This is a genomic window from Streptomyces sp. NRRL F-5123, from assembly GCF_000721495.1.
In the GTDB taxonomy this organism is placed as follows: Bacteria; Actinomycetota; Actinomycetes; order Streptomycetales; family Streptomycetaceae; genus Actinacidiphila.
Window position 1 is genome coordinate 1 of sequence record NZ_JOHY01000047.1, and the last position, 57,671, is coordinate 57,671.

Annotated in this window: 46 protein-coding genes; 24 read left to right on the forward strand and 22 right to left on the reverse strand. The window is 73.7% G+C overall.

Going from position 1 to position 57,671, the window contains the following annotated elements:
* The first annotated feature begins 241 nt into the window (after positions 1 to 241).
* Entirely contained in the window at positions 242 to 874 is a 633-nt protein-coding gene (locus IH54_RS0128885) for a CGNR zinc finger domain-containing protein (protein ID WP_031522401.1), read from the forward strand.
* On the opposite strand, the gene sodX is transcribed toward IH54_RS0128885, so the two are convergent.
* Positions 778 to 1,203, reverse strand: coding sequence for a nickel-type superoxide dismutase maturation protease (gene sodX / locus IH54_RS0128890; RefSeq protein ID WP_031522404.1), 426 nt, complete (start codon positions 1,201 to 1,203; stop codon positions 778 to 780). The genes IH54_RS0128885 and sodX overlap by 97 nt on opposite strands.
* A gap of 138 nt (positions 1,204 to 1,341) precedes the next feature.
* On the opposite strand from sodX, the gene sodN reads away from it, so the two are divergent.
* Both sodN and IH54_RS0128900 read left to right on the forward strand, forming a co-directional pair.
* Positions 1,342 to 1,737 (forward strand): superoxide dismutase, Ni, encoded by a 396-nt coding sequence (gene sodN, locus IH54_RS0128895; RefSeq protein WP_031522406.1) that lies wholly within the window; start codon positions 1,342 to 1,344, stop codon positions 1,735 to 1,737.
* 107 nt (positions 1,738 to 1,844) lie between these two features.
* Positions 1,845 to 2,810, forward strand: a complete 966-nt coding sequence (locus IH54_RS0128900; RefSeq protein WP_031522410.1) for a zinc-binding dehydrogenase — start codon at positions 1,845 to 1,847, stop codon at positions 2,808 to 2,810.
* An 18-nt stretch (positions 2,811 to 2,828) separates the two neighbouring features.
* Here IH54_RS0128900 and IH54_RS0128905 read toward each other — a convergent pair whose 3' ends face one another.
* From IH54_RS0128905 to IH54_RS0128915, 3 genes are all read right to left on the reverse strand, one after another.
* Entirely contained in the window at positions 2,829 to 3,821 is a 993-nt protein-coding gene (locus tag IH54_RS0128905; RefSeq protein WP_031522412.1) for a PadR family transcriptional regulator, read from the reverse strand.
* 5 nt (positions 3,822 to 3,826) lie between these two features.
* Positions 3,827 to 4,663 carry a DUF4097 family beta strand repeat-containing protein gene (locus IH54_RS0128910; RefSeq protein WP_031522414.1) on the reverse strand — a complete coding sequence of 279 codons (837 nt, stop codon included), beginning with the start codon at positions 4,661 to 4,663 and terminating at the stop codon, positions 3,827 to 3,829.
* 318 nt (positions 4,664 to 4,981) lie between these two features.
* The gene (locus IH54_RS0128915; RefSeq protein ID WP_031522416.1) at positions 4,982 to 5,167 is read right to left on the reverse strand and encodes a DUF6104 family protein; all 186 of its coding nucleotides are present in this window, start codon (positions 5,165 to 5,167) and stop codon (positions 4,982 to 4,984) included.
* A 136-nt stretch (positions 5,168 to 5,303) separates the two neighbouring features.
* On the opposite strand from IH54_RS0128915, the gene IH54_RS40345 reads away from it, so the two are divergent.
* From IH54_RS40345 to fxsT, 7 genes are all read left to right on the forward strand, one after another.
* Positions 5,304 to 7,367, forward strand: a complete 2,064-nt coding sequence (locus IH54_RS40345; RefSeq protein ID WP_043182587.1) for a trypsin-like peptidase domain-containing protein — start codon at positions 5,304 to 5,306, stop codon at positions 7,365 to 7,367.
* A gap of 108 nt (positions 7,368 to 7,475) precedes the next feature.
* Positions 7,476 to 8,456 carry an AAA family ATPase gene (locus IH54_RS0128925; RefSeq protein WP_031522419.1) on the forward strand — a complete coding sequence of 327 codons (981 nt, stop codon included), beginning with the start codon at positions 7,476 to 7,478 and terminating at the stop codon, positions 8,454 to 8,456.
* A 7-nt stretch (positions 8,457 to 8,463) separates the two neighbouring features.
* On the forward strand, positions 8,464 to 11,916 hold the full coding sequence (locus IH54_RS45770) for an SAV_2336 N-terminal domain-related protein (RefSeq protein WP_159012122.1): 3,453 nt from the start codon (positions 8,464 to 8,466) through the stop codon (positions 11,914 to 11,916).
* 31 nt (positions 11,917 to 11,947) lie between these two features.
* Entirely contained in the window at positions 11,948 to 12,151 is a 204-nt protein-coding gene (gene fxsA / locus IH54_RS40350; protein WP_043182589.1) for an FxSxx-COOH cyclophane-containing RiPP peptide, read from the forward strand.
* 301 nt (positions 12,152 to 12,452) lie between these two features.
* A complete protein-coding gene (locus IH54_RS0128940) occupies positions 12,453 to 13,607 on the forward strand; it encodes an FxsB family cyclophane-forming radical SAM/SPASM peptide maturase (protein ID WP_043182599.1) in 1,155 nt (384 codons plus the stop codon).
* Entirely contained in the window at positions 13,604 to 15,073 is a 1,470-nt protein-coding gene (locus tag IH54_RS0128945) for an HEXXH motif domain-containing protein (RefSeq protein ID WP_031522426.1), read from the forward strand. Before IH54_RS0128940 ends, IH54_RS0128945 begins: the two co-directional genes overlap by 4 nt.
* Positions 15,074 to 15,272: 199 nt before the next feature.
* Complete coding sequence (fxsT, locus tag IH54_RS0128950) at positions 15,273 to 18,278, forward strand: FxSxx-COOH system tetratricopeptide repeat protein (protein WP_031522428.1); 3,006 nt, start codon at positions 15,273 to 15,275, stop codon at positions 18,276 to 18,278.
* On the opposite strand, the gene IH54_RS0128955 is transcribed toward fxsT, so the two are convergent.
* The 6 genes from IH54_RS0128955 to IH54_RS0128980 all read right to left on the reverse strand — a co-directional run bounded on the left by IH54_RS0128955 (position 18,268) and on the right by IH54_RS0128980 (position 28,467).
* Positions 18,268 to 22,035: a multifunctional oxoglutarate decarboxylase/oxoglutarate dehydrogenase thiamine pyrophosphate-binding subunit/dihydrolipoyllysine-residue succinyltransferase subunit gene (locus IH54_RS0128955; RefSeq protein WP_063762397.1), complete on the reverse strand. Its 3,768-nt coding sequence runs from the start codon at positions 22,033 to 22,035 to the stop codon at positions 18,268 to 18,270. The genes fxsT and IH54_RS0128955 overlap by 11 nt on opposite strands.
* Before the next feature lie 238 nt (positions 22,036 to 22,273).
* Positions 22,274 to 23,389, reverse strand: coding sequence for an ATP-binding protein (locus tag IH54_RS0128960; RefSeq protein ID WP_078862617.1), 1,116 nt, complete (start codon positions 23,387 to 23,389; stop codon positions 22,274 to 22,276).
* Between the two features lie 14 nt (positions 23,390 to 23,403).
* Positions 23,404 to 24,129: a response regulator transcription factor gene (locus IH54_RS0128965; protein ID WP_031522433.1), complete on the reverse strand. Its 726-nt coding sequence runs from the start codon at positions 24,127 to 24,129 to the stop codon at positions 23,404 to 23,406.
* Positions 24,130 to 24,197: 68 nt separating this feature from the next.
* A complete protein-coding gene (locus IH54_RS0128970) occupies positions 24,198 to 24,875 on the reverse strand; it encodes a spermidine synthase (protein WP_031522434.1) in 678 nt (225 codons plus the stop codon).
* 9 nt (positions 24,876 to 24,884) lie between these two features.
* Positions 24,885 to 27,080, reverse strand: a complete 2,196-nt coding sequence (gene helR / locus IH54_RS0128975; RefSeq protein ID WP_234343985.1) for an RNA polymerase recycling motor ATPase HelR — start codon at positions 27,078 to 27,080, stop codon at positions 24,885 to 24,887.
* A gap of 535 nt (positions 27,081 to 27,615) precedes the next feature.
* Complete coding sequence (locus IH54_RS0128980) at positions 27,616 to 28,467, reverse strand: nucleotidyltransferase domain-containing protein (RefSeq protein WP_199923481.1); 852 nt, start codon at positions 28,465 to 28,467, stop codon at positions 27,616 to 27,618.
* Positions 28,468 to 28,629: 162 nt separating this feature from the next.
* Between IH54_RS0128980 and lon the strand changes: the two genes are divergently transcribed.
* The gene (gene lon / locus IH54_RS0128985) at positions 28,630 to 31,113 is read left to right on the forward strand and encodes an endopeptidase La (protein WP_031522439.1); all 2,484 of its coding nucleotides are present in this window, start codon (positions 28,630 to 28,632) and stop codon (positions 31,111 to 31,113) included.
* Between the two features lie 83 nt (positions 31,114 to 31,196).
* Here lon and IH54_RS0128990 read toward each other — a convergent pair whose 3' ends face one another.
* On the reverse strand, positions 31,197 to 32,063 hold the full coding sequence (locus IH54_RS0128990) for a lysozyme (protein ID WP_234343987.1): 867 nt from the start codon (positions 32,061 to 32,063) through the stop codon (positions 31,197 to 31,199).
* Positions 32,064 to 32,276: 213 nt separating this feature from the next.
* Between IH54_RS0128990 and IH54_RS0128995 the strand changes: the two genes are divergently transcribed.
* On the forward strand, positions 32,277 to 32,723 hold the full coding sequence (locus IH54_RS0128995) for a MarR family winged helix-turn-helix transcriptional regulator (RefSeq protein WP_234343989.1): 447 nt from the start codon (positions 32,277 to 32,279) through the stop codon (positions 32,721 to 32,723).
* 107 nt (positions 32,724 to 32,830) lie between these two features.
* Here the strand turns inward: IH54_RS0128995 and IH54_RS0129000 are convergent, their stop codons facing one another.
* Positions 32,831 to 33,601 (reverse strand): hypothetical protein, encoded by a 771-nt coding sequence (locus IH54_RS0129000; protein ID WP_031522445.1) that lies wholly within the window; start codon positions 33,599 to 33,601, stop codon positions 32,831 to 32,833.
* A gap of 512 nt (positions 33,602 to 34,113) precedes the next feature.
* Here IH54_RS0129000 and IH54_RS0129005 point away from each other — a divergent pair.
* Genes IH54_RS0129005 through IH54_RS0129015 form a run of 4 tightly spaced genes read left to right on the forward strand, consistent with a single transcriptional unit; the run spans position 34,114 to position 38,087 of the window.
* A complete protein-coding gene (locus tag IH54_RS0129005) occupies positions 34,114 to 36,702 on the forward strand; it encodes a nitrate- and nitrite sensing domain-containing protein (RefSeq protein WP_159012124.1) in 2,589 nt (862 codons plus the stop codon).
* A gap of 14 nt (positions 36,703 to 36,716) precedes the next feature.
* Positions 36,717 to 37,199 (forward strand): roadblock/LC7 domain-containing protein, encoded by a 483-nt coding sequence (locus IH54_RS0129010; protein ID WP_031522448.1) that lies wholly within the window; start codon positions 36,717 to 36,719, stop codon positions 37,197 to 37,199.
* A complete protein-coding gene (locus IH54_RS48155) occupies positions 37,199 to 37,498 on the forward strand; it encodes a DUF742 domain-containing protein (RefSeq protein WP_107060290.1) in 300 nt (99 codons plus the stop codon). The genes IH54_RS0129010 and IH54_RS48155 overlap by 1 nt, the downstream gene beginning before the upstream one ends.
* Positions 37,479 to 38,087, forward strand: a complete 609-nt coding sequence (locus IH54_RS0129015; RefSeq protein WP_031522450.1) for an ATP/GTP-binding protein — start codon at positions 37,479 to 37,481, stop codon at positions 38,085 to 38,087. The genes IH54_RS48155 and IH54_RS0129015 overlap by 20 nt, the downstream gene beginning before the upstream one ends.
* A gap of 18 nt (positions 38,088 to 38,105) precedes the next feature.
* Here IH54_RS0129015 and IH54_RS0129020 read toward each other — a convergent pair whose 3' ends face one another.
* The 3 genes from IH54_RS0129020 to IH54_RS0129030 form a co-directional block, all read right to left on the reverse strand.
* Positions 38,106 to 39,407 carry a C40 family peptidase gene (locus tag IH54_RS0129020; protein ID WP_052397986.1) on the reverse strand — a complete coding sequence of 434 codons (1,302 nt, stop codon included), beginning with the start codon at positions 39,405 to 39,407 and terminating at the stop codon, positions 38,106 to 38,108.
* A gap of 340 nt (positions 39,408 to 39,747) precedes the next feature.
* Complete coding sequence (locus IH54_RS0129025; RefSeq protein WP_031522454.1) at positions 39,748 to 41,379, reverse strand: chitinase; 1,632 nt, start codon at positions 41,377 to 41,379, stop codon at positions 39,748 to 39,750.
* Positions 41,380 to 41,503: 124 nt separating this feature from the next.
* Positions 41,504 to 41,743, reverse strand: coding sequence for a hypothetical protein (locus IH54_RS0129030; protein WP_031522456.1), 240 nt, complete (start codon positions 41,741 to 41,743; stop codon positions 41,504 to 41,506).
* A gap of 100 nt (positions 41,744 to 41,843) precedes the next feature.
* Between IH54_RS0129030 and IH54_RS0129035 the strand changes: the two genes are divergently transcribed.
* Positions 41,844 to 42,542 carry a TetR/AcrR family transcriptional regulator gene (locus IH54_RS0129035; protein WP_043182593.1) on the forward strand — a complete coding sequence of 233 codons (699 nt, stop codon included), beginning with the start codon at positions 41,844 to 41,846 and terminating at the stop codon, positions 42,540 to 42,542.
* Here the strand turns inward: IH54_RS0129035 and IH54_RS0129040 are convergent, their stop codons facing one another.
* Together IH54_RS0129040 and IH54_RS0129045 are read right to left on the reverse strand one after the other, a co-directional pair.
* Positions 42,543 to 43,145: a 3'-5' exonuclease gene (locus tag IH54_RS0129040; protein WP_031522461.1), complete on the reverse strand. Its 603-nt coding sequence runs from the start codon at positions 43,143 to 43,145 to the stop codon at positions 42,543 to 42,545.
* Positions 43,146 to 43,273: 128 nt separating this feature from the next.
* Positions 43,274 to 44,176, reverse strand: a complete 903-nt coding sequence (locus IH54_RS0129045; RefSeq protein ID WP_031522463.1) for an AurF N-oxygenase family protein — start codon at positions 44,174 to 44,176, stop codon at positions 43,274 to 43,276.
* A gap of 244 nt (positions 44,177 to 44,420) precedes the next feature.
* On the opposite strand from IH54_RS0129045, the gene IH54_RS0129050 reads away from it, so the two are divergent.
* From IH54_RS0129050 to IH54_RS0129060, 3 genes are all read left to right on the forward strand, one after another.
* A complete protein-coding gene (locus IH54_RS0129050; RefSeq protein WP_031522465.1) occupies positions 44,421 to 45,533 on the forward strand; it encodes a ferritin-like domain-containing protein in 1,113 nt (370 codons plus the stop codon).
* A gap of 17 nt (positions 45,534 to 45,550) precedes the next feature.
* Positions 45,551 to 46,729, forward strand: coding sequence for a CapA family protein (locus tag IH54_RS0129055; protein ID WP_078862608.1), 1,179 nt, complete (start codon positions 45,551 to 45,553; stop codon positions 46,727 to 46,729).
* A 267-nt stretch (positions 46,730 to 46,996) separates the two neighbouring features.
* Positions 46,997 to 47,863, forward strand: a complete 867-nt coding sequence (locus tag IH54_RS0129060) for a polysaccharide deacetylase family protein (protein ID WP_031522470.1) — start codon at positions 46,997 to 46,999, stop codon at positions 47,861 to 47,863.
* A gap of 61 nt (positions 47,864 to 47,924) precedes the next feature.
* Here IH54_RS0129060 and IH54_RS0129065 read toward each other — a convergent pair whose 3' ends face one another.
* Together IH54_RS0129065 and IH54_RS0129070 are read right to left on the reverse strand one after the other, a co-directional pair.
* Positions 47,925 to 49,400 carry a penicillin-binding transpeptidase domain-containing protein gene (locus tag IH54_RS0129065; protein ID WP_031522472.1) on the reverse strand — a complete coding sequence of 492 codons (1,476 nt, stop codon included), beginning with the start codon at positions 49,398 to 49,400 and terminating at the stop codon, positions 47,925 to 47,927.
* The gene (locus IH54_RS0129070; protein WP_031522475.1) at positions 49,397 to 50,779 is read right to left on the reverse strand and encodes an FtsW/RodA/SpoVE family cell cycle protein; all 1,383 of its coding nucleotides are present in this window, start codon (positions 50,777 to 50,779) and stop codon (positions 49,397 to 49,399) included. The genes IH54_RS0129065 and IH54_RS0129070 overlap by 4 nt, the downstream gene beginning before the upstream one ends.
* A 479-nt stretch (positions 50,780 to 51,258) precedes the next feature.
* Between IH54_RS0129070 and IH54_RS0129075 the strand changes: the two genes are divergently transcribed.
* From IH54_RS0129075 to IH54_RS45775, 3 genes are all read left to right on the forward strand, one after another.
* The gene (locus IH54_RS0129075; protein WP_052397987.1) at positions 51,259 to 51,999 is read left to right on the forward strand and encodes a pentapeptide repeat-containing protein; all 741 of its coding nucleotides are present in this window, start codon (positions 51,259 to 51,261) and stop codon (positions 51,997 to 51,999) included.
* Positions 51,996 to 52,487, forward strand: a complete 492-nt coding sequence (locus IH54_RS0129080; RefSeq protein WP_031522480.1) for a glutathione peroxidase — start codon at positions 51,996 to 51,998, stop codon at positions 52,485 to 52,487. Before IH54_RS0129075 ends, IH54_RS0129080 begins: the two co-directional genes overlap by 4 nt.
* Before the next feature lie 398 nt (positions 52,488 to 52,885).
* Entirely contained in the window at positions 52,886 to 53,110 is a 225-nt protein-coding gene (locus IH54_RS45775; protein ID WP_159012127.1) for a hypothetical protein, read from the forward strand.
* Positions 53,111 to 53,268: 158 nt separating this feature from the next.
* On the opposite strand, the gene IH54_RS46310 is transcribed toward IH54_RS45775, so the two are convergent.
* Positions 53,269 to 53,643 (reverse strand): hypothetical protein, encoded by a 375-nt coding sequence (locus tag IH54_RS46310; RefSeq protein WP_199923483.1) that lies wholly within the window; start codon positions 53,641 to 53,643, stop codon positions 53,269 to 53,271.
* A 211-nt stretch (positions 53,644 to 53,854) separates the two neighbouring features.
* Entirely contained in the window at positions 53,855 to 54,862 is a 1,008-nt protein-coding gene (locus tag IH54_RS0129090) for a helix-turn-helix transcriptional regulator (protein WP_159012128.1), read from the reverse strand.
* A 193-nt stretch (positions 54,863 to 55,055) separates the two neighbouring features.
* Between IH54_RS0129090 and IH54_RS0129095 the strand changes: the two genes are divergently transcribed.
* Positions 55,056 to 56,279, forward strand: coding sequence for a Gfo/Idh/MocA family protein (locus IH54_RS0129095; RefSeq protein ID WP_031522488.1), 1,224 nt, complete (start codon positions 55,056 to 55,058; stop codon positions 56,277 to 56,279).
* An 88-nt stretch (positions 56,280 to 56,367) separates the two neighbouring features.
* Here the strand turns inward: IH54_RS0129095 and IH54_RS0129100 are convergent, their stop codons facing one another.
* Entirely contained in the window at positions 56,368 to 57,606 is a 1,239-nt protein-coding gene (locus tag IH54_RS0129100) for a DUF4032 domain-containing protein (protein ID WP_031522490.1), read from the reverse strand.
* Positions 57,607 to 57,671: the final 65 nt, after the last annotated feature.

The window sequence follows — 57,671 nt, forward strand, 5'->3', positions numbered from 1 at the left end:
GCCCACTACGAGGCCGATCCGGCGCCTTGCGACGCACCGCACCGGACGCCGCAAGCTACCGGCAAACCCTCCCGGTCACAGCACCAGCCGGGGCCCCGGGCTCGGCGGGCCCGGGGCGCCTGGGCCGGACGGGTGGCCGCGGGCGTGTTGCCCGGCGTAATAGCCTGGAAGCCCACCGGGCTGTTACGCGGCCCGGCGGCACCCGCCGAGGACCGAGGACCGAGGGACCAAGAGGACCACCGTGGATCTGGCCTACTACGCGGACCTGGCCGTGCGCCTGGTCAACACCGAGCAGCCGCTGCGCGGCGAGGACGCGCTCACCTCGGTCGACGCCGTACGGGACCTGCTCGGGCCCGGCACCCACGCCGCCTCCCGGGCGGTGGAGGCCGACGTGGCGCGGCTGCGTACCGTTCGCACCCGGCTGCGCGGCGTGTTCGAGGCCGCCGACGAGGGGGACGAGGTCCGGGCCGTCGACCTGCTCAACGCGCTGATGCTGGAATTCCCGGTCAGCCCGCAGATCTCCGGCCACGACACGCTCGACGACGAGACCGGCCGACCCGACTGGCACATGCACCTCGCCGACCAGGCCGTCAACGCCACCGCGGGCTACTCGGCGACCGCGTGCATGGGCCTGGCCTTCCAGCTCACCACGCTGGGCGTGGACCGGCTGGGCGTCTGCGAGGCGGCGCCCTGCCGCAACGCCTATGTCGACACATCGACGAACCGGTCCCGCCGCTACTGCTCCGACCGCTGCGCCACCCGGGCCAACGTCGCCGCCTACCGTGCGCGCAAGCGCCTGGAGAGCGAGCGGTCGGGACGCAGCGGCCGCACGCACGACGCGGCCCAGGAGGCCACCCCCGCGACAGACCGCTGAAGCTCGCGCGGCGGCCGGAACCGCCCGCGGGCCCGCGCCGTCACCAGGTCGTCCGGCACCACGCCGAACTCCCGGCTGTCGTTCTCCACGAAGGTGTTGTCGCCGCGTACCCACCAGCCGCCCTCGCGCCGCTCCACGGCCCGCTTCACGATCAGCAGATCCTGCTGCAGCGGATGCCGCATGATCACGACGTCGCCCTCGCGTACCAGCTCGGCGCCGCTGCTGATCTTCTGCACCAGCAGCCAGTCGCCGTTCAGCAGCGTGGGCGCCATCGACGGACCCGTGACCTCGACCAGCTGCCACGACAGCCTGGCCCCCTGCTCCCGCATTACCGCCTCCCGGCTCGTTCCTCCACCAGCCCCAGGGTGACACCAGACTTTTGGCCTAAGCCACCTGGGGCACCCGAGAAAACGACTCCTCCAGGGAGTAATGTCCCACCTGAAAGACGATCACGAGGAAGGACAGCCATGTTCACTCGCCTGTTCGCGCCCAAGGTGAAGGTAAGCGCACACTGCGACCTCCCCTGCGGCGTGTACGACCCGGCCCAGGCCCGCATCGAGGCCGAGTCCGTCAAGGCGGTCCAGGAGAAGTACCAGGCCAACGAGGACGCGGACTTCCGTACGCGCGCCGTCGTCATCAAGGAGCAGCGCGCGGAGCTGGCCAAGCACCACGTCTCGGTGCTCTGGAGCGACTACTTCAAGGCCCCGCACTTCGAGAAGTACCCCCAGCTGCACCAGCTGGTGAACGACACCCTCAAGGCCCTCAGTGCCGCCAAGGCCTCCAACGACCCGGCCACCGGGCAGAAGGCCCTGGACCTGATCGCCGAGATCGACAAGATCTTCTGGGAGACCAAGAAGGCCTGACGCCTCGCGCCTCCCGGCAGCGGCCCGCGCGTGTGGGCTCCGTCGCTTTCTCACCCGTCGTACCGCCTTCCGGCCGGTGCGGCGGGTGAGTGGGTTAGCGTGCGGGGATGTTTGCTGTGTATGCCGCGCGCATCGACAAGGAGCAGCCGCTCTCCGGGCTGGAGTCGGGCGAGAGGCCCGAGCCGGCGGAGCGCGGGGGGTGGACGACCGTACGGGTCAGGGCCGCGTCGCTCAACCACCACGACCTGTGGTCGCTGCGGGGGGTGGGGCTGGCCGAGGAGAGCCTGCCGATGATCCTCGGCTGCGACGCCGCCGGGATCGACGAGGACGGCAACGAGGTCGTCGTCCACTCCGTCATCGGCCAGACCGGGCACGGGGTCGGACCGCGCGAGCGGCGCTCGCTGCTGACGGAGAAATACCAGGGCACCTTCGCCGAGCTGGTGAGCGTGCCCGCGTGGAACGTGTTGCCCAAGCCCGCCGGGCTGAGCTTCGAGGAAGCGGCGTGCCTGCCCACCGCGTGGCTGACGGCCTACCGGATGCTCTTCACCAACGCCGGGGTGCGCCCCGGGGACGCCGTCCTCGTGCAGGGCGCGGGGGGCGGGGTGGCCACGGCCGCGATCGTGCTCGCGCGTGCCGCAGGCTTGAGAGTCTACGCAACGAGCCGTGACGCGGGGAAGAGGCAGCGGGCGCTGGAGCTGGGGGCGCACGCCGCCGTGGAGCCCGGCACGCGGCTGCCGGAGCGGGTGGACGCCGTCATCGAGACGGTGGGCGCCGCCACCTGGTCGCACTCCGTCACATCACTGCGCCCCGGCGGCACCCTGGTCATCTCCGGCGCCACCAGCGGGCCCAACCCGCCCGCCGCGGAGCTGAACCGCATCTTCTTCCTGGAGCTGAAGGTCGTCGGTTCGACCATGGGCTCCAAGGACGAGCTGGCGGACCTGCTCAGCTTCTGCGCGCTCACCGGCGTGCGCCCCGTCGTCGACAGCGTGCTGCCGATGGACCGGGCGCGCGAGGGCTTCGAGCGGCTGGAGAGCGGCGACGTCTTCGGGAAGATCGTGCTCACCAACCGCTGACGCCCGCCCGGCGGACCCTCAGGGCTGCGTCCCGCCGCCGTGCAGCGTCGCCGCGATACGGGCCGCCGCCGCCTTCAGGTGGCGGCGGACCTCGCGCAGCTGCGGGTCCGTCACCCCGCGGTCGCGGGCGGTGTCGCGCACGTCGTCGCGGAAGCGGTCGAGCAGCCGCTCCAGGTCGCGCACCGGGTTGTCGGACACGGGCGCGTCGTCGTCCCCGGTGCCGGTGTCCCCGGTGGCGGTGTCCTCGGTCGCGGTGTCCTCCGCGGCGGACCGGTACGGCGGCGCCCACGGCGTCTTCGGGACGTCCGTCGGGCCGGCGCCCGTACCCGCACCCGGGATGCCGAACCGGCCCAGCTCGCGGCTCAGTTCGGCCAGGCCCTCGCGCAGGCCCGACTGCCAGTCGCCGGTGCGGGTGTGCTCCTGGACCTGGCTCTGCACCTGGTGCGCGATGCGCTGGAACTCGTCGCGCGCGCTGTCCACCGCGTCCCGCGCGGCCTTGGCCTGCTTGCGCGCCGCCCGTGCCTCCTCCTTGGCCCGGCGGCTCTCCTCGCGTGCCTGCTTGGCCTGCTCCTTCCACTCCCTGGTCGCCTCGCGGTACGGATACCCCGCGTCCCCGGGCTTGGCTCTGGCCTCCTGGGCGGCGGCCCGCACCTCCCGGCGCAGGTCGCCCGCCGCGCCGCGGACGTCCTCGCGGATCTCGGCGGCCAGCGTGGAGACCGACGCGCGGATCTCCGCCTCCAGGCCGGCGATCTCGTCGGCCCGCGCGGCAAGCTCCGCCCGGCCCTCGTCGGTGAGGGCGTAGACCTTGCGGCCGCCCTCGGTGGAGTGCGTGACCAGGCCCTCCTTCTCCAGCTTGGCCAGCCGCGGGTAGACCGTGCCGGCCGAAGGCGCGTACAGGCCGTGGAAGCGCTCCTCCAGCAGCCGGATGACCTCGTAGCCGTGCCGCGGCGACTCGTCGAGGAGCTTGAGCAGGTACAGCCGCAGCCGGCCGTGGGCGAAGACGGGCGCCATGGTGATCAGAGGTCCTTCCGGAACGAGGGCGCGTCCTCCACGGGCGGCCTGCGCAGCAGTGCGATGGCCCCCGAGACGGTGGTGGCGCGCAGCCGGGTGCCGCCGTCGCCGACCCGGCCGGTGATGCGTTTGGTGCCCCACATGCCGCTGACCTCCAGCTCGTCGAAGGCGCAGGAGACCTTGCCGCTCGTGGTGTTCGCCTCGACGTCGGCGTCGCCGGGCTCGGGGATGCGGATGGCGATCTCGCCGGAGACCGTCGTGAGGTGGACGTCCGCGCCGGCCGCGGGGTCGAGGTCCAGCACCATGGAGCCGCTGACCGAGTCCGCGCGCACGCCGGGGCCGCTGCCCTCGACGACGGTGAGGTCACCGCTGACGGTGTTGACCCGCAGGTCGCCGGACAGCGACTGCGCCTCGACGTTGCCGGCCACGGTGTGGGCCTTCACCGGCCCCGTGAGGCCGACCAGGGTGGTGTCGCCGTTGACGCCCTGCACCACGGTGGAGCCGCTGATCCCGGAGATCACCGCGCCCGCGGTCACCACGCCGACCTCCACGGAGGTCTGCTGCGGCACCGCGAGCGAGATCACCGCGCGCCGCCGCCAGCCGTGCCGGTCGCGCCACTTGAGGAAGCCCTTCCAGTTCAGGTCCTCGTACGCGACGGTCAGGGTGCGGCCCTGCTGCGTCACGACCAGCGGCGGTCCCACCAGCTCGGTGATCTCCATCCGGGCGGGGCCCTCGCCCGTGCCCACGACATTGACGGCGCCGCCGACGATGCGGACGCAGAGCGTGTCGAGGGCGCCCTCGAACTCGAACGTGCCGGGTTCGCTGACGGTGCGGTCGGTCATCGTGCGCCTCCTTCTGGGCGAGCGGGACGCGATATACCGCGTCTGCTGAGTTACACGATATATCGCGTCCCGCTCGTGTCAAGAAGAGGCTCAGCCCCTGCGGGGCGGGCGGCGGCCCCGCAGGCTGCCTCGCGAGGCCGCCGCGGGACCTTCTCGCCGCTGTGGTCGGCCGCGCAGTTCCCCGCGCCCCTGAAAAACGAGTGCCCTCTGCGCGCAGGGTGAGCGTTTTCAGGGGCGCGGGGAACTGCGCGCTCAGCCCCCACGGCGGGAAGGTCGCGCGGGTCACCGCAAGGGGCACCCCGGAGCGCAACCGGCGGGCTAGGCGTCTGCGTCATCCTCGTCGTCGAGGCGCGCGAGCCATGTCGCGAGGCGTTCGACCGGGACCTCGAACTCCGGATTGAGGTCGACGAACTCGCGGAGGCGGTCGGCCAGCCATTCGAGCGTGACCTCCTCCTCTCCGCGCCGGTCGGCGAGTTCCTCGATGCCGCGGTCGGTGAAGTACAAGATCTGCTCCAGAACAGGGGTGGGACGGTAACAGGACGGGGAAGAACTGCGGAGGACGGGGACGGACAGGACCTGCAACCGCAAGGATAGGAGCAGCCCCGGAGGGGGACGCGAGCGACGGCGTGAGGGGGACGGGGTGACACCGCACAGCGGCGATTCCGACCCATCCGACGACGCCGACCCGGCCGACTACCTCGTCCCGCTGGCCCGTAGGGCAACCGTCCGCATCCACGGCGCCGGGGCCGGGCACCCGCTCTACGGCAGCGGCTTCTTCGTGGCGCCCCAGTGGGTGCTGACCTGCGCGCATGTCGTGAGCCGCGCACCGGGGGAGCCGGCGGGCCCCGACGGCGCGCCGGAGGAAGCGGCGGCGGCCGGGGAGCCGGTGGAAGCCGCTGAGGCCAAGGTCACGGTCGGCTGGGGCGACCGGATGCTCGACGGCGTCGTGGAGTGGGCCGAGCCCGCCGTGTGGGAGGGCCGCGGCGCCTGGCCGGCGCCCGACCTGGCCCTGGTGCGGCTGCTGGACCCGGTGGACCACCCGTGCGTGTACCTCAGCGAACGCACCCCGCGCACGTACCCCGCCAGCCTCGTCGCGTACCTCGGCTACACCGAGCTGACCGGCGACGTGGAGGCCTTCGACGGCCGCTGCACCGTCCGCGGCCAGCTCGGCAGCATGCTGCGGCTCGGCGACGACGAGATCCCGCACGGCGTGTCCGGCGGCCCGGTCCTGGACCTGGTGCGCGGCGAGGTCATCGGCGTCGTCAAGGCGCAGCGCACCGCGCACCAGGACGGCGGGCTCGCCGTCCCCGTCCAGCAGTTACGGCGGCTGCCCGGCGCCGAGCGGGGCCCGGCCGCCGACCGGCACCAGCGGGAACCGGCCGCCGACCTCTACCAGCGGGTGACGTCCGCGCACGACCTCTACCACGCCGACCGGCACAACTCCGTCAACCGCAGCGTCGACACCTGGACGGACGTCCACAGCGAGATCGACGCGTGCGCGGGCCGGGCCCTCACCCCGGGGCTGCGCACCAAGCTGCTCGGCCTGCTCGCCCAGCTCCCGCCGCCGACCGACGCCGAGACCCTGCGCAAGATCGTCGAGGACTCCCGCGGCACCTCCTTCGAGGTCGACCTCGCCCCCCGCTCCTGGCGGGACGGCCTCGGCCTGCTCTACGAACTGCGCCGCGGCACCACCGAGATGAAGGCCGTGCTCCGCTACGCGGTGCTCGCCGCGACCGCCGACCGGCTCGGCGACCTCGACGACCCCGCCGAGCCCGCGGTGTGGGAATGGGCCGAGGGCCACGCCGGCGAGGCCGCCCTGGACCGGGTCTTCCGCTACGCGCTCGGCGAGGAGCGGCGCGCGCGGGCGGGCTCCCGCGGCAGCACGGGCGTCGACCTCACGCCCGAGCAGTGGAACGGGCCCGAGGCGATCCTCCAGCTCTTCCCCGACGGCTGGGCACCGGGCCGCTTCGACTGGCGGGTCACCGTGATGCACCCGGAGGGGCGGGTGCAGGTCGTCGAGGAGGGCTTCCGCACCGAGCTGGCCGCGCTGCCCGGCGCCCTGCGCCAGCCGCTTCGCGAGGCCTTCCGCCGCTGCGACTCCGCCCGCGTCCTCGCCCCGCTGCAGCTCGCGGTGCCCGGCGACTTCATCCCGCTCGCCGCCGCGGACTGGCCGTTCGGCCCCGGCGGCGGCACGCTGACCCCCGATCGGCCGGTCGTGATCCGGCGCACCGACGTACCCGCCGAGGACGACGAGCAGGCCGCCCGCCGGGCCGCCCGCTGGGGCGCGCTCGCCACCCAGCGGCCCCGCCCCGACGTGCTCGACTGCGACGAGGGCGTCCCCAGCGAGCTGCCCGACGAGGACGCGCTGCGCGCCCGCCCGAACGACACGCTGCCGGTGCTGTGCCGCAGCGCGGACACCGCGCACGACGCCCTCAACCGCGTCTTCCTCAGCGGCTACGGCGTCGCGCTGTGGCGCCACGAGCCGGTGGGCGAGGACATGCTGTGCGCCGACTTCCACCGCGGGGTGGCCCACACGGTACGGGTCGCGCGCACCGCGGGCCGGCTGCCGGCCGCACTCGCCGACCTGCGGGCCAAGGTGGCGCGCAAGGTGCCGGAGAGCTACTGGGCGACCGGGCTGACCATGCTGTGCACGGATCCGACGCGCCCCCTGCCAGGGGCGGACGACCTATTGGAGGCACCGTGACGACGGAGGCGAGGTACCGCGGTGAGTGAGACGGCGGAGACCGCAGGCACGACCGGCACGGCCGGTGCGGCGGAGGCGGCGCCGGGCGGCCAGGCCGGCGACTGGCTCATCTACCGCGGCACCGGCGAACCGCACACCCGTATCGACGCGCTGCCCGACCCCCCGCCCTGGCGGGACTTCGACGGCGGCCCGCTCGTCGCGCCCGGCCCCGGCCCGGACAGTTCGTCGGCGCGCCGCCTCGGCGCCTTCCGCCACATGGCCGAGATGCACCGCCCCAGCCCCGAGGAGCTGGAGATGGTCAACGCGGCGCTCTACCTGCGCCGCCCGCTGCTGGTGACCGGCAGCCCCGGCTCGGGCAAGAGCACCCTGGCGCACGCCGTCGCGCACGAGCTGGGCCTCGGCCGGGTGCTGCACTGGCCGATCGTCAGCCGCAGCGCCCTCCAGGACGGGCTCTACCGCTACGACGCCATCGCCCGCCTCCAGGACACCCAGATCGCCGCCAACACCGGCACGGCCCCGCCCGGCGGCATCGGCAGCTACATCCGGCTCGGCCCGCTCGGCACCGCGCTGCTGCCGACCAGGAAGCCGCGCGTCCTGCTCATCGACGAGCTGGACAAGAGCGACATCGACCTGCCGAACGACCTGCTCAACGTCATGGAGGAGGGCGAGTTCGGCATCCCGGAGCTGGAGCGGCTCGCCGAGCGCGAACCGCATGTCGACGTCATGACCGACGACGGCGCCAAGGTCACCGTGAGCGAGGGCAGGATCCGCTGCCACGCCTTCCCGTTCGTGATCCTCACCAGCAACGGGGAGCGGGATTTCCCGGCACCGCTGCTGCGCCGCTGCATCCACCTGGAGCTGGACCGCCCCGACCACCACCGGCTGTCCACCGTCGTCCGCGCCCACCTCGGCGACGAGGCGGCCGAGCTCGGCGAGGAGCTGGTCACCCGCTTCCTGGACCGCTCCCGCAGCGAGCTGCTGGCCACCGACCAGCTGCTCAACGCGATCTACCTCACCCACCATGCCGCGCCCCCCACCCGCTCCCGGCTCGCGGACATGCTCATCCAGCGGCTCGACCGGCCCAGGTGAGGCTGCCGTGGACGCCGAGCACGAGACCGCCGGGCCGCCCCCGCAGCCGCCGGGCCGGCCGCCCGAGCCGCCCGCCGGCACGGGCCCGCCCGGACCGGCCGACCCGGTCGCCGAGCTGGTCGGACGGCTGAGCGGCGCCGGCCTCGCACCGGGCCACGACGAGCTGGCCGACGCCCTGTGGCTGGCCCGCTGGTCCCAGCCCACCGCGCGCGAACCCGTCCCGCCGCCCGGACCCGTCGACCGGCCGCCGACCGGCGGGAGCAGCGCCGGCACCCCCGGCGACCTGCCGCAGGTGCCCGCCGACGGCAGCGACGGCGCCGGAAGCCGGCTCGCCCCGCCGGAGGACGAGCCCCCCGGCACCCTGCAGCTCTACCCCGGCGGCGGCGACACCGGACGCGCCAGGACCGGGCCGGCGGGTCTGGCCGTCGCCGTGCCCGAGGCGCCCGCGCTGCCCCGGCTGCTCGAACTCCAGGCCGCACTGCGCCCGCTGCAGCGTTACCACACCCCGGCCCGCCCGCTGCGCAGCGTGCTCGACGAGTCCGCGACCGCCGACCGCACGGCTCTGGCCGGCGGCCTGCTGCTGCCCGTCTTCCGCCCCGTGCGGCGCGGCAACGCCACCATGCAGCTGCTGATGGACGCGTCCTCGTCGATGTACGTGTGGGAGCGGATGCTGCGCGACCTCGGCGGCGTCTTCGAACGCCTCGGCGCCTTCCACGAGGTGCAGGTCCGCTACCTGCACGTCGGGCCCGAGGGCAGCCCCGCCGTCAGCCGGCACTTCGACCCCGAGCCCGCGGAAAGGCGCTCCGCCGAGCAGCTCGGAGACCCGACGGGACGCCGGATCACCCTGCTGGTGAGCGACTGCGTGGGCCCGCTGTGGCGTTCCGGCCAGGCGCACCGGCTGCTGCACCGGCTCGCCGCGTACGGGCCCGTCGCCGTGCTCCAGCCGCTGCCGACCCGGCTGTGGGCCCGCACCCGGCTGCCGGTGTCGTACGGGGTGCTGCACCGCGCCGAAGGGCCGCTGCCCGCGGCCGCGCTGCGCTTCTCGGCCGGCGCCGGGGGCTTCACCACCCCGCCCGTGGGCGACGCGCTGCCCGTGCCCGTACTGCCGCCCACCGCGCAGGCGCTCGGCGCATGGGCGCGGCTGCTGGCCGGGACGGGCGCCGGGGAGGTGCCCGCCGCGGTCGGCTGGGTGCGCTCCGACCAGCCCGCGAGCCCCGGCCGCCCGCGCCGCGCCGCGCCCGCGCCCGGCCCGCTCGTCGAGACCTTCCGCTCCTCCGCCTCGCCCGCCGCCTCGCACCTGGCCGTCTACCTCTCGGCGGCGCCGCTCTTCCTGCCCGTCATGCAGATCGTCCAGCGCACCATGCTGCCGCTGTCCGGCCCCGCCGAACTGGCCGAGGTGCTGCTCAGCGGGCTGGTGGTGCGCACCGACGGCGACGACCACCGGTGGTACGAGTTCGCGCCCGGCGTGCGCGACGAGCTGCTGCAGCCGCTCGGCAGGGACGAGGCCGCCCTGGTGCTCAAGCACTGCTCGGCGTACGTCGAGCAGCGCTTCGGCCGCGGCGGGCCCAACTTCCTCGCGATGGCCGTCAACCAGCTCACCGACGGGCCCGCCGACCCGGTCGCCGACGCCACCGTGGCCGCCGCCGCGCGCCGGGCCGCGCTCGCCGAGGGCGGCACCGCGGGCGCCGACGGCTCCCAGCCCTTCGCGGAAGTGGCCGCGCGGGTGCTGGAGCGCTTCGTCGCGCCGGACGGCACGGACGCCCCGCCTGCCTCCGCCGGCGCCGCGGGCGGCCGGCCCGGCACCGCGGGCCGTACCGGCGACAGCGCGGCGGCGCTGGCCGAGGCCAGGGAACTGGTCGCGGCCTTCCTGGCAGAGAACCTGGTGCAGAAGCTGATCGACGCGGTGGGGCTGCTGCGCACCGCGACCCGGCAGGAGCGCCGGCACGCCACCGACCCCGAGCTGTGGAGCGAGTTCGCCGAGCAGCTCATCCGGCTGTGGCGGCTGCGCCGCAGCCCCTCGCTGCTGCGCGAGGCGCAGCAGGCCTCCGAGGTCGCCGCCGCGCACCCCGGCTCGGTCCGCGCCCGCGAGGTCCGCGCGTGGGTGCTGCGCGCGTCCGCCGACGACCGCACCGCGGTCGGCGACGTCCGCGGCGCGCTGGAGCAACTGCGCCGCGCCGACCGCGAGCTGACCGCCGTGTGCGCCGCCCCGGGCCTGGACACGAGCGGGGTGCTGCGCGCCACCCTGGAGCGGGTGCAGGTGCTGGAGAGCCAGTGGGAGCTGAGCGGCGACACCGCGCTCCTGGAGGAGACCGTCGGCATGCTGGAGGCGTTCGCGGACGCCTGGCCGCCCGCCGAGCCCCGCCCCAGCGAGCTGGCCATGGCCCACGGCCGGGCGCTGCTGCGGCTGGCCGGCGCCGCGCCGGACCGGGAGCGCGAGCAGGTGTGCGCCCAGCAGGCCGCGCAGTCCTTCGCGGCGGCGCTGGAGGAGCTGGAGCGGGCGGGCGCCGCGGCCTCCGCCGGTTCGGGCGCCTCAGGTTCCGCGGCCTCCGCCGGTTCCGCCGGCGGCTCCGGTGGTACGGAGGGTGCGGGCCCGGCGCCCGAGCGGGTCATCCGCACGCTGCTCGCGCTCGTCGATGCGCTGCTCGCGGCCGGCGGCCGCCTGCCCGAGGCGCAGCGGCACGTCGACCGGGCGCTCGGCCTCACCCGCGACCGGCTGCAGCGCGCCTCGATCTTCGCCCGCGCCGGCCGGATCCGCGCCGCCCGCTACGCCGAGGGCGGCCCGCCCGGCGAACTGGAGGCCGCCGCGGGCCGGTTTGCGGAGGCCTGCCGGCTCACCCCGCGCGACCGGCCCGAATACAGCGACCTGGTCGCCGAGTGGGGCGCCGTCCTGCTGGACCGCTCCGGGCTCCCCGGCGGCGAGACCTTCGTCAACACCGCCGTGCAGGTGCTGCGCGAGTGCCGCACCGAGACCCCGGAGAGCGACCCGCGGCTGCCCTGGCGGCTGCTGATGCTCGGCCGGGCGCTCGTGCTCCGCTACACCGCGGAGCGCGACCTCGTCGACCTGCGGGAGGCGGAGTGGGTGCTCGGCCGCGCCGCGCAGCCCGCCGTCGAGCCCGCCCAGATCGCCCGCATCGCCTTCGAGTTGGGGCAGGTGCACCGGCTGGCCCACGCCTACACCGGGCGGGCCGAGCGCCTCGACCTCGCCGACGACGCCTACCGGCGCGCCGCCGAGGCCGCGGCGGGCGCCGCGGCCGCCGCCGCCGACCCACTGCCCATGGTGCGGCTGTCCGCGCAGGCGCATCATTGGCGTGGAGCGGTCAACGAGGCCGCGCACCGCAGGCGGGCCGCGACGGACGCGTACCGCTCCGCGGCGGGGTGGTGGCGCAGGCTGCCCGACGACGGCGGTGAGGCCGGCCGGCAGTCCGCGGCGCGGCTCGCGGCCCTGAGCAACGACGTCTGAAACCGACTCAACCCCCCGACGGAGGGCCGCGATGCACACCGACCGGCACGACCCCGACCCCGCCCCCGACGTCCTCGCCCTCGACCTGGAGTCCCTCCGCACGGTCGACCACCCCGTGCTCGCCGCCCTGGTGGAGGACCTGCGCGAACGCGTCGCCGCCCCCGGCGGCGGGGCGCTGTGGGGATTCGACAACGGGGGAAGCGGAACCGACGGGTTCTCGCACGCGAAGTCCTGACGCGTGAGGTGACCGCGCCGGGCACACACCTCCAGCCACCCGAGAGCCCACCGCCCTCCCGGCGCGCCACGAAGCACCTCCGGCGCACATTGCCCGCCCGAGGACACGCTTAACAGGACGGACGTCGCTGCCTTACGGCCAAAAGCCGTGCCGGGCGTTTGCGGCGGGCGGCGCGGTGGGAATCACCGCGGGGCCTACGGGGCCCGACAGGCCCCAGCGGACGGGGAGGCGGAGAGTGGCGCAGCAGGCGACGGGGAAAGAGCCGCGGGCCGGTGACGCGGCCGTGCCGCGCCCGACGGCCGTGCCGATACGGCAGTTCATCCTCAAGGCACACAGCCGGTGCAACCTCGCCTGCACCTACTGCTACCTGTACGCGGGTCCCGACCACGGCTGGCGCGAGCGTCCCCGGCAGCCCACCGCCGGTGTCGTGCGGCGCACCGCGGAACGCATCGCCGAGCACGCCGCCGCGCACGGGCTGCGCGAGGTCTCCGTCGTCCTGCACGGCGGCGAACCGCTGCTGGCCGGTGCCGACCGGCTGGCAGCCGACGTCGAGCTCATCCGCCGCACGGTGCCCGCGACCGTCCACGCCGGCGTCCAGACGAACGCCACCCTGCTGACCAGGGACACCGTCAGCACGCTGGCCGCCGCGCGGATAGGCGTGGGGGTCAGCCTCGACGGAGGGCGCGCGGCCCACAACTCCGCGCGGGTCGACCACGCCGGGCGGCCCGGCTGGCCCGCCGCGGCCGCCGGGCTGCGGCTGCTCGCCGAGACCGCGCCCGAGGCGTACGCCGGTGTGCTGAGCGTCGTGGACCTGCGGCACGACCCGGTCGAGGTCTACGACTCGCTGCTGGACTTCGCGCCGCCCGCGATCGACCTGCTGCTGCCGCACGGCAACTGGTCCGCCCCGCCCCCGGGGCTCCCCGCGCCGCCCGGCGACCCCGCCCCGTACGGCCGCTGGCTGACCGCCGTCTTCGACCGCTGGTGGCAGGCCGACCGGCGCCGCACCCGGGTGCGGCTGTTCGAGGAGTGCGTCGCGCTGCTGCTCGGGGTGCCCGCCGCCATCGAGCGGCTGGGGCTCCAGCCCTTCACCGCCGTCGTCGTCGAGACCGACGGCAGCATCGAGCAGGTCGACTCGCTCAAGTCCGCGTACGAGGGCGCCGCCGCCACCGGCATGGACGTCTTCCGGCACAGCTTCGACGACGTCCTCGCCCACCCGGGAGTCGCCGCCCGCCAGGCGGGTCTGGCCGCTCTCGGCCCGGCCTGCCGGGCCTGCCCGCTGGTGACCGTCTGCGGAGGCGGCCACTACGCCCACCGCTACCTGGCCGGCGAGGGGTTCCGCAACCCCTCCGTCTACTGCGCCGACCTCGCGTTCCTGATCCGCCACATAGGCGCCCGGCTCGCCGCGGCGGCGGGCGCCGGATCCGGCGGCCACGCCCCCCGGGAGACAGTCCGGTGAACGTACCCGATGCCCTGCTCCGCACCCTCGGCAGCACCGGTGGCGACGCCGCCGCGCTGGACATGCTCGTGGCCGGGCAGCGTCGCCGCCGGCGGCTGACGCTGCGCGCGCTGCTCGACGCCGTCGCCGAGGCCCCGCCGTCCGTGCTGCCGCCCGCCGCCGCGGCCCGCGTCCTGGCCGACTGGCGGCTGCTGGCCGCCGCCGAGCGGGCCGACCCGGCAGCCGCCCGCCGCGTCGTCGACTACCCGCTGACCGGTGCCTGGGCCGAACGCGCCCTGCGCGCGCTGACGCGGCCGGAGCCGCCGGCCGTCGCGGAGGCCGGACCTGGAGCGGGCTCCGGCTCCGCGGCCGGTACGGGGCCCGCCCCCGCCGTCGCGCTCGCCCACCTCGGCGCGCTCGCCGCCGCCGCTGCCGCGCTCGCCGGGCTGCGCTTCACCGCCGACGTGGCGACCCGCAACGGCGAGCTGGTGCTGCCCACGCTGGGAAGCTGCGCCGCCGGTGACGGGGACGCCGCGGTACGGGTGACGGGCGAGGGCAGCCGGCTGTGGCTGCACGTGCCGCCCGCCGGGCGGAGCGGCGGGGACGCCTGCGCCGGGCACGACGCGCCGCATCCGGGCAGGGCCGCGGCCGCGGCGGGGCGGGTGGAGGTACGGCGGGGTCCGGACGGGGTGTGGCGCTCCGCCGCCGCGGCCTGGCGGCCGATCAGGGCGCTGTGGAGCCCGGCAGGCCGGCCGGTGCTGGTCGACGACACCGACCCGTACCGCGACGAGGAGGACGGCCCGAACCCGTACGGCATGTCCGCCTCCGGCCTGCTCGACCCGGACCGGTACGCCCGCTGGCGCACCGCCTGGCAGGACGCCCGGCCGTGGCTGCGGCTCGGTGGCGCAGGCCGCGTCCTGGAGGCCGACGTGCTGCTCGACTGCCTGGTGCCGCTGGCGGGCTCGCCCACCGCGCGCTCCAGCGCGACCCGCAGCGACGCCTTCGGTGCCGTGCTCAGCAGCGTTCCGCGCAGCGGCCTGGAACTGGCCGGCACGATCGTCCACGAGCTCCAGCACACCAAGCTGCTGGCCCTGACCGAGCTGACCGTGCTGCACACCGCGGGTGACGAGCCCCGCTACTGGGCCCCCTGGCGCTCCGATCCGCGCCCCTTCGACGGGCTCTTCCAGGGGGCCTACGCCCACCTCGCGCTCGCCGACTTCCACCAGCGCGTCGCGCTGAGCGGCGCGCCGCCCGCCGTCCGGGACGCCGCGTGGGCCGACCACTGCCGCTGCCGCCAGCAGGTGGAGGCCGCGCTGCCGCAGCTGCTCGGCTCCAGCCGGCTCACCCCGCAGGGCCGCACCCTGGTCACCGCGATGGCCGCGCACCACGCCCGGCTCAAGGACCACGCCCCGCCGGACGGCCATCTGGCGCGGGCCACCTCCTACGTCGAGACCGCCCGCGTCATGTGGCGCCGCCAGGCCTCCTGACGCCGCGGGACACCGCCGCACCACCCGTCGGCGCACCGGACTCCCCGGGCCGGTGAGCGGACGGCGGCCCGAAGTGACCGGAACGCCCCCGAAACGGCATGACGTCGCGTCAACGGGGGATCAATCAGTGTAGTTTCTGGCCCAGGCCGCCTGGCGGCCCGTCAGGACGGCGCATGCACCACACGAGGGAGACGGTCCAATGCCCGCAGGGCGCAGCACCGCGGCGGCACTCGCACGCGGACCGGTGACGATCAGCTTCGCGGGATACAACCGGGCCTGGGCCTCCTGGATCGCCAGCAGGCTGGAGAAGCACGGCGTGCGGGCCGTCCTCCAGCGTCTCGACGTCACCCCCGACAGCAGCATCGAGGAGGCCCTGAGCGACCTGCTGCTGTCCGAGGGCCGCGTCCTGATCGTGCTGTCGGAGTGGTACTTCCGCCTCGGCCCGCGCACCCACGACGAGTGGAACGCCGCGCTGCGCCGCGTCGTCCCGCAGAACAGCGAGCGTTTCGCCGCCGTGTCGGTGACCTCCGCCGCGCTGCCCAGCGCCGTCGCCGCCCTCGGCGCCGCCGACCTGTGGAACCTGGGCGCCACCGAGGCCGAGCGCAGGCTGCTGGCCCGGCTCGGCATCACCCCCGTGCGGGCCGCCTCCAACGACACCATCGGCGGTGTCGGCGGCCCGCGCTTCCCGCTGGAGCAGCCCGAGGTCTACGGCGGGGTGCCGCGCCGCAACACCCGCTTCACCGGCCGCGAGGAACTCCTCGGCGAGCTGCACACCACCCTCCAGCAGGCCGCCCCCGGAGCCGCCGTCGTCACCCTCTACGGCCTGTCCGGTGTCGGCAAGACGCACATCGCGACCGAATACGTCCACCGCTTCCAGACCGAGTACGACGCCGTGTGGTGGGTGCGGGCGGCCGAGCGCGGCACGCTGCGCGAGAAGCTGGCCGGGCTCGCGCCCGCGCTCGGCCTGGTCACGGGACGGGAGTACGGCGAGCGGCTGCGCGCGGTGCGCGACGCGCTGCGCCGCGGGGAGCCGTACGGGCGCTGGCTGGTCGTCCTGGACGGCGCCGACCAGCCCGACGACGTCTACGACCTGGTCCCGTCCGGCCCCGGGCACGTCCTGATCACCTCGCAGAACCGCGAGTGGGGCGAGCACAACAGCTCGCTCATCGAGGTGCCGGTCTACGACCGGGTGGAGTCGGTGGCCTTCGTACGCCGCCGCGCACCGCGGCTCGACGAGGCCGAGGCCGACCGGCTCGCCCACGCGCTCGGCGACCTCGCGCTCGCCCTGGACCAGAACGCGGGCGCGCTCAACGACTCCAACACCCCCGTCGACGAGTACATCGGGCTGCTGCGCCGCGGCGCGGACGTCGAGCCGGGCCTCAAGGTCGCCGCGGACTTCCAGATGACCTACTACACGGCCTTCTCGATACTGCTCAACCGGCTGCGCGAGGACAAGCCCGAGACCGTCGACCTGCTGCGGCTGTGCGTCTTCTTCGCCCCCGGCCCGATCCCGGTGCGGCTGCTGCGCGAGATGCAGATCCGCGACGTCCCCGAGAAGCTCGCCGGGCTGCTCGGCGACTCGGTGCTGTGGAACAACGCGATCGACAAGCTCGCGCAGTGGTCCGTCATCCAGGTCGACCCGCAGGAGACCGCCGCCGAGGAGGGCGTCGGCACCAATGAGGTCGTCCAGATGCACCGGCTGGTCCACCAGGCCGTCCGCGCCGAGATGCCGCAGGACGAGCAGAGCGACTACTCCCGGGTGGTCCGCAAGATCCTCGCCGCCGCCGACCCCGCCCGCCCGACCGACACCCGGCTGTGGCCGCGCTACGCCGAGATCGTGCCGCACCTGGAGGCCTCCGGCGCGCTCGCGAGCACCAACCCGGAGATCCAGTCCATGGTGCTCAACTGCCTGTACTACCTCTACCTGTCCGGTGAGTACCGCACCGGCCTGCAGATCGCCGAGGCCGCCGCCGAGGAGTGGCCCCGGCTGCTGCCCGCCGGCCACCCCAGACTCTGGGACCTGATCCACAACCAGACCAACCTGATGCGTGCCACCGGGGACATCCGCGCCACCGAGGCCATCGACCGCGACGCGTACGACCGGCTGCGGGAGGAGCGCGGCGACCGCGACCTGCTGGTGCTGCGCGCCGCCGGGAACCTGTCCGCCGACCTGCGCAGCCTCGCCCAGTACGAGGAGGCCCTGCGCCTGCTGGAGTTCGCACGCGACGGCTACCGCGCGCTGGTCGGGGTACGCGACCCGCGCACCCTCAACGTGCAGAACAACATCGCCCTCACCTACCGCCTGCTCGGCCGTTACGATCAGGCCCTGCGGCTGGACCAGGAGACCATGGAGGCGCGCCGCGAGCTGCTGCGCGAGCGCCACAACTGGACGCTCTCCTCCGAGAACTCCTTCGCCCACGACCTGCGCCTGCTGGGCCGCTACGAGCAGGCCACGTCCGTGCAGGAGCGCAACTGCGAGGTGCACCGCACGGTGCTCGGCGCCGACAACCCGCAGACGCTGCGCGCCGAGCACAACCTCTCCCAGTGCTACTACCGCGGCGGTGACCGCCCGCGCGCCGCCACCCTGATGGCGGGGCTGCTGGAGCGCTGCGAGCGCGTCCTCGGCGACACCGACCCGCTCACGCTGCGCGTGAAGGCCAGCTACTCCGCCTTCGAGCGCGAGCACGGCGACCTCGACCGGGCCCGCGAGATGGGCGAGGCCGTACTGCGGGAGTACCGCATCCAGCTCGGCGAGCAGCATCCGTACACCGCGGGCATCCTCGGCAACCACGGACTGATCCTGCGGGCCGCGGGCGAGCGCCAGCAGTCGCAGCTGGCGATCGAGGGCGCGCTCGTGACGATGACCGCCGCGGTCGGCGACGACCACCCCTGGACGCTGGGCTGCGCAATGAACGCCACCGCTGCCCGCAACTTCGCCGGCGACCCCGAGGGCGCCGCCGACCTGGCGCGGCGCACCGCCGACCGCGCCACCGCGGCGCTCGGCAAGGAGCATCCGCTGACACTGTCCTGCCGGATCGCGCTGGCCACCGACCTGCGCAACCTGCGCCGCCGCCCCGAGGCCGACAAGGTCGAGGAGGAAGCCCTGGCCATCCTGTCGAGCACCCTCGGCCCGCAGCACCCGCACACCGTCGCCGCCCGCTCCCGGACCAGGCCCTACTGGGACTTCGAGCCCTTCAGCACCTGACCCGAGCGCGCCCGCGCACGGCCGAAACGGCGGGTGGCCCGCACCGGTTCTCCGGTGCGGGCCACCCGCCGAGCAGCAGGTCGAGGTGGTCGATCAGGTTGAGGGCGATGAAGGGCCACGCGCCCTGGTTCGCCGGCTCGTCCTGTGCCCACACGAACTTCTGCGCCTTCGTGTACGGCGCGATGGCCGCCTGGATCTCCACGCCGGGCAGCGGGTACAGCCGCTCGATGCGGATGAAGGCCACGTCGTTCGCCCCGCGCTTCTCCCGCTCCGCGACGAGGTCGTAGTAGACCTTGCCGGAGCAGAAGACGACCTTGCGGACGGCCTCGGCCTCGACCGAGTGGTCGCCGATGACCGGCTGGAAGGTGCCGGTGGTGAAGTCCTCGGCCTTCGACGCGGCCGCCTTCAGCCGGAGCATCGACTTCGGGGTGAAGACGATCAGCGGCTTGTGGTGCGGGTTGTGCACCTGCCAGCGCAGCAGGTGGAAGTACTGCGCCGGGGTGGTCGGGACGGCCACCGTCATGTTGTTCTGGGCGCACAGCTGGAGGAAGCGCTCGATGCGGGCGGACGAGTGGTCCGGGCCCTGGCCCTCGTAGCCGTGCGGCAGCAGCAGCACCACACCGGAGGTCTGGCCCCACTTCTGCTCCGCCGAGGAGATGAACTCGTCGACGATGGTGGCCGCGCCGTTGACGAAGTCGCCGAACTGCGCCTCCCACATCACCAGCGCGTCCGGGCGGGCGAGCGAGTAGCCGTACTCGAAGCCCATCGCCGCGTACTCGCTGAGCAGCGAGTCGTAGACGTTGTAGCGGGCCTGGTCCTCGGACAGGTAGAGCAGCGGGGTGTAGTCCTCGCCGGTCTCCCGGTCGATGATGACCGCGTGCCGCTGGCCGAAGGTGCCGCGCCGCGAGTCCTGGCCGGCGAGCCGGACGGGGGTGCCCTCCAGCAGCAGCGAGCCGATCGCCAGCGTCTCGCCCATGCCCCAGTCGATCGTGCCGTCCTCGACCATGGCCGCGCGGCGCTGGAGCTGCGGCAGCAGCCGCGGGTGGACGGTGACGTGCTCGGGGATGTTGACCTGCGAGGCAGCGATGCGCTTGACGACCTCGGAGGACACCGCGGTCGGCACCGACACCGGGAACTGCGACCGGCTGCCGGACTGCTCCTGCTCGGACGGCGCGGCGGTCGCCTCGCGGACCTCGGTGAAGACCTTCTCCAGCTGGCCCTGGTAGTCCTGCAGCGCCTGCTCGGCCTCTTCCAGGGTGATGTCGCCGCGGCCGATGAGCGACTCGGTGTAGAGCTTGCGCACCGAGCGCTTCTTGTCGATCAGGTCGTACATCAGCGGCTGGGTGAAGGCCGGGTTGTCGGACTCGTTGTGACCGCGCCGCCGGTAGCAGATCAGGTCGATCACGACGTCCTTGTTGAACGCCTGGCGGTACTCGAAGGCCAGCCGCGCCACGCGGACCACGGCCTCCGGGTCGTCGCCGTTGACGTGGAAGATCGGCGCCTCGATCATGCGGGCCACGTCGGTGGCGTACATCGACGAGCGGGCCGACTCCGGGGCGGCGGTGAAGCCGACCTGGTTGTTGATCACCACGTGCACGGTGCCGCCGGTGCGGTAGCCGCGCAGCTGCGACATGTTGAGCGTCTCGGCGACCACACCCTGGCCGGCGAAGGCCGCGTCGCCGTGCAGCGCGATGGGCAGCACGGTGAAGTCGGTGCCGGCCTTGTTGATGATGTCCTGCTTGGCGCGGGCGATGCCCTCCAGGACCGGGTCGACCGCCTCCAGGTGGGAGGGGTTCGCGGCCAGCGAGACCTTGATCTGCTCGCCGTCCAGGCCGGTGAAGGTGCCGTTGGCGCCCAGGTGGTACTTGACGTCGCCGGAGCCGTGCATCGACTTCGGGTCGAGGTTGCCCTCGAACTCGCGGAAGATCTGCGCGTACGACTTGCCGACGATGTTCGCCAGCACGTTGAGCCGGCCGCGGTGCGCCATGCCGATGACGGCCTCGTCCAGCCGCGACTCGGCGGCGGCGTCGATGACCGCGTCCAGCAGCGGGATGACGGACTCGCCGCCCTCCAGCGAGAAGCGCTTCTGGCCGACGTACTTCGTCTGCAGGAAGGTCTCGAAGGCCTCCGCTGCGTTCAGCCGGCGCAGGATGCGCAGCTGCTCCTCACGCTCGGGCTTGGCGTGCGGGCGCTCGATGCGGTCCTGGATCCACTTGCGCTGCTTGGGGTCCTGGATGTGCATGAACTCGATGCCGACCGTGCGGCAGTACGAGTCGCGCAGCACGCCCAGGATGTCGCGCAGCTTCATGAGCGACTTGCCGGCGAAACCGCCGACCGCGAACTCCCGCTCCAGGTCCCACAGCGTGAGGCCGTGCTCCAGGATGTCCAGGTCGGGGTGCTTGCGCTGGCGGTACTCCAGCGGGTCGGTGTCGGCCATGACGTGGCCGCGGACCCGGTAGGAGTGGATCAACTCGAAGACCCGCGCGGCCTTGGTGACGTCGTCGTCGTGCGCGGTGTCGATGTCCGTGCGCCAGCGGACCGGCTCGTACGGGATGCGCAGCGACGCGAAGATGTCGTCGAAGAAGTCGTTCTCGCCGAGCAGCAGCTGGCTGACGACCCGCAGGAACTCGCCGGAGGCGGCACCCTGGATCACCCGGTGGTCGTACGTGCTGGTCAGCGTCATGACCTTGGAGATGCCGAGCTTGTTCAGGGTGTCCTGCGAGGTGCCCTGGAACTCCGCCGGGTAGTCCATCGAGCCGACGCCGAGGATCATCGACTGGCCGGGCATCAGGCGCGGCACGGAGTGCACGGTGCCGAGGCCGCCGGGGTTGGTCAGCGAGGCCGTGACGCCCTGGAAGTCGTCCATCGTGAGCTTGCCCGAGCGGGCGCGGCGGACGATGTCCTCGTAGGCCTGCCAGAACTCGAAGAAGTTCAGCGTCTCGGCCTTCTTGATGGCCGCGACGACGAGCTGGCGGTCGCCGTTCGCCTTGACCAGGTCGATCGCCAGGCCCAGGTTGACGTGCTCGGGCTTGACCAGGGTGGGCTTGCCGTCCTTCTCCGCGAAGGAGTAGTTCATCGACGGCATCGCCTTGAGCGCCTGCACCATGGCGTAGCCGATGACGTGCGTGAAGGAGATCTTCCCGCCGCGGGCGCGCTTGAGGTGGTTGTTGATGACGATGCGGTTGTCGAACAGCAGCTTCACCGGGATGGCCCGCACCGAGGTGGCGGTGGGCAGCTCCAGCGACGCGCTCATGTTCTTCGCCACAGCCGCGGCCGGGCCGCGCAGGGTGACGAACTCGGTGTCGGCCGGGGCCGCGGGGGCGGCCTTCGCGGCGGGCGCGGGCTTCGCGGCGGCGGGCTTCGCGGGAGCGGGCGCCGGGGCGGCCGGAGCGGGCGCGGCGGGGGCCGCGGGCTGCACGGGGGCGGGCGCCGGGGCCGGGGGCTGCACGGGCGCGGCGGCGGCCGGAGCCGGCGGCGCCGCGGGGACCGCGGCGGGCGCCGGAGCGGCGTTCGCACGGGCCGCGGCGCCCGAGGCGCCGCCCTGGCCTGCGGGGGCCGCCGGAGCGGCGGAGCCGTCCGGCTTGTAGTCGGCGAAGAAGTCCCACCAGGCTCGGTCTACCGAGTTCGGGTCCTGGAGGTACTGCTGGTAGATCTCATCGACCAGCCACTCGTTGGGGCCGAAACCCCCTGCGGGGCCCTCGCCCTGCGCTTCGTGGTCGGTCGTGACACTAGAGCTATTGGGGGACTGTGGCGACACGGCGGCAACCGCCCTCTTCCGCTTCACAAGATGGTGGACAGCGGAAATAAAGGCTACGCCTACCTGGGCCTGCGACGCAGGCCCGGGGGGCAGTCGTCGTGTACGTCACACAGAAAATCTGGTTTCGGAGCCCTTCATGGCGGGAAATTGGTCCCTCTTGAGGGTTGTCCGACCGGATGTGGCCGCTGTGCCCGGGATGAACGTCGCATGAACTGCGGGCGCCGCTGGAGCGAGCGCGTCAAGGCGTCGCCGTGCCGCTCCCCGGAAGGGTGACATGGATCCGGCAGCCGCGGGGTGATTCGGCCACCTGTATCCGGCCGCCGTGCAGGTCCACCGCCCAGCGCGCGATGGCGAGCCCCAGCCCCGTACCCCCGTCGCCGCCCGGCTGGGAGCCGCGGTGGAAGCGCTCGAAGACCCGTATCCGGTCCGCCTCCGGGATGCCCGGGCCCTCGTCCAGGACGTCCAGCTCCAGCGACCCCGGCGCCGCCCCGGCCCGCGCCCGTACGGTCACCCGGCCGCCCGGCGGGCTGTGCTTGACGGCGTTGTCGACGAGGTTGGCCACCACCTGGTGCAGCCGCTCCCCGTCGGCGTACGCGACCAGGCCCGGCGGCGAGACGTCCAGGTGCAGCGGGACGTCCGCGCGGGCCCGGGAACGCGAGCCGCCCGAGCCCATGCCCAGGCTCGCGGTCTTCAGCACCGCCGACAGGTACGGCCACACCTCGAACCGCTTGGCGTCCAGCCGCACCGCGCCGCTGTCCAGCCGGGACAGGTCCAGCAGCTGGCTGACCAGCTTGCCGAGCCGCTCGGTCTGCTGGAGGGCCAGCCGCATCGTCTCCGGGTCGGCGGCCGACACGCCGTCCACGACGTTCTCCAGCACCGCGCGCAGCGCCGCGATCGGGGTGCGCAGCTCGTGTGAGACGTTCGCCACCAGCTCCTTGCGGTGCCGGTCGGCGGCGGCGAGGTCGGCGGCCATCCGGTTGAAGGTCTCGGCCAGCTCGCCGACCTCGTCACGGCGCGTCCTGGTGACCCGGCGGCTGTAGTCGCCACCCGCCATGGCGCGCGCGACCGCGGTCATCTCGCGCAGCGGCGCGGTCAGGTTGTCCGCGACGATCTGGGTGATCAGCAGCGAGGCGATGATCGAGAAGATCGTGATGACCCGCAGCCCGGTGGCCGAGTGGATCGCCAGGAACACCAGCCCGGTGGTGATCAGCACCGACACCAGCACCAGCGCCGCGAGCGCGGCCTTGATCGAGCGCAGCGGATCCCAGGGCCGCAGCGCCTCCCACGCCTGCCGCCACCACCGCCCCAGCAGACCGCCCCGCCCGGCGTACGCGGTCCTTCCGCGGCCCGTCACGTTCTCGCCGCGACTCACGCCGACGGCGTCTCCAGCGCGTACCCCACGCCGTGCACGGTACGGATCCGGTCCGCGCCGATCTTCCGGCGTAGCGCCTTGACGTGGCTGTCGACGGTACGGGTGCCGGACGCGTCGGCCCAGTCCCACACCTCGGCGAGCAGCTGCTCGCGCGACAGCACCGCCCTGGGCTGCTGGGCGAGGCACACCAGCAGCTCGAACTCGGTCGGGGTCAGGTGCACGTCCGCGCCCGCGACCCGGACCCGGCGCTGCGCGTGGTCGATCTCCAGGTCGCCGAGCTGGATCGCGGCGCCGCGCGGGCTGTGCGCGGCCGTCGCCGCGCGCTCCATCCGGCGCAGCAGCACATGCACCCGGGCGGCCAGTTCGCGCATCGAGAACGGCTTGGTCATGTAGTCGTCGGCGCCCACCCCGAGGCCGACGAGCATGTCGGTCTCCTCGTCCCGCGCGGTGAGCATCAGCACCGGCACCGGCCGGTCCGCCTGCACCCGGCGGCACACCTCGTGGCCGTCGTAGCCGGGCAGCATCACGTCCAGCACCAGCAGGTCCGGCTGCCAGGAGCGGGCGGCCTCGACCGCCGCCGGGCCGTCGCCCGCGGTGCGCACCTGGAAGCCCTCGGCCTGCAGGCGGGCCGCGATGGCCTGCGTTATCGTCTGGTCGTCCTCGACCACCAGCACCCGGCGCTGTGCGCCGGTCGTCTGCGTGCCGTCCACAATCCGCCCCAATAAATCGTCCTGGCTAACCGGCAGCGTACGGGGCGGGGCGCCGCCGTGACCATCACACCAGCGCTGAGCTAAGCCGCCCGGTGTGCCAGGTGCACGACATCCGGCACCCCGCGGGCCACCGGAATCTCCAGGGTGCGAACCCGTTCGAAACCTGCCGACCGCAGCGTGTCCTCGAACGCGGCCGACGGCTGCGCCGACCACACTGCGAGGACGCCGCCCGGTGTCAGCCGGTTCCGGCATGCGTCGAGGCCGCTGGGACTGTAGAGACTGCCGTTGTTCTCCGTGACTGTCCAGTCCGGCCCGTTGTCGATGTCCAGGCACAGCGCGTCGTAAGGCTCCCCGCCGCCGCGCAGGTGGGCGAGCAGATCGTCCAGGACGAGCACGACCCGCGGGTCGTCGAGGGCCCCCGCCGAGTACGCCGCGAGCGGCCCGTCGCGGTGCCACGCCACGACCGCCGCCTCGCGCTCCACCACCGCGATCCGCCCCCAGTCCGCCTCCGCGGCCCTGGCCAGCGAGAACCCGACCCCGAGCCCGCCGAGCAGCACGCCCGGCGCCTCCCGGGCCCCCAGCGCCTCCCGGGCGGCGTCCACCAGCAGCCGCTCGGAGCGCCCGTCGGAGGTGTCCATCAGGAAGCAGCCGTTCGCGATGATCTCGTACGTCCCCGCGCCGCCGCGGTGCCGCAGCGCCAGCTCCCCGGCGACCCCCTCGCGTCGGTCCAGCACGGTCAGCATGTCGTCGTCCAGCATCCGTCCAGCCTAGGCCGTCACCGCCTCCAGCCCCCGCAGAGGCGCGGGCAGCGCGTCCAGGTGCAGTACGCCCAGCCGCTGGGTGGCGCGGGTCAGGGCGACGTACAGCTCCGCCGCGCCGCGCGGGCCGTCCGCGAGGATGCGCTCGGGCGCGACCACCAGCACCGCGTCGTACTCCAGCCCCTTGGTCCGCGACGGCGGCACCGCGCCCGGCACGTCCGGGGGGCCGATCACCACGCAGGTGCCCTCCCGGCCGGCCTCCGCCCGCACGAACGCCTCGACCGCGCCGGGCAGTTCCGCCGCCGTGACCTGCCGCGCCCACGGCCGCACCCCGCACGCCCGCACCGACTCCGGCGGCCGCACGCCCGGCGCGAACTCGCCCAGCAGCGCGCCCGCGACCGCCATGATCTCGGCCGGCGTGCGGTAGTTCACCGTCAGCGAGCGGTACAGCCACCGCCCCGGCGCGTACGGCTCCAGCACCGACTCCCACGAGGCCGCGCCCGCCGCCGAACGCCGCTGCGCCAGGTCGCCGACCACCGTGAAGGACTTCAGCGGGCAGCGCCGCATCAGCACCCGCCACTCCATCGCCGACAGCTCCTGCGCCTCGTCGACCACCACATGGCGGTAGGTCCACTCCCGGTCCGCGGCCGCGCGCTCGGCCAGATCCCGGGTGTCGACCTCCTCGAACCGCGTCGCCAGACCCTCCGCGTGCACCAGGTCCTGCGCGAGCAGATGGTCCTCGTCGTCCATCAGGTCGTCGCGGCGGTCCACGCCCATGATCTCCAGCACGCCCGCCGCGTACTCCGCCTCCTCCCGGCGGGCCTGCGCCGCCGCCCGCTCGGCGGCCCGCTTTTGCGCCGGGTCCTGCCCCAGCAGATCGACCAGCTCGTCCAGCAGCGGCACGTCCGACACCGTCCAGGCGTCACCCGCGGCCCGAAGCCACGCGGGATCCGCGCCCGCCGCGCGCAGCCGCTCCGCCGACCCGTACAGCTCCGCCAGCACCCGCTCCGGGGTCAGCACCGGCCACAGCGCGTCCAGCTCGGCCATGAACGCGTCGTCGTCCAGCAGCTCCTTGAGCATGTCCGCCCGCAACCGCTCCCACAGCGCGCGGTCCGAGCGGTCCAGCCACGCGTGGCCCGCCTTGCCGACCGCGCGCTCCGACAGCGCCCACGTCACGACCTCCCGGAAGACCTCCCGCGCCTCGTTGTGCGGCCGCCCGCTGTCCCGCGCCTCCTGGCGCGCCCACTCCGCGACCGCCGCGTCCAGCCGCACCGTCACGCCGCCCAGCTCCACCGGCAGCGGCACCTCCGGTACCCGCTGCCGGTCCGCGACCGCCGCCGCCAGCACCTCCAGGGCCCCCAGCGAGCCCTTGGTCACCGCGACGCCCGGCTCCGCCTCCTCCGCGGTCACCGCCAGGCCCGGAACCAGGTCGCCGGTCGTCATGAACACCACGTCCGACTCGCCCAGCGACGGCAGCACCCGCCCGATGTGCGCAAGGAACGCCGGGTTCGGCCCCACCACCAGCACGCCCTGCCGCTCCATCCGCTCGCGCTGCGTGTAGAGCAGGTACGCCACCCGGTGCAGGGCCACCACCGTCTTGCCGGTGCCCGGCCCGCCCTCGATGACCAGCACGCCCGGGTGGTCCACCCGGATGATCCGGTCCTGCTCGGCCTGGATCGTCGCGACGATGTCCCGCATCCCCGCCCCGCGCGGCGCGTTCACCGCCGCGAGCAGTGCCGCGTCCCCGCCGCTCACCCCCTCCGTGCCGCCCAGCGCCTCGTCCGTGAACCCCGTCAGCTCCCGCCCCCGGGCGTGGAACTGGCGCCGCCGCCGCATGCCCTCGGGGCTCGCCGCCGTCGCCGTGTAGAACGCGCGGGCCGCCGGTGCGCGCCAGTCCAGCAGCACGGGCTCATGGCCGTCCCCGTCCTCGAAGAGGCCCAGCCGCCCGATGTACGAGGCCGCCCCTTCCACGTCGTCCAGCCGTCCGAAGCACAGCCCGCTGTCCGCGACGTCCAGCCGCCGCACCTCGCGGGCCAGCCCGCGCACTGCCACATCCCGCTCCACGGCGGTCCCGCCGTGCTCCTTGAGCGCCGCGTCGTGCTCCCCCTTCACCCGCGCGCGCCGCGCGTCCAGCCGCGCGTAGAGCGCCTTGACGTAGCCGCGTTCCTCGTCCAACTCCGCGTCATAACCCTGACGTGCCGTCACGTGCTCCCCGTCCACCTTGCCGAATCCGCCCACGGCGGAGCATTCTGCGACAAGGTTGGGGCCTTGCGGCAAGCCCCCCACTCCGCTATACGTTTATTAACGGCGGGAGTCCCGCCCTGCCCCTCGCGCTGCCGGCTTTCCGCCGCGAGGGTTTCCCGCGCCTGCGGCGCGGGTGTTTCCCACCGCCGCCACCCGTGCGAGTAGGACGAGGACGTCGGCTTTCTGTCCACTCGTGGGCCGTCGGGGGCGACCCGCAGTCCCCGAAAACAGCGCCCCCACCGGCAGGCAGCCGCCGACGAGACCTGGGAGGGGGACGATCCGGGGGTGCCCCCGCAGGAACGCGCTTCCCAGCCCCTAAGCCATTTCGGATGACGGCGAACGCGCATTCCGAGGAGGCACCCCCGGAGTGGCACCCGACCAAGCCCCGACAGGGGGCGCCCGCCGGGCACACCGGGGCCGGGGGCTGCATCCGATGTGCGGCCGGCGCCGCGTGGGCGCGACCAGCCCCCACCAGGAGACGATCGCGCACCCCACCTCATGACGCACCCCGCGGCGCCTTCTCCCCGTGAACCGAGACATACGTGGACGCCAGCCACGGAGCCAGCTCCTCAATGAGGAAGGCCAGGTCCGACGGGGCCTCCGACGGGGAGAGGGCCATCGACGCCGCGCGGTGCATGTCCTCACCCCGCGCGGGGTAATACGCGGCGAACACGGCGGCCTGCTCCCGCAGGGAGCTGGTCCAGCCGCCCCACCGCGGCATCACGAGGGTGAACCCGGTCCGGACGACCCGCCGGGCCGCACCCCGGCACAGCACGCGCCGCTCCGGGCCGGAGGAAGCCGCGGAGAAGCGATCGGCCCACCCGGGAAGGGCGAGCGCAAGATCCCCGTTGGTCTCCCGGGCGAGCAGCCCGTCCGGCCGGTACCGCGGCAGGGAATCCGCGAGGTCCTCCCCGAGCACCGGCGTGCACAGGCACGCCACGAAGAACCCGAGGTCGTACCGCTCCAGCTCGCTCAGCAGCGTCCCGGCATCGAAGAGCAGCAGCCCGACCCCGTCGATGACGGCGAATTCACGGTCGAGCGCACGGGAGAGCGCGTCCCCGGCGGCGCGGTCCGCCGCGGAAGGCGGCTGGTGGAGGACGACCACGAGGTCGAGGTCCGAGATCCCGGTGCGGGCCGTCCCGCGCGGGATGCTCCCGTAGACGTACGCGCTGTGCAGCCGCCCGCCGGGGAAGACCGCGGGGACCCGCGCGCGTACCGAGTCCAGGAGCGGCACGTACTCCGGCTGGACCCGCGCGAGCGAACCCTCGCGCAGGATCGTCCCGTCGGGCCCGAGCCCCCGCGCTCCCGCCGTACGCCGCGCGCCTTCCGAGCCCTCCACACCTTCCATGTCCTCCACGCTAGACCCGGCACGCAACCCGTTTTCCCAGCTCACAGCGTCGTCACTCGCCCGGCGCGGCCGATCGCCCAGAGCGAACACCCGGACGGGAACACCGGAGCCCTCCCGTGCATTGAGTCCCGTGTACTCAACTTGCTTGCCCGAGGAGCGATCATGCCGATTGAGTCTGTTCCTTCCAACCCCGCCGATCCGTCGCTGACTCTGCCGGTCCTCCCTCTGGACGGGGAGGTCGTACTGCCCGGCATGGTCGTGCCGCTCGACCTCACCGACTCCGAGGTCCGCGCCGCCGTGGAGGCGGCGCAGTCCGCGCACCCGGCGGGGGCGGCGGGCAAGCCGCGTGTCCTGCTCGTGCCGCGGATCGACGGCAAGTACGCCGCCGTCGGAACGCTGGGCACCGTGGAGCAGGTCGGGCGGCTGTCCGACGGCGACCCCGGCGCGGTCATCAAGGGCCGCACCCGGGTGCGGATCGGCGCGGGCACGACCGGCCCGGGTGCCGCGCTGTGGGTCGAGGGCAAGGTCATCGAGGAGCCGGTGCCCGCGGAGTCGCCGGGCGCGGTGGCCGAGCTGATGAAGGAGTACAAGGCGCTGGCCACGAGCTGGCTGCGCAAGCGCGGCGCCTGGCAGGTCGTGGACCGCGTCCAGCAGATCGACGACGTGGGCCAGCTCGCCGACAACTCCGGCTACAGCCCCTTCCTGACCGCCGAGCAGCGCGTGGAGCTGCTGGAGACCACCGACCCGGTGGCGCGGCTGAAGCTGGCGGTGCAGCGGCTGCGCGACCACCTGGCCGAGCAGGACGTCGCGGAGACGATCCGCAAGGACGTCCAGGAGGGCATGGAGAAGCAGCAGCGCGAGTTCCTGCTGCGCCAGCAGCTGGAGGCGGTGCGCAAGGAGCTGTCGGAGCTGAACGGCGAGCCGGACGACGAGGCCGGCGACTACCGGGCCCGCGTCGAGGCCGCCGATCTGCCGGACGGCGTCCGGGAGGCGGCGCTGAAGGAGGTCGAGAAGCTGGAGCGGTCCTCCGACGCCTCGCCCGAGGGCAGCTGGATCCGCACCTGGCTGGACACGGTCCTGGAACTGCCGTGGAAGGTCACGACCGAGGACACGTACGACGTCGCGGGCGCGCGGGCGGTGCTGGACGCCGACCACGCGGGGCTGGACGACGTCAAGGAGCGCATCACCGAATACCTCGCGGTGCGCAAGCGCCGGGCCGACCGCGGCCTTGGCGTCGTCGGGGGCGGCCGGACGGAAGGGGCCGCGCGCAGCGCTTCGGGCAAGGGCGGTGGACGACGGGCGGGCGGCGCGGTGCTGGCCCTGGTGGGCCCGCCCGGCGTGGGCAAGACCTCGCTCGGCGAATCCGTCGCCCGCGCGATGGGGCGGAAGTTCGTCCGGGTCGCGCTCGGCGGCGTCCGCGACGAGGCGGAGATCCGCGGCCACCGCCGTACGTACGTGGGCGCGCTGCCCGGGCGGGTCGTACGGGCGATCAAGGAGGCCGGGTCGATGAACCCGGTGGTGCTGCTCGACGAGATCGACAAGGTCGGCTCCGACTACCGCGGCGACCCGGCCGCGGCGCTGCTGGAGGTCCTGGACCCGGCGCAGAACCACACCTTCCGCGACCACTACCTGGAAGTCGAGCTGGACCTGTCCGACGTCGTCTTCCTGGCCACCGCGAACGTCCTGGAGGCCATCCCCGAGCCGCTGCTGGACCGCATGGAGCTGGTGCGGCTGGACGGCTACACCGAGGACGAGAAGGTCGTCATCGCCCGCGACCACCTGCTGCCCCGGCAGCTGGAGCGCGCGGGCCTGGACGCCGACGAGGTGACCCTCGCGGAGGAGAGCCTGCGCAGGATCGCCGGCGAGTACACCCGCGAGGCGGGCGTGCGGAACCTGGAGCGCACGGTCGCGCGCATCCTGCGGAAGATCGCCGCGCGGAACGAGCTGGGCGAGCAGGAGCTGCCGTACACGGTGGGCCCGGACGACCTGCGCGGGCTCATCGGGCGCCCGCACCACGTGCCGGAATCCGCGCAGGACCCGCAGGAGCGGCGGACGGCGGTGCCGGGCGTCGCGACGGGCCTGGCCGTCACGGGCGCGGGCGGCGACGTGCTCTACATCGAGGCGTCGCTCGCCGACCCGGAGACCGGCGGGTCCGGGCTGCAGCTCACCGGGCAGCTGGGCGAGGTCATGAAGGAGTCGGCGCAGATCGCGCTGTCCTTCCTGCGCTCGCACGGCGCCGAGCTGGAGCTGCCGGTCGGCGACCTGAAGGAGCGCGGGGTGCACCTCCACGTCCCCGCGGGCGCGGTGCCCAAGGACGGCCCGAGCGCCGGTGTGACGATGACGACCGCGCTGGCCTCGCTGCTCTCCGGCCGCCGGGTGCGGCCCGACGTGGCCATGACCGGCGAGGTGTCGCTGACCGGGCGTGTGCTGCCGATCGGCGGGGTCAAGCAGAAGCTGCTGGCCGCGCACCGCGCCGGGATCACCACCGTGGTGATCCCCAAGCGCAACGAACCCGACCTGGACGACGTGCCGGCCGAGATCCTGGACGTGCTCGACGTCCACCCGGTCAGCGACGTCCGGCAGGTGCTGGCGCTGGCCCTGGAGGCGGCCGCCGCGGACGTCCGCGGGGTCCCGGTCGCCGCCTGACGGCCCGTCGGAGCGCGTGAACGGCGTGTGGCCCTTTCCCCCGCGCGGGGGAAAGGGCCACACGGCTGCGTGACGGGGCGGGCTCAGCCCTTGGCGTAGGCCTTCACGCGGTCCAGGGTGCCGTTGAACTTGTCCTGGTCGCCGGGGAAGGTGCCGGAGTCGGCCCACTGCCAGAACGTCTGGTAGCCCCAGCCGGTCGGCAGGGTGCCGACGGAGCTGGAGTAGCGGGCGATCCACAGCGCGTTCTTCGCCGCGAAGGCGCTGCTGTTGCCCGTGCAGGTGGTCCACCAGCTGGTGGACGTGTAGATCGTCGGGTAGCGGCCGGTCTTGGCGTGGTATTCGTTCGAGAACGACTGGATCCAGCTCACCATGCCGCTCGCGGACTTGCCGTAGCAGGTGGCGCCGTACGGGTTGTACTCCATGTCCAGCGCGCCGGGCAGCGTCTTGCCGTCCGCCGACCATCCGCCGCCGTGCGCCACGAAGTAGTCGGCCTGCGCCGCGCCGCCCGACAGGTCGGGCAGCGCGAAGTGGTAGGAGCCGCGGACCATGCCGGCGTTGTAGGAGCCGTTGTACTGCTGCGCGAAGTAGGGGTTGGTGTAGGAGGTGCCCTCGGTCGCCTTGACGTACGCGAACTTCGCGCCCTTGGACCACGCGCCCGACCAGTTGACGTCGCCCTGGTAACTGGAGACGTCCATGCCCGGGGTCTGGGTGACCGTGGGGGTGACCACGACCTTGGAGTCGCCGGCGGTGTCGGAACCCTCGTGGATCTTGATCTGCGAGCCCAGCCAGTCCAGGTCCGGGTGGGTCATGTGACCGGAGTCATCCGCGTGGGCCGTCCCGGGGGCGGCGAGAACCAGCGAGAGCATCGTGGCGAGGAGTCCGGTGAACAGGGTGAGCCTGGCCCGGACCGAGCCGTTGCCGTGCATGACGGAGAGATCTCCGTGGGACATGCGTGCCTCCAGATGGGGGACTCGGCATGACCTTGGGATGGCCATGACAGATTGAGACGGAGCGTGGGGTGCTCCGTGCGGAAGGGGATCCTGTGACCGCCGTTGGTCTACTCCTGCGAAATACTTGATGTGCTGCGGAAACAACGGGTGTGAAGACAACTTTCAGGCGTGGAAAGCGGGAATGCTGTGACCGACGCGCGCAATGCGGCAGATGTGACGGGAGGGGACGCGTCGACGGAGGCCCTCGAACGCGAGCTGACCGTGCTCTTCCGGCGGGCCCGCGCGGCCTCGGGCGAGCTGGCCCGGGCCGTCCACCCGGACCTCGAACCCGCGGCCTACGGGCTGCTCGTCCGGCTCCAGGAAGCGGAACCCGAACGGGCCACCGACCTCGCCTCCTACTTCGGCGTCGGCAAGGCGACGATGAGCAGGCAGCTGCGGGCACTTGAGGCCCTGGGGCTCGTCGCCCGCGAGCCCGATCCCGCGGACGGGCGGGCCTACCTCATGAGCCTCACGCCCGAGGGCCGCGCCCGCTTCACCCGCGTCCGCGACGCCCGCCGCGCCGCCTACGTCCGCCAGCTCGCGGCCTGGGCCCCGTCCGACCGCGCGGACCTCGCCCGCCTCCTCCACGCGCTGAACGAGTCCACCGCGGACATCCTCTGACGCATCCCCCGTTCGGGGGGCGCTCCGGGGTGCGACCTGAGCTGATTCGCGCAACCGGCCACCGGCGGAAGGTCCCGTGGCAAAGGGGACCACCCGTCACGGGGGGCTCAGAGCTCCAGCAGAAGCGCCGTCGCGTCGTCGAAGGGCTTGCCCCGCGGGGCGGCGGAGCCGTCGGGGTCCGCGGATTCCGCGGCGCGGACGCGGGCAAGGAGGGATTCGGGGCCGTGCTCGCGGAGGAGGGCGAAGGTCGACGCCCAGTCGTCGAGGTCGAAGACCTCGACCGCGCGCGCGGCCCCGTCGCTGAGCGCGGCCACTGCCCGCACCGCGCCCAATGGCATGCGCCCGCTCACCGCCTTCCCGGCGACGGCCGGATCCGCGGCGGCGGTGTAGAAGCCCCCCGGCAGGTTCCGCAGCGGAGCGACCCGGCGGCCCGCGGCGCGCAGCCGGTCGATCCGGTCGTCGAGGACGGCGGTCACCTTGCCGTCGGCGTCCTCCAGGAGCAGCACGGAGTCCGAGAGGACGAGATGCTCCAGCTCCGCCGCGCTCCACCGCACGGCCACGACGGTGGCTTGCGGCGTCAGAGGGTGAGAAAGGTCACACGTGCCACGGTGGGCGTCCGCCGTCACGCGGATCGCGTCGGACAGACACTCCTCAAGCGTCAGATCGTGCCGTGAAACCGACAGCTCCAGCAGGTGGCCGCCGAGGCGTGCGGTGAACCAGGGGACGGAGTGCACGCAGTTCCCGTTGTCGGGCGGCGGGGTGACCCCGTCCAGCAGCACCAGTGCCCCGCCGTGGCCCCCGGCGGGCATCGCGGCCGCCACGAAATCCTCGTTGGGCGCCCCGGGCGTCCCCGGCGCGGTCGCCGTCTCGATTCGCATGCTCCCCAGTGTGCGCGACGCGCATGTGCCACCCCCGGCAGGGCGCGGGCGGCTGCCCGGCGTGCCCGGCGGGCACACCGCCGTCGGGCCGTCCCCGGGCGGGCGCTGGGCGGGCGGCGGGCGGGCGGCGGGCGGGCGGCGGGCCCGTGCGGGATGCGGCGGTCCGCCCGCGTGCCCGGCAGGCGAACCGCCCCAACGCCCGTGAGGGCAGCGGCGAAGCGGAAGCGGACGCTGCGTCGGACCGGCCCGCGGAGGGAGGGCATCTTGGCAGAGGCGGGGGCCGCCGCGCCAGTACGGCCCCGTGACGGGAGGGACTGGTGGGCAACTCGGGGCACGTGCCGGGTTGTCCCCTGTGACGCCCGTGCGATTCACTCGTTCGGGTGTCCGGAGGAGGGAGGCGTGGCTCCCCTCCTGGCGGGACTGCAAGGGTCGGAACCACCCCTGCATATTCCCTGGGGAATCCCCCGCCGGCGATACGTGATTGCGAGCCCGAAGTGCGTAGACGACGTCAAGTGCGTGAACGGCGGGTCAGGCAGCGGATGCTCGCCGCCCTGCTGGTGTGCGCGGGCACGGTGCTGGCCGCCGCGGCGCCCGGGGTCGCCCTCGGCGTCGGCGACCTGACGTCGGCGCAGGACCGGACGGGCGACGCCCGGCTCGCGCAGCGCACCACCGTGCTGGCGCAGGACCTCGGGGACGAGCGGGACGACCTGGCGGCCCTCGTCGCCGCCGGCAGGCCCGGCAGCGCCGTGCCCGCGCAGGACGGCACCCGCACCGACCGCCAGGTCCAGGACGTGCTCGCCGCGGGCCCCGGCGAGGAGCTGCGGGCCGCGCTCGGCACGCTCCCCGGTGTGCGCCGCGCCGCCCTGGCCGCGCACGGCGGCGGGGCGGGCGTGCAGACGGTCGTGACGGCCTACCAGCCGCTGCTGGACGCCCTCGCACGGCAGGCGGCGGGCCCGGCGGCCGCCGCCCTCACCCGCGCCGCCGACGCCGCCGCCCTCCAGCGCGGGCTGCTCGCGGGCGCCCTCACCGCGGGCGGCGGGCAGCCCGGACTGGTGGCCGCCGCCCAGGCCGCCCGGCTCCAGGAGCGTGCCGGGATCGCCGACTTCCGTGCCACCGCCGACCGCCCGCTGCGCGACCGCTACGACAGCACGGTCACCGGCCCGGACGCCGCGCAGGCCGACTCCGACACCACCGCGCTGCTCGGCTCTGCAGAACTGACCGGCGCGGCAAGGGCGTTGGGCGCGGAGAAGGTCCGCGCCGACCTCACCGCCCGGCTCGCGCTGATCCGCAGCGTCGAGGCCTCCGCGGCCACCGACCGGGCCGCCGCGGCCGCCGCCGACCGCAACCACGCGGTCACCGTGCTGGAGCTGCGGATCGCGCTCGCCGCCGGGTGCCTGGTACTGCTCGCCGGCGTACTCGTCGCGCTCTTCCGCAGCCTGACCCGGCCGCTCGCGGCCCTGCACGTGTGGGCCCGCTCGGACGCGGCGAGCGGGCGCGGCGTGCAGGTCGTCGGGCAGGACGAGTTCGCCGCCGTGGCCCGCCGCGCCAACGCCCTGACGCACGAGGCGCAGGCGCTCCGCGCCCGTACCGCCGACCTCGGCAACGAGCTGACGGCGCAGCGCGGCACCACGCAGAGCACCCGCGGCGCGCTGGCCGGCGCGGTGGCCGAGAAGGACGCCCTGCGCCGGGCCCACGACGAGATGGTCACCCATATCGCGGAACTGGACCGGGAGTTGACGGCAGCGGCGGCGCGGGACGCCGCGCACATGTCCCATGTCAGCCTCTCCCTGCGCACCCTGGGCCTGGTCGAGCGCCAACTGGCCCTCATCGAGAGCATGGAGGACCAGGAGCAGGACCCGGACCGGCTCGGCACGCTCTTCCAGCTCGACCACCTCGCGACCCGCATGCGCCGCAACAGCGAGACCCTGCTCGTGCTCGGCGGCACCGAACACAGCCACGGCGCCACCGCCAGCCCCGTGCCGCTCGTCGACGTGGTGCGCGGCGCGATCTCGGAGATCGAGCGCTACGAGCGGGTCCGCATCCAGGTCCTGCCCGGGGCGCGCGTCGCGGGCCGGGCGGCCGACGACGTGGCCCACCTGATCGCCGAACTCCTCGACAACGCCACCGGGTTCTCCGCGCCGGACACCGAAGTCCTGTTGTCCGGACGGCTGCTGGAGACCGGCGAGGTCGCGGTCGCGGTCGAGGACGCCGGTATCGGCGTGCCCGCCGAGCGCCTCGCCGAGCTCAACGCGCTGCTCGCCGCCCCCGATCCGGCGCCGCCCGGCGCGGTGGCGGGCATGGGCCTGTACGTGGTGTCGCGGCTCGCCCGCAGGCACGGCGTCCAGGTGCGGTTGCACGCGCTGCCGTCCGGCGGCACGCAGGCCGTGGTGCTGCTGCCGGGTCTGATCGTCCCGCCGGTCGGCCCGGACGAGGCGCCCTTCGTGCCGCTGGAGACCGCGGTCACCGGCTTCGGCGGCGACCCGCGCCGCCACCCGTCCCCGGCCCCGCACACCCCCGGACCGCAGCCGTACGCCCCGCAGACCCCGACCCCGAGCGCCCCGGCCCCCAGTACGCCGGCCACCTACGTCCCGGCCCAAGTGTCCTACCCCGAGGGCCCGTTCGGGCTCGACAGGCTGACGTCCCCGTACCCCGCCCGCACGGCACCCGAGGCGCCCGCGCGCCCCGACGCCGTACCCGGGCACCCGACCCCCGCTCACGGCACGTCCCTCCCGGCGCGCCCGGCACCCGCCCCGGCGGCCCCTGCAGCCCCGCAGCCGGCCTCGCCCGAGCACGCGCAGGCCGCCGCCCCCGCGGCGCCCATAACCGGCCCGCACGGGCTTCCGCAGCGCGTGCCGCGCGGTGCGGGCGGTGCGGTACGGCCGGTGGCCGTGCCGCCCCCCGCACCGGTCGACGCGGACCAACTGCGGCGCAGGCTCGCCGGGTTGCAGCGCGGGCTGCAGGCCGGCCGCGCCGACGCCGTACGCGAGGCCGACGCCGTACGCGCAAGCGGCTCGGACCCGTACCAGCCGCAGCACCCGCCGCAGGCGGGGCCGCAGGGGCACACCGACACCGCAGGATCCGTTGAGGAGGCGACCCGTTGAGCGTGGTCGACACGATGACCGGGGCCCTCAGCCATGAGGCCCGCAACTTCCGGTGGCTGCTGCGGAATCTGGTCCAGGAGGTGCACGGCATCCGCTCGGTCGCGGTCGTGTCCTCCGACGGCCTGCTGCTGTGCGGCTCCGAGCCGGACGGCGACGATCCCGGCCCGGACGTCCCGCCGCCCGCGCACCCGGGCCTGGCCGGCAGCGGCCGGATGGACCTGGCCGCGGTGGTGTCCGGGCTCGCCTCCCTCACCGTCGGCGCCGCACAGCTCATGGACGGCGGGCGGGTCCGGCAGACCACCGTCGCGATGTCCGGCGGGGTGCTGGTCGTGATGTCGATCAGCGACGGCTCGCTGCTCGGCGCGCACGCCACCGCGGACTGCGACCTGAGCGTCGTCGCCTACGAGATGGCCCTCTTCGTCGGCCGCGCCGGCCACGTCCTGACGCCCGCGCTGCGCAGCGAGCTGCGCCAGTCGGGCGGCGGGGGCGCCCGCTGATGGCGGCGGCCGACTGGGGGCCGCCCCCGCCCGGTTGCGTCCCGCCGCGGCCGGCGTACGCCCCGCTTCCGTACCGCACACCGCACCTCGCGCGGGCGGACCGTGCCGACCGCAGGTCGCACCGGGTGCGCCCGTACGCTCTGACCGGCCGCCGGGCTCTCGCCGGCAATGCCGGGGGCCCGATGCTCGGCGATCTCGCCGGACAGAGAAGAATTCGCGTGTACGGTACCGGTCACGGGTCCGTACGCCCCGACCGCGCGCTGCTCGAAAGGGTGCTCAGTGGACTACGCAGGCTCTGACCGCCAGAACGGCCTGCACACCTGGCCGGTTGAGCAGGACCGCGCGCCGGTCTCCACCAAGATCGTGGTGGCCGGCGGCTTCGGCGTGGGCAAGACCACCTTCGTGGGCGCGGTGTCGGAGATCACCCCGCTGACCACCGAGGCGGTCATGACGCAGGCCAGCGAGGGACTGGACGACCTGGGCGCCACACCCGACAAGGTCACCACGACCGTCGCCATGGACTTCGGCCGCATCACGCTGGAGGAGGACCTCGTCCTCTACGTCTTCGGCACCCCCGGCCAGCAGCGCTTCTGGTTCATGTGGGACGACCTGGTGCGCGGCGCGATAGGCGCGATCGTGCTCGCCGACACCCGCAGGCTGGCCGACTGCTTCCCGGCGCTCGACTACTTCGACGGCACCGGGCTGCCGTACACCGTCGCCGTCAACCAGTTCGAGGGCACGTACCCCTACACCTCGGAGGACGTGCGCGAGGCGCTCGCGGTGCCGTCGCACATCCCGGTGCAGATCATCGATGCGCGCGAGCGCCGCTCCGTCGTCGACGCGCTGCTCTCCCTCGTCACGCACGCGCTCGCCGACCAGCCGCTGTAGCCACCGGCAGACGGGCCGTCACTTCTGCGACGTGACGGGGTCCTTCACGGACTGCGGGTCCTTGCCGGCGGCCTTCGTCGTGTCCTTCGCCGCCTTCGTGCCCTTCGCCGTCACCGGCGCCTTCACGGCGGGCGCCTTGCGCGGCTTGTAGTGCGCGAGCGGCTGCGCGCCCATGTCCGGGCGGACGGCGCCCAGGACAGGGTTGGCGCCGATCGGCGAGATCTTCACGTACGAGCCGGTGTGCGGCGCCTGCACGACCAGGCCGTTGCCGATGTAGAGGGCCACATGGGTGGCCTTCGGGAAGTAGATGACCAGGTCGCCCGGCCGCAGCAGCGACAGCGGCACGCGCGGCAGCTTCGCCCACTGCTCCTCCGCGGTCCGCGGGATCGGCAGGCCCGCGTGCCCCCAGGCCTGCGAGGTCAGGCCCGAGCAGTCGAAGGAGTCCGGCCCCACCGCGCCCCACACGTACGGCTTGCCGAGCTGTGCGAAGGCGTACGCGATGGCGGCGTCGCCCTTCGCGGAGGGCGCGCGCACGGCCGCGTCCCTGCCGAGCGGCTTGGAGTCCATGAACTCCTGCTGCGCCGTGTCCGCGCCCTTCTCCTCCAGCGCCTCCAGCTCGCTGATCTGGACGCCGCTGAGCCCGGCGAGCAGCGACTCGACCTGCCGCAGGTTCGTCTCGATCTCGGTCTTCTTCGCCGCCTGCGTGTTCTGCGCGGTCTGGGCCGCGTCCAGGGCCTTCTGCGCCTGCGCGTTGAGCCCGGCCAGCCGGTCCTGCTCGGCCGTCAGGTTGTCGACGGCCGCCTGCTGGGTGTCGACCGTGCGCTGCGCGAGGTGCAGGTTGCCGAAGAAGTCCTGCGGGTCCTCGCCGCCCAGCATGGCCATGTACGGCGACAGGCCGCCGGTGCGGTAGAGCTCCCGGGCCAGCAGGCCGACCTGGTCCTTCCCGGCGGCGACCTCGGCGCGGGCGGCGGCGAGCTGCCCGTCCAGCGACCGGGCCTTGGTGCGCTGCCGGTCGGCGGTGATCTTGGCCTGGTTGTACGACTCGGTGGCGGCCTCCGACTGCTGGTAGAGGGTCTGCAGCTGCGTCAGGAGCTGCGGCAGCGAGTCGGGGTCGGCGGTGGCGCCGGGCGTGGGCAGCGAGCCCAGGGTGGCCGTGGGCGGGGTGCTGGGCGCGACCGGGGGAGTGGTGGCGGGCGGCGGTTCGTACGGGCGGGCGGCGGCGGACTGCGCCGCGGGCAGCGACAGCGCCGCCAAGGCGAGCAGTGCGCTGCACACAGCCGCCGAGCGCTGCCAGGACCTGGTGTTGCGTGCCACCGGCATTAACCTGTCCTCCCACATGACGGGCCCTCATGAGCGTGTCATAGGTTGTCATATCTTCGGCCGCCGGAGCGTGTCATTCCGCCCCGGGGAGTCGCCCGGTTCGGCAGGACTGCCTCATCGCTTGCCCCATGTCTTCCACGACCCTGCCCGCGTCTGCGGTTCCGCGCCCGCAGCGACACACCGGGCACCCCTGTAAACGTTCGAACCCCCACTCCCGGCGGCGGACCGCGGGGGTGGGGGTTCGGGGGAGGCGTGGGGGGATGGGGCGTACGGCCCGGTCACCGCCCTCGGGACCGGGCCGTACGCGTCTGGGGGGGCTACCGCGGGGTGATCGCGGGCGTCAGCCGAAGTAGCTGTCGAAGTTCTTGGAGAACTCCGCGTTGTTGAAGCGGTCCCAGTTGATCGACCAGGTCATGAGGCCGCGCAGGGCGGGCCACTGGCCGTGGGTGGCGTAGCTGCCGCAGCTGGTCTTCCTGGTCAGGCAGTCCAGGGCCTGGTCCACCGCGGCGGGCGCGGTGTACCCGTTGCCCGCGGTGGTCGAGGCGGGCAGGCCGATGGCCACCTGGGAGGGCGCGAGGGCCGGGAACATGTTGGCGGTGTTGCCGGCCACCGGGAAGCCGGTGAGCAGCATGTCCGTCATGGCGATGTGGAAGTCCGCGCCGCCCATCGTGTGGTACTGGTTGTCCAGGCCCATGATCGGCCCGGAGTTGTAGTCCTGGACGTGCAGCAGCGTCAGGTCGCCCCGCAGTGCGTAGATCACCGGCAGGTACGCCCCCGCCCGCGGGTCCTGGCCGCCGAACGGGCCCGAGCCGTAGAACTGGTAGCCGAGCTGGACGAAGAAGGTCTCCGGCGCCATCGTCAGCACGAAGCCGCTGCCGTAGCGGGCCTTGAGGGTCTTCAGGGCCGAGATCAGGTTGACGACCACCGGGGTGGTCGGGTTCTTGAAGTCGGTGTCGCCGGTGTTGAGCGACAGCGAGTGGCCCTCGAAGTCGATGTCTATGCCGTCCAGGCCCCACTGGTCGACGATCGCGCTGACGGACGACACGAAGGCGTCCCGGGCGGAGGTCGAGGTGAGCTGGACCTCACCGTTGGCGCCGCCGATCGACAGCAGCACCTTCTTGCCCGCGGCCTGCTTGGCCTTGACGGCCGCCTTGAAGTCCGCGTCCGACTCGACCGAGGGGCACTCGCTGACCGAGCAGCGGTTGAAGTGGATCTGCCCGGAGGTCGGCGAGCTGGTCTCGCCGAAGGCGAGGTCGATGATGTCCCAGCTGTCGGGCACGTCCGCGAGGCGGGTGTAACCCGAGCCGTTGGCGAAGGTCTCGTGCAGGTAGCCGACCAGCGCGTGGGTGGGCAGGCTCCCGCCACCCGGCGGGGTGGTGGGCGGTGTCGTCGGGGGAGTCGTGGGCGGGGTCGTCGGCGGCGTGGTCGGGGGAGTCGTCGGCGGGGTGGTGGGCGGCGTGGTGGTGCCGCCGCCGGGGCCCTGGAGCGAGATGTCGTCCGCGAGGTAGGCGGGCTGCCCGTACCAGCCGTGCACGAAGACGGCGGCGCTGGTCTGGGTGGCCGCGGTCGTGAAGGACACGCTGAGCTGCGTGTAGCCGCCGCCGCTGCCGGGCGTCCAGGTGCTCGTGCCGCCGTCCACGCCGATGTAGACGTAGGAGCCGTTGACCTGCGCGGTCAGCGTGTACGTGGTGTTCGGGGCGACGCTCACGGTCTGCTTGCACTGGCCGGTGGCGGACGCGGAGGGCGTCGCCTTCAGCGCGTACGAGCCGCTGTGCGCCTGCCCGGTGACGGCGGAGGCGCCGGCGTCGCACGTCCAGCCGGTCAGGCTGCCGGACTCGAAGCCGCCGTTGGCCAGGAACTCCCCGGCGCTCGCGGACGGGGCGAGGGCGACCAGGCCGCCGACGGCCAGGGCGCCGGCGAGCGCGGCCGACGCCGCGGCGAGTGGTCTCTTCCTGCTGAGCGTGCTGAGCATGGGGGGATGCTCCTTCGCGGGTGCGGTGCGGGGGAGTGTGCCGTGCGGTCGCCCGTGGGCTTACCGCGCAGCAAACAGGTTTAGACCAATCGTGTCAATGGTCCGGACCAAATCCCCCGCGCTGTCAGCGCCGCCGCGACCAGGGCCACTTGGGGCCCGGGGCCCGCTTGCCCTCCGGGTCGTACCGGAACACCCACGGCGTCCGGTTCTCCCCCTTCACCCCGGGGACCCGGTGGTACACGTACGTCCGCCCCTCCACGGGCACGACGTACTCCTTGGGCGGCTGCCCCGTCATCCCCACGACGACCTCGATGACCCGCCCGTCGAGCGGCCCCCCGGTGAACTCCGTCTCCTCATGCCTCACGCCGCCACCTTCCCACGGGGCCGCACCGCCCCGCGCGAGGCGCCGCCCGAACGTGCATCCGGGCCGCAGGCCCTAAGGTGGGGCGGTGGCTTACCGGAGAATGGACGTCGAGGCCCGCCGCGCGCAGCTGCTGGCCGCGGCCGTCGACCTGTTCGGCCACCGGCGGCCGGAGGACGTCTCGATCGACGACGTCGCCGCCGCCGCGGGCGTGTCCCGCCCGCTGGTCTACCGCTACTTCCCCGGCGGGAAGCAGCAGATCTACGAGGCCGCGGTGCTCGGCGCCGCCGACGAGCTGATCGGGCGCTTCGCCGTCGCCGCCGAAGGCCCGCCGACCGAGCGGCTGTCCGCCGCGCTCGACCGCTACCTGGCGTACGTCGAGGAGCACGCCCCCGCGTACGGCGCCCTGCTGGGCGGCGGCAGCGTCGCCGAGACGAGCCGTACGAGCGCGATCGTCGACGGCGTGCGGCGCCGCGCCGCGGAGCAGGTGCTGCACCACCTCGGCGTCTCGCAGCCGGGCCCGCGGCTGGCGATGATGGTCCGGTCGTGGATCGCCTCGGTCGAGGCGGTGTCCCTGATGTGGATCGACGAGGGCCGCAAGCCGTCGCGCACCGAGCTGCGCGACTGGCTCGTCGACCACTTCACCGGCCTCCTCCTGGTCACCGCGACGACCGACCAGGAAGCGGCCCGCGCGGCCGTCGCCGCACTCCCCCAGGAGACCGGCGAGAGCCCTGCGGGCGTGCTGCTCACCCGCCTGACCACCCTCGCCCCCGCCGCGGCCCACCTCTTCGACAAAGCATGATCACCACAGGGTGGGTTCCCCGTCGGGCCGGGAAACGCCGGTGAGGCCGGGCGGCACGGCGACCGCGGCCAGTTGGTCCCACGTTTCGTAGCCCTTGGCGAGATCGAGCAGCAGCAGCGAGGTGGCGTAGGAGTCGAAGCGGGCGCGGTGCCGCCGGTCGGGGGCCTGGCGGAGGCCGGGCGCGAGGTGCTCGACGAGGCTGTCGAGCGTGTACGACGGCAGCCCCGGCCGGGCGGCGCGGGCCAGGCGGAGGGTGTCGACGACCCCGGCGGGCTCCCAGCCGGGCAGGTGCGCGGACAGCACGCGGTGGTCGACGTGGGCGTTGTGCGCGGCGATCCACACACCGCCGAGCAGCACGCGCACCTGCCCGGCGACCTCGTGCCACGAGGGGCGCGAGGCCAGAACCTCGTCGGTCAGGCCGTGCACGCGGGCAGCGAAGCGCGTGACCGGCCGGGGCGGCCGGATCAGCCACCACCCGGCCGTACCGGTGTCCGGCTCGCCGCCCCGTACGGGCAGCGCGGCGACCTCCACCAGGTCCGGCGGGCTCGCCCCGTTGCCCTCGACGTCGACGACCAGCAGCGGCGGCCAGGTGCCGAAGTCCATGGCGTCGCACCTCCGTTCCCCGCCGGCCACCCGATCGGCGCCCGGCCCTGCCGACGGTAGCGGCGGGGCCTGCTCCGGCCGTGGCGGCGCGAGGGCCGGAACTCCCGGCGGGGGCGCCGGCCCGGTTGTCAGGCGGGGAGCGGCGTCAGGCCCGAGGCCTTCCAGATGCGGCGGCTGGGGCCGCGGATGAGGCCGACTTCGTCGAAGAAGTCCATCAGGCGCTTCGCGGACTGGCGCATCACGTCCTGGCGGTGGGGGCTGGTGCGGGCGGCGGCGACGGCTTCCTTCACGTCGAGGCCCACCTCGGCGTAGACCCGGGGGCTGATGAGGGAGCGGGCTATGACGCGGGCGGCCTGGGCGGAGGTGAGGCGGGTGGCCTCGATCTCCCAGCGCGGGGCGGTGACCATCTGCCGCCGCAGCTCCTCGCGGGCGTAGCGGATGTGCCGCGCCTCCTCCACGACGTGGATGCGGGTGATGCCGCGGGTGAGGGTCTGGACGCGCTCGTCCGGGAAGGTCAGCCGCTGCATCCAGTCCAGGATCTCCTCGGCCAGCAGCGTGCCGGTGAAGGAGCCGGGCGTGGTCGAGACGGTCTTCAGGACGCGCCCGAGCTGCTGGTCGAAGCGGCTCGGCCGGTACGCCGGGGTGCCCAGCTTGGTCACCGCGCGGGCGAACATCTTGGAGTGCCGGCACTCGTCGGCGATCTCGGTGAGCGCGTAGCGGACGTGGCCGCTGGTCGGGTCGAGGTCGTAGGTGTGGCGCAGCAGCAGCTGCATGAGGATCGTCTCGAACCACACGCCGATCGAGCACAGCGACGCGGCCTCGTGCCGGCTCAGCTCCATCCGCTGCTCGTCGGTCATCCGGTGCCACAGCGGGGTGTCGTAGAGCGAGAGCAACTCGGGCGGCCAGAACCAGCGGCCCTCCTCGAAGGGCGCGTCCCAGTCGAGTTCGGTGTCGGGGTCGAAGGAGTGTTTCGCGGACGCCGCGAGCAGGCGTTCCGCGGTCTTCTCGCGGTCGGTCAGTGTGGCGTCCATGCTGAACGGGCCTCCGGTGCACGAGGGTTACCAGCGGTACGGGTCTTATGAGACTCTGTGTCAACAAGCCCGTCAAGACCCCGCGCACGAACCGGCCGGGGTAGCGAGCGAGCCAACGGGCGCGCCGGTGCCGAAAGGGAGAACGCGCGGAGGTCGCGAGGAACGAGCGACCGGGCGCGATCGACCGTCGACACCGGACCTGAGCGCCCGGAGGCGAGAGAGCGGAGAAAAAGGGAGCCGCCCCATGTCGACGCAAGGCCGCTACACCACCGAGCCCGCCGAGTGGTCCTGGGAGGTACCGGCGCAGGGCGCAGCGCGTTTCACCTGGGAGTACGACGACGGCCGCGACCGGCTGCTGGCCCTCTACCAGAAGGGCAAGGACAAGCAGTGGGACGGCATGCGCCGGATCGACTGGGACCTGGAGGTCGACCCGTACGACCCGCTGGGCACCCCCGACGAGGCCATGTCGCTCTACGGCTCGCGCTACTGGGTCGCGATGAACGAGGCCGACCGCGCCCTGCTGCGTCAGCACTACGCCTCCTGGCAGTTCAGCCAGTTCCTGCACGGCGAGCAGGGCGCGATGGTGTGCGCCGCGCGCATCGTGGAGTCGGTGCCCGACCTCGACGCGAAGTTCTACTCCGCGACCCAGACCATGGACGAGGCCCGGCACGCCGAGATCTACGGGCGCTTCCTGCACGAGAAGATCGGCATGCTCTACCCGATCGACGACAACCTCCAGTCGCTGCTCGGCGACACCCTGCGCGACTCCCGCTGGGACATGCCCTACCTGGGCATGCAGGTGCTCATCGAGGGCCTGGCGCTGGCCGCCTTCGGCATGATCCGCGACACCACCGACAAGCCGCTGCCCAAGCAGATCCTCGCGTACGTCATGCAGGACGAGGCCCGGCACGTCGCCTTCGGGCGGATGGCGCTGCGCGACTACTACAAGCAGCTCTCCGACGCCGAACTGCGCGAGCGCGAGGAGTTCGTGATCGAGGGCTGCTACCTGATGCGCAACCGGCTGCGCGGCCTGGAGGTGCTGGAGAACTTCGGCATCCCCGCCGCCGAGGCCGCCGAGCTGACGGAGTCCTCCGACTTCCTGCGGCTCTTTCGCAAGCTGCTCTTCTCGCGGATCGTGCCGTGCGTGAAGGACATCGGCCTGTGGGGCCCGCGACTCCAGCAGGCCTACGTCGACCTCGGCGTCCTGGAACTGGGCGACTCCAGCCTGGACCTGCTCATGACGCAGGACGAGGAGATCGCCGAGCGGATGGACGCCGAGCGCTTCGCCGCGGAGGAGCAGGCCCGGGTGACCGAAGTAACCGAAACCGTCGCCCAGGGGGCCGAAGCGTCGGAGTAGGACCGTACGCTTGTCCGATGACCAATGATGGGCCGATATCGCGGCGTGCCGCCCGCCGGGCCAAGGCACGCCGCCGGCGCCGCAGGAACACGGCAGTCGGCCTGTCGGTGGTGGTCGTCGCCGCGGTGGCGACCGGCTGGGCGGTGCTCGGCCGCGGCGGCAGCCCCGCCGGGGCCGCGGCCACCCCGCGGGCGACGGACACCAAGGCCCCGCCCGCGTCCGCCACGGACACGGTCACGGCGACCAAGGCTGCGCACGAGCCGGCCGGCACGATCACCCTCGCCTTCGCGGGCGACGTCCACTTCACCGAGCGCACCGCGAACCGGCTCGGCGTGGACCCCGCGCTCGGCCCGATGTCGCAGGCGCTGACGGCCGCGGACTTCTCGATGGTCAACCTGGAGACCGCGATCACCACCCGCGGCACCCCGCAGCCGAAGAAGTACCACTTCCGTACCTCGCCCGACGCGCTCGGCGCCCTCCAGCGCTCCGGCATAGACGCCGTGACGATGGCCAACAACCACGCCGTCGACTACGGCCCGCAGGGCCTGACCGACAGCCTCGCCGCCCAGCGCAGCTCGCCGATACCCGTCGTCGGCATCGGTCCCGACGACACCGCCGCCTACCGCCCGTACGTCACCACGGTCAACGGGGTGCGTCTCGCCGTGGTCGCCGCCAGCCAGGTGCAGGACTACACCAACCAGGCGTTCCGTGCCGGGCCGGACCGCCCCGGCATAGCCTCCGCGCTGGACCGCCCCAAGCTGCTGGCCGCCGTGCGGGACGCCAGGAAGCAGGCCGACGTCGTCGTGGTCTACCTGCACTGGGGCACCGAGGGGCAGAGCTGCCCGGGCCCGGAGCAGAAGTCCATCGCCGCCGACCTGTCCGAGGCCGGCGCGACCGCCGTCGTCGGCACGCACGCGCACGTCATGCTCGGTTCCGGCATGCTCGGCCCGACCTATGTCGCCTACGGCTTCGGCAACTTCCTCTGGTACGGCTCCTCGCCCTACCCGCACTCCGACCAGACCGGCGTGACGACCCTCACCGTCACCGGCGGCAAGGTCGCCAAGGCGGTCTTCACCCCGGCCCTGGTCGACGGCAACGGCGTGCCCGAGCCGCAGACCGGCGCCGCGGGCCGCACGATCACCGATCGCTACGAGGGCCTGCGCGGCTGCACGGGCCTCAAGGCCCCGCCGAGCTGAACCGTTTCGTCGCACCATGGAGGGGGAGGGGAGGGGGCGATACGACGATACGTCCGGATCCTGTAACGACCCCTGGGTTGCGTTGTCGTCGCGGAACCGTACCGTGGGCGACCGCATCTATCCGTTCGCGGAGCAGGTGAGGGACGCTGATCCGCGGGAAACGGGACGTCGGGCGACGAAGTGGGCGGGCGGTCACACAACATGACGGGTTGGCGGACAACGGCCGGGCGGCTGACGCCGGAACGGATCAAGAGCGCACCGCGGGCCATGGTGGTCGGGGTGGCGGTCGTGGTGGTCGTGCTCGCCGCCGTGGTGTCGGCGCTGGTCGCGCCGGGCGGCGGCAGCAGCGGCACCGCCGCGGCCGCGACGACGGGGAAGGCGAAGAACGCGAAGAACGCCGAGGAGTCGGACAGCGGCAAGGACGGCAAGGACGGCAAGGACGGCGGCAAGGGCGGCAAGGGCGGGCACTCCAAGGCCCCGCACAAGCCGTCGTCGAAGCCGACCACGTCCGCGCCGCCGGTCGCCCCGGTGCCGGTCGACATCGTGCACGCGGCCGAGATACCCGGCAAGGCCGTCAACATCACCATCGACGACGGCCCCGACCCCGTGTGGACCCCCAAGGTCCTGGCGGTGCTCACGAAGCACCATGTGCACGCGACCTTCTGCATGATCGGCCCGCAGGCCAAGGCCCATCCCGACCTGGTGCGCCGGATCGTGGCCGAGGGCCACCGGCTGTGCGACCACACCGTCTCCCACGACGAGTCGATGGACCACAAGCCCGTCGCGTACCAGCAGAAGGAGATCCTGGACGCGCTCGCGATGATCGAGGAGGCGTCCGGCAACGCCCCCGTCCAGTACTACCGGGCCCCCGGCGGCGCCTTCACGCCCGCCAGTCGCCAGCTCGCCGCGCAGCACGGCATGCGGCCGCTCGGCTGGAACGTCGACACCAAGGACTTCTCCCGGCCCGGCGTCGGGACGATCGTGGCGACGGTCAAGTCGGAGATCGGCAACGGCCCGACGATCCTCTTCCACGACGGCGGCGGCGACCGCTCGCAGACCGTGGCCGCCCTCGACCAGTCGCTGACCTGGCTGGCCCAGCAGCACTACGCCTTCAGTTTCCCGAAGGTCCGCTGACAGCTCCGCCGAAAGGGTCCGCCGAAAGGGTCTGCCGGAACGGTCCGCCGCGCAGAACCGCTCAGCCGCCGTACGGGCGCGGCGCCGCCAGCACCGCCTGCATCACCGCGCGGGCGATCGGCGCCGCGCTGCCGCCGCCGGAGATGTCCGCCCGGGCCGCCTCCGCGTCCTCCACGACCACGGCGACGGCCACGGCCGCCCGGCTCGCACCCCGCGGCCGGGCGTAGCTGATGAACCAGGCGTACGGCGTGCCCTTGTTGCCCACTCCGTGCTGCGCGGTGCCGGTCTTGCCGCCGACCACCGCGCCCGGGATCGCCGCGTTGGTGCCCGTGCCGTCCGTCACGACGGCCTCCATGAGCTGCTGCAGCTGCCCGGCCGTCCAGCGCGAGACGGCCCGGTGCAGCAGCTCCGGCTCGGTACGCGCCACCACGGTGCCGGAGTGGTTGGTGACCCGGTCGACCAGGTACGGGCGCATCAGCTCGCCGCCGTCGCCGACGGCCGCCGCGACCATCGCCATCTGCAGCGGGGTGGCCGTGGTGTCGAACTGCCCGATCGAGGACAGCGCGACCTGGTCCGGGCTCATCTTCGTGTCGAAGTTGCTCTTCGCGACGCCCGGCGGGATGCGCAGTCCGGTGTCGTTGAAGCCGAAGGCCTGGGCCTGCCGCACCATCGCGCGGAGCCCCACGTCGGCGCCGAGCTTGGCGAAGACGGTGTTGCAGGAGACCCGGAAGGCGTCCAGTACGCTCGCGTCCGCGCAGCCGCGGCCCTCGTTGGTGAGCGACCAGGTGGTGCCGGGCAGCCGGTAGGGGTCGGGGGAGTCGGTCGGCGCCGCGAGGTCGGTGACCGCGCCCGACTCCAGCGCCGCCGCGGCCGTGATCACCTTGAAGGCCGAACCCGGCGGGTAGGTCTGCCGGATCGCCCGGTCCAGCATGGGCTGCGCCGGGTCGTCGTTGAGCTTGCGCCACTGTTCGGCCACCGCCTCGCCGGTGCCGGACAGCAGCCCGGGGTCGTAGGACGGCGAGGTGACCAGGGCCAGGATCCGGCCTGTCGCCGGGTCGAGGGCGGCGACCGCGCCGCGCCGGCCCGCGAGCCCCGCGTAGGCAGCCTTCTGGGCGGCGGCGTCGATCGTGGTGTGGACGTCGCCGGGGCGCTGCCGGTTGCGGGTGATCTCGTTCCACAGCGGCGCCGAGGCCAGTTGCGGGCTGGTGCCGGACAGCAGCCCGTCCTCGGTGCCCTCCAGCAGCGAGGTGCCGTACGTCTGCGACGCGAAGCCGGTGACGGGCGCGTACAGCGGCCCGTCGCGGTAGGTGCGGGTGTACGCCAACTGGCCGCCGGTGCCGCGGGCGCCGGTGACGGGCCGGGTGCCCACCAGGATGGAGCCGCGCGGGTGCGCGTAGCGGGCGATGGCGATCCGCCGGTTGGCCGGGTCGGCGGCGTACGAGCCGGACTCGACGACCATCACCCGCACCGCGTTGACCAGGAGCGCCAGCGCGAGCAGGAGGATCAGCACGGCGCAGCGCCGGATGCAGCGGGTCACAGGGGGGTGTCCTCTCGCGGCGGCGGTGGCGCTGGGCGGCGCGCGCTGTCGCTGAGCCGGATCAGCAGCGCCACGATGATCCAGTTGGTCACGACCGACGAGCCGCCCTGCGCGAGGAAGGGCATCGCCATGCCGGTGAGCGGGATCAGGTCCGTCACCCCGCCGGTGATCACGAAGACCTGGAGCGCCACGATCGCCGCGAGCCCCACCGCGAGCAGCCGCCCGAAGGGGTCGCGCAGTGCGAGCCCGGCCTGCAGGCCGCGGGCGACCAGCAGCGCGTACAGGCCCAGCAGCGCGCACAGTCCGGCCAGGCCCAGCTCCTCCCCGGCGGTGGCGAGGACGAAGTCGGACTTGGCGGCGAAGCCGATCAGCGCGGAGTGCCCCTGGCCGAGTCCGGTGCCCAGCACCGCGCCGTTGCCGAAGGCGTAGAGGGACTGGGCGAGCTGCCCGGGGCCGAGCCCGGCGCGGACGCTCGCGAAGGGGTGCAGCCAGTCCTCGACCCGCCCGTGCACGTGCGGTTCGAGGGAGCCGACCGCGAAGGCGCCCGCCGCGCTCAGCAGCAGGCCCACCGCGACCCAGCCGGTGCGCCCGGTCGCCACGTAGAGCATCACCACGAACAGGCCGAAGAACAGCAGCGAGGTGCCGAGGTCGCGCTCCAGCACCAGCACCCCGACGCTCAGCAGCCAGATCGTCAGCACCGGCCCCAGCACCCGCCCGGTCGGCAGCTGGAGCCGCCGCAGCCCGAGGACGGTACGGCCGGTGTACGCGAGCGCGGCGCGGTTGGCCGCGAGGTAGGCGGCGAAGAAGACCGCGAGCAGCACCTTCGCGAACTCGCCGGGCTGGAGGGAGAATCCGGCCGCCCGGATCCAGATCCTGGCGCCGTTGACGGGCGGGAAGAAGATCGGCGCGGCCATCAGCGCGAGCGCCGCCGTCACCCCCAGGTAGGCGTAGCGGGCCAGCACCCGGTGGTCGTCCAGCGCCAGCACCACCAGCACGAACAGGGTGATGCCCAGCGTCGACCACACCAGCTGCGCGGGCGCGGCGCGCGGCCCGAGCGACGGCTCCAGGTCCAGCCGGTAGATCAGCACCAGGCCGAGCCCGTTGAGCAGCACCGCGATCGGCAGCAGCAGCGGGTCGGCGTACGGGGCGCGGGCGCGTACGGCCAGGTGCGCGAGGATCGCGAGCAGCGCGAGCCCGGCGCCGTACCCGGCGGCGTCCGGCGGGACCGCGCCCGCGGTCGCGAGGCCCACCTCCGCGTAGCCGTACACCGACACCAGCACCGCCGCGACGGTCAGCGACAGCTCCACTCCGCGGCCGCGCCGCGGCGCCCCCGCCGCCCGCTCCGCCGCGGGCGCGGTCTTCGCCGACGTAGCGCTCATGCCCCGCAACCTAGCAAGGCGGGGCCGACATATAGGTCATGTCGCCCGCCGGGCCGCGCCGGACGCCCCCGCGCGGGGGTGAGCGTTTCGCGCTGCCGCGCGGGGCGAGCGTTTTCCGGGGCGGGGAGGGTGCGCGTGCTGCGCGGGGCGAGCGTTTTCCGGGGCGGGGAGGGTGCGCGTGCTGCGCGGGGCACTCGTTTTTCAGGGGCGCGGGGAACTGCGCGGCCCACCCCCACCGGGGCGCGGGTCGTCACCGGCCCGAAGGGGCAGTTCGGTTTCGTACCGGACCACCGGCCGGTGGTGGGTTGCTCGCGCAGTTCCCCGCGCCCCTGAAAAACGCTGGCTCGGCGCGGCAGCGCGAGCCCCTCGCGCGGCAGCGCAAACCGCCCGCCCGGCGCGGCAGCGCGAACCGCTCGGCCCCCGGCGGGGGGCGCGGGCGGTGTCCCCGGGGTGTCGGGGGGCGCGCGTAGGGTGGCGGGGTGACCGCACAGCCCCGCGCCGCCGTGGCGGAAAGCCTCGCCGATCTGCCGTACGCCGCCGTGCTCGTCCCGCACAGCGGGGGGTTGGAGGTCGAGGGGGACTACGACACCGTCCACCTCGACGGCCTGCACGCCCCCGAGGGCGCCAGGGCCGCGGGGGCCCGCTTCCTGGAGTCCGCGCTCACCGACTGCGTGCTGTCCGGCACGGACCTGCGCGGGGCGCGCTTCAACGACGCCTGGCTGTCCGGCTGCCGCCTCACCGGCTGCACCCTGGCCGGCGGCCAGTGGCTGGACACCGCCGTCCTCGGCAGCTCGCTGGCCGGCGTCGAGCTGTACGACGCGGTGCTGCGCCGCGTCACGTTCGTGCGCTGCAAGCTCGACTCCGTCAACCTGCGGGCGACCGCGCTGCACGACGTCGTCTTCGAGGACTGCGTGCTGCGCGACGTCGACTTCGGCGAGGCCCGGCTGGAGGGCGTGACCTTCCCCGGCACCCGTATCGAGCAGGCCCGCTTCGGCCGCGCCGCGCTCAAGGACGCCGACCTGCGCGGCGCCCTGACCATCGACCTGGCCGACGGCTACGAGTCGCTGCGCGGCGCGGTGATCACCCCCGCGCAGCTGCTCGACCTCGCACCCGCCCTCGCCCAGACCCTCGGCCTGACCGTGGCCGAGCCCGCCGCGCCCGCAGGGCGCGCGTCCAGCGCCCGCACCCGGGCCGCAAGCAGAAGGAGCCCCCGCCGATGAGCACCCTCCACGACATCCCGCTGCAGACCCTCGACGGCACCGCCACCACGCTGGCCGAGCACGCCGGCAAGGTCGTGCTGCTCGTCAACGTCGCGTCCAAGTGCGGCCTCACCCCCCAGTACGAGGCCCTGGAGCGGATGCAGAAGCAGTACGCCGACCGCGGCTTCACGGTCGTCGGTATGCCCTGCAACCAGTTCGGCGCCCAGGAGCCCGGCAGCGCCGAGGAGATCGCGACCTTCTGCTCCACGACCTACGGCGTCAGCTTCCCGCTGCTCGCCAAGGCGGACGTCAACGGTGCGAACCGGCACCCGCTCTACGCGGAGCTGACGCAGCTGGCCGACGCCGAGGGCGAAGCGGGAGATATCACCTGGAATTTCGAGAAGTTCCTGATCAGCGGCTCGGGTGAGGCCGTGGCCCGCTTCCGGCCGCGCGTCGTTCCCGAGGCTGACGAGGTGGTTGGGGCGATCGAGGCAAACCTGCCCCGCTGAACCACCGGCCGGGGTGGCAACCACCCGGCTGACCAGCGGCGAAGGTGCCCTAGATGCGCGAACGCGCCATGGCAGGATCCGGCCGGTTCCAGGACATTGTCCGGAACCGGCCCTGCTGGTTGTCTGTAATCACCGCCCCGGCAACGAGAAGGGACAAAGGAGTGCACGACTACGGGTTCCGAACCGGCCACCTGTGTGTCGACACGGACCCTGCACTCTGCGTTCCTTGCCAGGAGCGTTTGGATCGGCAGCTCGCCTTGCTTCCCCGGGTATACGGCGAGCTTGAGGTCGCACTCGTAGCAGCGCAGGACCCCGGCGACAGACTGTCCGGCACTGACCGGCCCGGCATCCCCCTGAACGGGCCGGCAGTCGAGGCGCGCGCTGCCATTCGAGAAACCTTGACCTCCTGGGCCGATCTGATGGTCGAGGGCCGCACCGTCCGCCTCCCCCTGCGGACGGTGCCGGCCCTCGCGGCCTTCCTCCGTCGCCACCTCGGCTGGCTCGCCGTGCACCCCGCGGCCGACGACGCGGCGACGGACATCGACACTGTGCTCCAACGCGCCCTGGCCGTCGCCAGGCCGCACGAAGCCCTCATGGCCGCGACGGCCCCCGTCGGGTCCTGACCCGAGCCCCGACCCAGGCCCACCGGCCGTAGGGAATCATCCCCCCACAAGAAAATGCACAGAGCACCGCGCGGTCCGCGAATCATCACGGGCCGCGCGGTGCTGTGTCCGTGCCCTCGGCGGTGCGCTCGGGCCCGGCGGTGTGTGCTCGGGTCGGGTCAGACCTGGACGGTGCCGGGAAACCATCCGGTAGGGGCGACCGCTGTGGTGGAGCCGGGGAACCACCCGGTAGGCGTGACCGTGGTGGTGGAGCCGGGGAACCATCCCGCCGGTGCCAGGCCGGGGAACCACCCGGCAGGGGTGACCGTGGTGGTGGAGCCGGGGAACCATCCCGCCGGTGCCAGGCCGGGGAACCACCCGGCAGGGGTGACCGTCGTGGTGGAACCGGGGAACCATCCCGCAGGCGTTGCTCCCGGGAACCAGCCGTCAGGCGAGACGGAGCCGGTCTTGGCGACGGGGGCGGGCGCCGGTGCGGGTGCGGAGGAGGAGTCGGCGGCAACAGCCGTGCCGGCAGCCGACGACAGAGCAAGCACCAGTGCTGCTACAGCGGAGACATGGGTCGAACGCCGGATCCGCGACATCGTAATCCTTAGGTGGGCAGAGAGTGTGACGTGCTCACTATGAAGTAGGGACACATGACTTTCCCAATGATGGCAAATGCAACCTGCACCGAACCAGGTGGCGCATGTGCGTATATCTGCCATGGCGTGAATGCGCCGGTCTGATCGCGTCACCTGAGGCGCGTCAGATCAGACCATGAGCCGCCGCGAGGACTCCCGCCTGGAATCGGCTGTCCGCTTCAAGATAGCGCATGATCTCGGAAACCAGGCGGCTCACGGTCCTCAGTGACACCCCGAGTTTCCGGGCGATCCGTTCGTCCGTCAGGCCGTTGGCCAGCAGCCTCATGGTCGTACGGTGCTGTTCGGTCAGCTCGCTGTCGGATTCCAGGCCGGGGGACGTGTTCGCACTGTAAGGGACCGAACGCAGCCAGCAATCCTCGTACATTGCCACGTACGAACGCACCAGGGCGGGCCCTCTGATCACGATGGCGGGGCCCAGTGGTTCATCGGGATTCGCCAATACCAAAGCGCTGTGTGTATCAGCCATCAGTAGGTCGAAAGGCACCTGCGGAGCGAGGCGGACTTCCACTCCGGCGGCAGCCAGATCCGACAGGTATTTACGTTGCCTGGGTGCTGAATTAATGCTCTGGCCATAAATAGCGCGGACTTTGACGCCGCGCGCGACGAGTTCGCTGTCGGCAGTGAGGGAACTCGCCAGAACCTCGCTGGAGGGCAGCGGACCGGGGTGCATCCAGCTGGCCGTCTCGGTGATCGTCGCGTCGAAGTCCCGCAGGAACTGGCGCCGCCTGTGGTCCCGGGTCAGCAGCTCGACCTCGATCTCGGCGTTCTCCCGCAGCACCGCGGGGCGGTAGCGCTCCATCAGCGACTCCGCGGCGGAGACCATCGAGGTCAGCTCGTCGCGCTGGCGCCGCAGCGACGCCCGCTGCCGGGCCAGCAGCTCGATCAGGGCGGTGTCCGGCTCGACCGCGTCCACCGCGCCCGAACCGTCGCTCGGGCGTATGAGGCCCAGCTCCTGGAGCTCCTGCCAGCCCGCCTCCGCCTCGGCCTCGGTCAGCCCGAGCGCGGCCACCGCCTTGTCCGGGGCGACGGACCCCTGACTGCGCAGTGTCTGATAAAGGGCGAGCCCGATGTCGGCCGCATTCGGCCCACCACCCCTCACCGAATTGGCCACGGATTCCCTCTTTCGTCGCGCGGTGCGCCGAAACGTGCAGCTGCCTGCAAGGTGGCAACCGCACCCTATACCGACTCTAGCAATGGATGGGCCCCTTGCCATGGGTGAGATCACGGTTCGGACACCCCGGCGTCGCGGTCGCGCCACGTTTCCTGGTAGGAACGAGTGCCGGCCGGGCGAAAGGATGAGCACGATGCGTCACACGGGGCGGCAGGGGCCGCCGGCGGAGACCGCCGACGGGCCGCGCGGCGGGCCCGCCGGAGCGGGCGGACCGGGCCGTGCGCAGGTCCCGGTCGTCGTCATCGGGGCCGGGAAGGTCGCGCACGCCGCGCACCTGCGCGAGATGCGCGACCTGTCGCAGCTGATCCGGCCCGCGGCCGTGATCGATCCGGATCCGGCCCACCGCGCGGCACTGATGGCGGGATTCGACCGGGTCGCGGTGTGCACGAGCGCCGAGGAGGCGGTGTGGGCCGGGGCGCGGGCCGCGCTGGTGCTCTCGCCGTGGTGGACCCACCGCGACGCGGTGATCGGCTGCCTGGAGGCGGGGCTGCCGGTGCTGTGCGAGAAGCCGGTGAGCCTGGACCTCGCGGAGATCGACGAGCTGATCGCCGCCGAGCGGCGCACCGGCGTGCCCGTCACCGCCGGCTACATGAAGCGGCACGACCCCGTCGTGCAGCTCTTCGTCGAGCACTGCCGGGACAACGCCGCCACCGCCCGCCGGATCAGCGTCGACATCCACGACCCCAACGCCCCGCACCTGGTCGACCACCTCGTCCCGTACCCCGCCCCGCCCTACGGCCCGCAGCCGCCCGCCGCGCGGGAGGCGCTCGGCCGCGCGCTCGGCCCCGGTGCGAGCGGCACGCAGGCCGAGGTCTACGCCCGGGGTCTGGGCGGCTCGCTCATCCACCAGGTCAACATCGTGCACGCCGCGCTGGAGGGAACCGGGCGCACTCTGCACGGCTCACTGGAGCACAGCGTGCAGTGGGCCGGCGGCAGCGCGGTGAGCTGCCGCTGGCGGCCGGACGACGAACTGCTCGTCGAGGTCAGCCATCTGCGGTTGCCCGAGCACCGCCGCTACCGCGAGACGATCGAGTTCACCGGCACCGACACCGTCGCCACCCTCACCCTGCCCTCGCCCTACGCCCGCGACGAGGGCGCGACGCTGCACATCGACACGTGGGAGCCGGACACCGGCGCCGCGACCCGCACCACGCACCGCTCCGGCCCCGCCGTGACGGGCTTCCGCGAGCAGCTGCGGGCCTGGACCCGCAGCATCGCCTGGAGCGCCGAAGCCGAAGCCGAAGCCGATGCCGGCGGCCTGCCCGCTCCGCGCCGCGGGATCTGGCCGCTGCCGGGCCTGCGCGAGGCGCGCGCGGACACCCTCGCGGTCAGGGAGGCGGCGCTGCGGCTGGCGTGAACCGGAGGTTTCCGCCGGCCGACGGCAGGGGTGGGAGCGCCTCCGTCGACGGCAGGGGTGGGGGTGCCCCCGCCGGAGGCAGGGGGAGTCACTCGACCTCGGGCTTGATCGCCGTCGGGTCCGGCACGTGCGGCAGGATGTCGGAGATGTACGAGGCGACGGCCGCCTCCAGGCCGACGTCCTTGCCGGCCTCCTCCGACATGTACCAGCGGTGCTCCAGCAGCTCGTGGTAGATCTGCGCGGGGTCCAGGCTGCGCCGCAGCTCCACCGGGATGAGCCGCACCGCGGGCCGGAAGACCTGCCGCACCCAGCGGTGCGCCAGCACCTCGGGCCGGGCGCCCAGCGGGTCGCCGGGCGCGTAGTCGTCCTGGGTGGTCATCCAGGACTCCAGGTCGTTGAGCAGGCTGCGGGCCTGGTTCTCCTCGGTGTCCATACCGGTCAGCCGCAGCAGCTGCCGCTGGTGGTGGCCGGCGTCCACGACCTTGGGCAGGAAGGTGATGGTGTCGCCCGCGGGGGAGCGCTGGATCTGCATCTCGGCGACGTCGAAGCCGAGGTCGTTGAGGCGGCGTATCCGGCGGTCGATGTACTGCCGCTTGTCCGCCGGGTAGACGGACTGCCGGGTCAGCTCGTGCCACAGGGCGTTGTAGCGCGAGCAGATGGCCTCGGCGAAGGTCACCGGGTCGACCGCCGGGTGCAGCGAGCCGCCCGCCTCCAGGTCCATGAGCTCGCCGGCGATGTTCACGCGGGCCAGGTCGATGTCGTAGTCGCGCTGCCCGGCGCTCAGCTCCGGCTGGATCTGCCCGGTCTCGGCGTCCACCAGGTAGGCGGCGAAGGCGCCCGCGTCCCGCCGGAAGAGGGTGTTGGACAGCGAGCAGTCGCCCCACGCGAAACCCACCAGGTGCAGCCGCACCAGCAGCACCGCGAGCGCGTCCAGCAGCCGGTTGACGGTGCTGGGCCGCATCGTCGTCTCGAACATCGAGCGGTAGGGCAGCGAGCCGTTCAGGTGCCGGGTGACGAGCGCGGGCTCCAGCGGGGTCCCGTCCGCCGCCTCCCGCCCGGTGACGACCGCGATCGGGTCGACCCCGGGTATGCCGAGCCGGTCCAGGTCGCGCAGCAGCCCGTACTCCCGGACCGCCGCCCACTCGCTGACCTCCTTGACCGCGACGACCTCGTCCCCGGCCCGGGCGAAGCGCACCACGTGCCGGGAGATGCCGCGCGGCAGCGCGACGAGCGACGCGTCCGACCACTGCTCCAGCGGCAGGTGCCACTCCAGGTCCAGCAGGGCGGAAGGGTGGTCGGCGTCGAAGGCCCTGATGTGCAGCGGCATGGCGGCGGCTCGGCTTCCTCGGGAAGGGGACGGGGCGGCACGGCGCCGCAGCTTCGATGGTGCCA

What these genes read in the sequence shown, in the direction of transcription:
- IH54_RS0129070 (WP_031522475.1), bottom strand. Translation starts at nt 50,779, where the DNA reads ATGAGCGCTACGTCGGCGAAGACCGCGCCCGCGGCGGAGCGGGCGGCG.
- IH54_RS0128905 (WP_031522412.1), bottom strand. Translation starts at nt 3,821, where the DNA reads ATGGCGCCCGTCTTCGCCCACGGCCGGCTGCGGCTGTACCTGCTCAAG.
- IH54_RS0129035 (WP_043182593.1), top strand. Translation starts at nt 41,844, where the DNA reads ATGGACGTCGAGGCCCGCCGCGCGCAGCTGCTGGCCGCGGCCGTCGAC.
- IH54_RS0129045 (WP_031522463.1), bottom strand. Translation starts at nt 44,176, where the DNA reads ATGGACGCCACACTGACCGACCGCGAGAAGACCGCGGAACGCCTGCTC.
- IH54_RS0129010 (WP_031522448.1), top strand. Translation starts at nt 36,717, where the DNA reads ATGACCGGGGCCCTCAGCCATGAGGCCCGCAACTTCCGGTGGCTGCTG.
- IH54_RS0129050 (WP_031522465.1), top strand. Translation starts at nt 44,421, where the DNA reads ATGTCGACGCAAGGCCGCTACACCACCGAGCCCGCCGAGTGGTCCTGG.
- lon (WP_031522439.1), top strand. Translation starts at nt 28,630, where the DNA reads ATGCCGATTGAGTCTGTTCCTTCCAACCCCGCCGATCCGTCGCTGACT.
- IH54_RS0128980 (WP_199923481.1), bottom strand. Translation starts at nt 28,467, where the DNA reads ATGGAAGGTGTGGAGGGCTCGGAAGGCGCGCGGCGTACGGCGGGAGCG.
- IH54_RS0128970 (WP_031522434.1), bottom strand. Translation starts at nt 24,875, where the DNA reads ATGCTGGACGACGACATGCTGACCGTGCTGGACCGACGCGAGGGGGTC.
- fxsT (WP_031522428.1), top strand. Translation starts at nt 15,273, where the DNA reads ATGCCCGCAGGGCGCAGCACCGCGGCGGCACTCGCACGCGGACCGGTG.
- IH54_RS0128900 (WP_031522410.1), top strand. Translation starts at nt 1,845, where the DNA reads ATGTTTGCTGTGTATGCCGCGCGCATCGACAAGGAGCAGCCGCTCTCC.
- IH54_RS0129080 (WP_031522480.1), top strand. Translation starts at nt 51,996, where the DNA reads ATGAGCACCCTCCACGACATCCCGCTGCAGACCCTCGACGGCACCGCC.
- IH54_RS0128910 (WP_031522414.1), bottom strand. Translation starts at nt 4,663, where the DNA reads ATGACCGACCGCACCGTCAGCGAACCCGGCACGTTCGAGTTCGAGGGC.
- IH54_RS0129055 (WP_078862608.1), top strand. Translation starts at nt 45,551, where the DNA reads ATGACCAATGATGGGCCGATATCGCGGCGTGCCGCCCGCCGGGCCAAG.
- IH54_RS0129100 (WP_031522490.1), bottom strand. Translation starts at nt 57,606, where the DNA reads ATGCCGCTGCACATCAGGGCCTTCGACGCCGACCACCCTTCCGCCCTG.
- IH54_RS0128990 (WP_234343987.1), bottom strand. Translation starts at nt 32,063, where the DNA reads ATGTCCCACGGAGATCTCTCCGTCATGCACGGCAACGGCTCGGTCCGG.
- sodN (WP_031522406.1), top strand. Translation starts at nt 1,342, where the DNA reads ATGTTCACTCGCCTGTTCGCGCCCAAGGTGAAGGTAAGCGCACACTGC.
- sodX (WP_031522404.1), bottom strand. Translation starts at nt 1,203, where the DNA reads ATGCGGGAGCAGGGGGCCAGGCTGTCGTGGCAGCTGGTCGAGGTCACG.
- IH54_RS0129040 (WP_031522461.1), bottom strand. Translation starts at nt 43,145, where the DNA reads ATGGACTTCGGCACCTGGCCGCCGCTGCTGGTCGTCGACGTCGAGGGC.
- IH54_RS0129000 (WP_031522445.1), bottom strand. Translation starts at nt 33,601, where the DNA reads ATGCGAATCGAGACGGCGACCGCGCCGGGGACGCCCGGGGCGCCCAAC.
- IH54_RS0129025 (WP_031522454.1), bottom strand. Translation starts at nt 41,379, where the DNA reads ATGCTCAGCACGCTCAGCAGGAAGAGACCACTCGCCGCGGCGTCGGCC.
- IH54_RS0129060 (WP_031522470.1), top strand. Translation starts at nt 46,997, where the DNA reads ATGGTGGTCGGGGTGGCGGTCGTGGTGGTCGTGCTCGCCGCCGTGGTG.
- IH54_RS48155 (WP_107060290.1), top strand. Translation starts at nt 37,199, where the DNA reads ATGGCGGCGGCCGACTGGGGGCCGCCCCCGCCCGGTTGCGTCCCGCCG.
- IH54_RS0129020 (WP_052397986.1), bottom strand. Translation starts at nt 39,407, where the DNA reads ATGCCGGTGGCACGCAACACCAGGTCCTGGCAGCGCTCGGCGGCTGTG.
- fxsA (WP_043182589.1), top strand. Translation starts at nt 11,948, where the DNA reads ATGCACACCGACCGGCACGACCCCGACCCCGCCCCCGACGTCCTCGCC.
- IH54_RS0129095 (WP_031522488.1), top strand. Translation starts at nt 55,056, where the DNA reads ATGCGTCACACGGGGCGGCAGGGGCCGCCGGCGGAGACCGCCGACGGG.